The 57404-nt window shown below is 66.2% G+C and carries 49 protein-coding genes (2 of these 49 running past the window's edge); 34 read left to right on the top strand and 15 right to left on the bottom strand.

Features of this window, described 5'->3' with window-relative positions:
* The 14 genes from nuoH to H3H36_RS04465 form a co-directional block, all read left to right on the top strand.
* Positions 1–862: the 3' portion of an NADH-quinone oxidoreductase subunit NuoH gene (nuoH, locus tag H3H36_RS04530; RefSeq protein WP_182214558.1), read on the top strand. The gene continues 224 nt to the left of window position 1, outside the view; only the last 862 of its 1086 coding nucleotides appear in the window; its start codon lies beyond the left edge, outside the window; its stop codon occupies positions 860–862.
* Between the two features lie 11 nt (positions 863–873).
* Positions 874–1362 carry an NADH-quinone oxidoreductase subunit NuoI gene (nuoI, locus tag H3H36_RS04525; protein ID WP_182155778.1) on the top strand — a complete coding sequence of 163 codons (489 nt, stop codon included), beginning with the start codon at positions 874–876 and terminating at the stop codon, positions 1360–1362.
* Between the two features lie 87 nt (positions 1363–1449).
* Complete coding sequence (locus tag H3H36_RS04520; protein ID WP_182214555.1) at positions 1450–2082, top strand: NADH-quinone oxidoreductase subunit J; 633 nt, start codon at positions 1450–1452, stop codon at positions 2080–2082.
* Entirely contained in the window at positions 2079–2387 is a 309-nt protein-coding gene (gene nuoK, locus H3H36_RS04515) for an NADH-quinone oxidoreductase subunit NuoK (RefSeq protein WP_090314441.1), read from the top strand. The genes H3H36_RS04520 and nuoK overlap by 4 nt, the downstream gene beginning before the upstream one ends.
* Positions 2388–2422: 35 nt before the next feature.
* On the top strand, positions 2423–4519 hold the full coding sequence (nuoL, locus tag H3H36_RS04510) for an NADH-quinone oxidoreductase subunit L (protein WP_182214553.1): 2097 nt from the start codon (positions 2423–2425) through the stop codon (positions 4517–4519).
* A 31-nt stretch (positions 4520–4550) separates the two neighbouring features.
* A complete protein-coding gene (locus H3H36_RS04505; RefSeq protein WP_182214550.1) occupies positions 4551–6050 on the top strand; it encodes an NADH-quinone oxidoreductase subunit M in 1500 nt (499 codons plus the stop codon).
* Between the two features lie 21 nt (positions 6051–6071).
* Entirely contained in the window at positions 6072–7556 is a 1485-nt protein-coding gene (nuoN, locus tag H3H36_RS04500; protein ID WP_182214548.1) for an NADH-quinone oxidoreductase subunit NuoN, read from the top strand.
* Positions 7556–7885: a DUF2818 family protein gene (locus H3H36_RS04495; RefSeq protein ID WP_182214545.1), complete on the top strand. Its 330-nt coding sequence runs from the start codon at positions 7556–7558 to the stop codon at positions 7883–7885. The genes nuoN and H3H36_RS04495 overlap by 1 nt, the downstream gene beginning before the upstream one ends.
* A 31-nt stretch (positions 7886–7916) precedes the next feature.
* A complete protein-coding gene (locus H3H36_RS04490; protein ID WP_182214543.1) occupies positions 7917–8474 on the top strand; it encodes an NUDIX domain-containing protein in 558 nt (185 codons plus the stop codon).
* A 3-nt stretch (positions 8475–8477) separates the two neighbouring features.
* Positions 8478–9182, top strand: coding sequence for a hypothetical protein (locus H3H36_RS04485; RefSeq protein ID WP_182214541.1), 705 nt, complete (start codon positions 8478–8480; stop codon positions 9180–9182).
* Between the two features lie 16 nt (positions 9183–9198).
* Positions 9199–9912 carry a 2-C-methyl-D-erythritol 4-phosphate cytidylyltransferase gene (ispD, locus tag H3H36_RS04480; RefSeq protein WP_182214538.1) on the top strand — a complete coding sequence of 238 codons (714 nt, stop codon included), beginning with the start codon at positions 9199–9201 and terminating at the stop codon, positions 9910–9912.
* Positions 9913–9920: 8 nt separating this feature from the next.
* A complete protein-coding gene (gene ispF / locus H3H36_RS04475; protein WP_182214536.1) occupies positions 9921–10418 on the top strand; it encodes a 2-C-methyl-D-erythritol 2,4-cyclodiphosphate synthase in 498 nt (165 codons plus the stop codon).
* Between the two features lie 348 nt (positions 10419–10766).
* Positions 10767–11657, top strand: coding sequence for a cache domain-containing protein (locus H3H36_RS04470; protein WP_182214534.1), 891 nt, complete (start codon positions 10767–10769; stop codon positions 11655–11657).
* A gap of 106 nt (positions 11658–11763) precedes the next feature.
* Positions 11764–12066 (top strand): hypothetical protein, encoded by a 303-nt coding sequence (locus tag H3H36_RS04465; protein WP_182214532.1) that lies wholly within the window; start codon positions 11764–11766, stop codon positions 12064–12066.
* Between the two features lie 140 nt (positions 12067–12206).
* On the opposite strand, the gene H3H36_RS04460 is transcribed toward H3H36_RS04465, so the two are convergent.
* Positions 12207–12764 carry a hypothetical protein gene (locus H3H36_RS04460; protein ID WP_182214530.1) on the bottom strand — a complete coding sequence of 186 codons (558 nt, stop codon included), beginning with the start codon at positions 12762–12764 and terminating at the stop codon, positions 12207–12209.
* A gap of 456 nt (positions 12765–13220) precedes the next feature.
* On the opposite strand from H3H36_RS04460, the gene H3H36_RS04455 reads away from it, so the two are divergent.
* Positions 13221–13628: a VOC family protein gene (locus tag H3H36_RS04455; protein WP_182214527.1), complete on the top strand. Its 408-nt coding sequence runs from the start codon at positions 13221–13223 to the stop codon at positions 13626–13628.
* Between the two features lie 40 nt (positions 13629–13668).
* On the opposite strand, the gene H3H36_RS04450 is transcribed toward H3H36_RS04455, so the two are convergent.
* The 4 genes from H3H36_RS04450 to H3H36_RS04435 form a co-directional block, all read right to left on the bottom strand.
* A complete protein-coding gene (locus tag H3H36_RS04450) occupies positions 13669–14664 on the bottom strand; it encodes an FHA domain-containing protein (RefSeq protein WP_182214525.1) in 996 nt (331 codons plus the stop codon).
* Positions 14661–16040 (bottom strand): S1 family peptidase, encoded by a 1380-nt coding sequence (locus tag H3H36_RS04445; RefSeq protein ID WP_182214522.1) that lies wholly within the window; start codon positions 16038–16040, stop codon positions 14661–14663. Before H3H36_RS04445 ends, H3H36_RS04450 begins: the two co-directional genes overlap by 4 nt.
* 56 nt (positions 16041–16096) lie before the next feature.
* On the bottom strand, positions 16097–16750 hold the full coding sequence (gene ribA / locus H3H36_RS04440; RefSeq protein WP_182214520.1) for a GTP cyclohydrolase II: 654 nt from the start codon (positions 16748–16750) through the stop codon (positions 16097–16099).
* A 138-nt stretch (positions 16751–16888) separates the two neighbouring features.
* The gene (locus H3H36_RS04435; RefSeq protein WP_182214518.1) at positions 16889–17590 is read right to left on the bottom strand and encodes a pirin family protein; all 702 of its coding nucleotides are present in this window, start codon (positions 17588–17590) and stop codon (positions 16889–16891) included.
* A 138-nt stretch (positions 17591–17728) separates the two neighbouring features.
* On the opposite strand from H3H36_RS04435, the gene H3H36_RS04430 reads away from it, so the two are divergent.
* From H3H36_RS04430 to H3H36_RS04395, 8 genes are all read left to right on the top strand, one after another.
* Complete coding sequence (locus H3H36_RS04430; protein ID WP_182214515.1) at positions 17729–18685, top strand: LysR substrate-binding domain-containing protein; 957 nt, start codon at positions 17729–17731, stop codon at positions 18683–18685.
* Between the two features lie 89 nt (positions 18686–18774).
* Positions 18775–19755, top strand: a complete 981-nt coding sequence (locus H3H36_RS27440; RefSeq protein ID WP_182214513.1) for an EAL and HDOD domain-containing protein — start codon at positions 18775–18777, stop codon at positions 19753–19755.
* Positions 19748–21922: a putative bifunctional diguanylate cyclase/phosphodiesterase gene (locus H3H36_RS04420; RefSeq protein ID WP_182214511.1), complete on the top strand. Its 2175-nt coding sequence runs from the start codon at positions 19748–19750 to the stop codon at positions 21920–21922. Before H3H36_RS27440 ends, H3H36_RS04420 begins: the two co-directional genes overlap by 8 nt.
* Before the next feature lie 79 nt (positions 21923–22001).
* The gene (locus H3H36_RS04415; protein ID WP_182214508.1) at positions 22002–22376 is read left to right on the top strand and encodes a hypothetical protein; all 375 of its coding nucleotides are present in this window, start codon (positions 22002–22004) and stop codon (positions 22374–22376) included.
* Between the two features lie 37 nt (positions 22377–22413).
* On the top strand, positions 22414–22842 hold the full coding sequence (locus tag H3H36_RS04410) for a DUF1810 domain-containing protein (RefSeq protein ID WP_182214505.1): 429 nt from the start codon (positions 22414–22416) through the stop codon (positions 22840–22842).
* A 114-nt stretch (positions 22843–22956) separates the two neighbouring features.
* Positions 22957–24318 carry a chloride channel protein gene (locus H3H36_RS04405; RefSeq protein ID WP_182214502.1) on the top strand — a complete coding sequence of 454 codons (1362 nt, stop codon included), beginning with the start codon at positions 22957–22959 and terminating at the stop codon, positions 24316–24318.
* 59 nt (positions 24319–24377) lie between these two features.
* Positions 24378–24899: a MarR family winged helix-turn-helix transcriptional regulator gene (locus tag H3H36_RS04400; RefSeq protein ID WP_182214500.1), complete on the top strand. Its 522-nt coding sequence runs from the start codon at positions 24378–24380 to the stop codon at positions 24897–24899.
* 83 nt (positions 24900–24982) lie between these two features.
* Positions 24983–25351: a glutaredoxin domain-containing protein gene (locus H3H36_RS04395; RefSeq protein WP_182214498.1), complete on the top strand. Its 369-nt coding sequence runs from the start codon at positions 24983–24985 to the stop codon at positions 25349–25351.
* 3 nt (positions 25352–25354) lie between these two features.
* Here H3H36_RS04395 and H3H36_RS04390 read toward each other — a convergent pair whose 3' ends face one another.
* The 6 genes from H3H36_RS04390 to H3H36_RS04365 all read right to left on the bottom strand — a co-directional run bounded on the left by H3H36_RS04390 (position 25355) and on the right by H3H36_RS04365 (position 32640).
* Positions 25355–27919, bottom strand: a complete 2565-nt coding sequence (locus H3H36_RS04390; RefSeq protein WP_182214495.1) for an ATP-binding protein — start codon at positions 27917–27919, stop codon at positions 25355–25357.
* A gap of 10 nt (positions 27920–27929) precedes the next feature.
* Positions 27930–28958: an ABC transporter substrate-binding protein gene (locus H3H36_RS04385; RefSeq protein WP_229219726.1), complete on the bottom strand. Its 1029-nt coding sequence runs from the start codon at positions 28956–28958 to the stop codon at positions 27930–27932.
* A complete protein-coding gene (locus tag H3H36_RS04380; RefSeq protein ID WP_182214490.1) occupies positions 28948–30699 on the bottom strand; it encodes an ATP-binding response regulator in 1752 nt (583 codons plus the stop codon). Before H3H36_RS04380 ends, H3H36_RS04385 begins: the two co-directional genes overlap by 11 nt.
* A gap of 17 nt (positions 30700–30716) precedes the next feature.
* Positions 30717–31022, bottom strand: coding sequence for a protealysin inhibitor emfourin (locus H3H36_RS04375; RefSeq protein ID WP_229219725.1), 306 nt, complete (start codon positions 31020–31022; stop codon positions 30717–30719).
* Positions 31023–31033: 11 nt separating this feature from the next.
* Positions 31034–32053 carry a M4 family metallopeptidase gene (locus tag H3H36_RS04370; RefSeq protein ID WP_182214487.1) on the bottom strand — a complete coding sequence of 340 codons (1020 nt, stop codon included), beginning with the start codon at positions 32051–32053 and terminating at the stop codon, positions 31034–31036.
* 371 nt (positions 32054–32424) lie between these two features.
* Entirely contained in the window at positions 32425–32640 is a 216-nt protein-coding gene (locus H3H36_RS04365) for a DUF3820 family protein (RefSeq protein WP_182214485.1), read from the bottom strand.
* 173 nt (positions 32641–32813) lie between these two features.
* Here H3H36_RS04365 and sppA point away from each other — a divergent pair, with 173 nt between their 5' ends.
* Positions 32814–34667 carry a signal peptide peptidase SppA gene (gene sppA, locus H3H36_RS04360; RefSeq protein ID WP_182214482.1) on the top strand — a complete coding sequence of 618 codons (1854 nt, stop codon included), beginning with the start codon at positions 32814–32816 and terminating at the stop codon, positions 34665–34667.
* A gap of 64 nt (positions 34668–34731) precedes the next feature.
* On the opposite strand, the gene H3H36_RS04355 is transcribed toward sppA, so the two are convergent.
* From H3H36_RS04355 to H3H36_RS04345, 3 genes are all read right to left on the bottom strand, one after another.
* Positions 34732–35976, bottom strand: a complete 1245-nt coding sequence (locus H3H36_RS04355) for a sensor histidine kinase (RefSeq protein ID WP_182214479.1) — start codon at positions 35974–35976, stop codon at positions 34732–34734.
* Entirely contained in the window at positions 35976–36668 is a 693-nt protein-coding gene (locus tag H3H36_RS04350) for a response regulator (protein ID WP_182214477.1), read from the bottom strand. The genes H3H36_RS04355 and H3H36_RS04350 overlap by 1 nt, the downstream gene beginning before the upstream one ends.
* A 64-nt stretch (positions 36669–36732) precedes the next feature.
* On the bottom strand, positions 36733–37215 hold the full coding sequence (locus H3H36_RS04345) for a Spy/CpxP family protein refolding chaperone (protein ID WP_182214475.1): 483 nt from the start codon (positions 37213–37215) through the stop codon (positions 36733–36735).
* Between the two features lie 205 nt (positions 37216–37420).
* Here H3H36_RS04345 and H3H36_RS04340 point away from each other — a divergent pair, with 205 nt between their 5' ends.
* The 10 genes from H3H36_RS04340 to H3H36_RS04295 all read left to right on the top strand — a co-directional run bounded on the left by H3H36_RS04340 (position 37421) and on the right by H3H36_RS04295 (position 55364).
* On the top strand, positions 37421–38878 hold the full coding sequence (locus tag H3H36_RS04340; RefSeq protein ID WP_182214472.1) for an efflux RND transporter periplasmic adaptor subunit: 1458 nt from the start codon (positions 37421–37423) through the stop codon (positions 38876–38878).
* A 46-nt stretch (positions 38879–38924) separates the two neighbouring features.
* Positions 38925–42038, top strand: a complete 3114-nt coding sequence (locus H3H36_RS04335) for an efflux RND transporter permease subunit (RefSeq protein ID WP_182214470.1) — start codon at positions 38925–38927, stop codon at positions 42036–42038.
* The gene (locus H3H36_RS04330; RefSeq protein WP_182214467.1) at positions 42035–45259 is read left to right on the top strand and encodes an efflux RND transporter permease subunit; all 3225 of its coding nucleotides are present in this window, start codon (positions 42035–42037) and stop codon (positions 45257–45259) included. The genes H3H36_RS04335 and H3H36_RS04330 overlap by 4 nt, the downstream gene beginning before the upstream one ends.
* Positions 45256–46668, top strand: coding sequence for an efflux transporter outer membrane subunit (locus H3H36_RS04325; RefSeq protein ID WP_229219724.1), 1413 nt, complete (start codon positions 45256–45258; stop codon positions 46666–46668). Before H3H36_RS04330 ends, H3H36_RS04325 begins: the two co-directional genes overlap by 4 nt.
* 173 nt (positions 46669–46841) lie before the next feature.
* Positions 46842–49412 carry a chemotaxis protein CheB gene (locus H3H36_RS04320; RefSeq protein ID WP_229219723.1) on the top strand — a complete coding sequence of 857 codons (2571 nt, stop codon included), beginning with the start codon at positions 46842–46844 and terminating at the stop codon, positions 49410–49412.
* Positions 49409–51100: a PAS domain-containing sensor histidine kinase gene (locus tag H3H36_RS04315; RefSeq protein ID WP_182214465.1), complete on the top strand. Its 1692-nt coding sequence runs from the start codon at positions 49409–49411 to the stop codon at positions 51098–51100. The genes H3H36_RS04320 and H3H36_RS04315 overlap by 4 nt, the downstream gene beginning before the upstream one ends.
* A gap of 39 nt (positions 51101–51139) precedes the next feature.
* Positions 51140–53275: a S46 family peptidase gene (locus H3H36_RS04310; protein ID WP_182214463.1), complete on the top strand. Its 2136-nt coding sequence runs from the start codon at positions 51140–51142 to the stop codon at positions 53273–53275.
* Between the two features lie 112 nt (positions 53276–53387).
* On the top strand, positions 53388–54035 hold the full coding sequence (gene pnuC / locus H3H36_RS04305; protein WP_182214461.1) for a nicotinamide riboside transporter PnuC: 648 nt from the start codon (positions 53388–53390) through the stop codon (positions 54033–54035).
* Positions 54032–54568 (top strand): AAA family ATPase, encoded by a 537-nt coding sequence (locus tag H3H36_RS04300; protein ID WP_182214459.1) that lies wholly within the window; start codon positions 54032–54034, stop codon positions 54566–54568. The genes pnuC and H3H36_RS04300 overlap by 4 nt, the downstream gene beginning before the upstream one ends.
* Positions 54569–54650: 82 nt before the next feature.
* Entirely contained in the window at positions 54651–55364 is a 714-nt protein-coding gene (locus H3H36_RS04295; RefSeq protein ID WP_182214457.1) for a hypothetical protein, read from the top strand.
* Positions 55365–55415: 51 nt separating this feature from the next.
* Here the strand turns inward: H3H36_RS04295 and H3H36_RS04290 are convergent, their stop codons facing one another.
* Positions 55416–57404, bottom strand: the 3' portion of a protein-coding gene (locus tag H3H36_RS04290; RefSeq protein WP_182214455.1) for a TonB-dependent siderophore receptor. The gene runs 126 nt beyond the window's last position; the window shows 1989 of its 2115 coding nt (coding positions 127–2115); its start codon lies beyond the right edge, outside the window — the gene reads right to left on this strand; the stop codon is at positions 55416–55418.

Raw genomic sequence — 57404 nt, 5'->3', positions numbered from 1 at the left:
CGCCGACGCGCTCAAGCTGTTGTTCAAGGAAATCATCACGCCGACCAAGGCCAACCCTGGCCTGTTCGTGCTGGGCCCGATCATGACCATCATGCCGGCCCTGGCTTGCTGGTCGGTGGTGCCGTTCGGTCCGGAAGCCGTGCTGGCCAACGTCAACGCCGGCTTGCTGCTGCTGATGGCGATCACTTCGATGGAAGTGTACGGCATCATCATCGCCGGCTGGTCGTCGAACTCGAAGTACTCGTTCATGGGCGCCATGCGCGCCTCGGCCCAGATGATTTCGTATGAGATCCCGATGGGCTTCGTGCTGGTCGTGGTGCTGATGGTGTCCGGTTCGCTGAACTTCATCGACATCGTCGCCGGCCAGCAAAAAGGCTACTTCGTCGAACACGGCGCCAACTTCCTGTCGTGGAACTGGCTGCCGCTGCTGCCGCTGTTCGTGGTCTACCTGACCTCGGGCCTGGCCGAAGCCAACCGTCACCCGTTCGACGTGGTCGAAGGCGAGTCGGAAATCGTGGCCGGCCACATGGTCGAATACTCGGGCATGGCCTACGCCATGTTCATGCTGGCCGAATACGCCAACATGATCCTGATCGGCACGCTCGCGTCCATCATGTTCCTGGGCGGCTGGTCCGCGCCGTTCAAGTTCCTGGAATTCTGGGGCGGTTTCGGTGGCTTCTTCTGGCTGTTCGCGAAGGTGTTCTGCATCGTTTCCCTGTTCATCTGGGTACGCGGCACGTTCCCGCGCTACCGCTATGACCAGATCATGCGTCTGGGCTGGAAAGTATTTATCCCGTTGACCCTGGTTTGGCTGGTCCTCGTCGCAGGCTGGATGCAGACATCCTGGAATATCTGGAAGTAAGGAAAAGAACAATGGAACGTATCAAGGACTTCTTCGGCAGCTTCATGCTGACCGAACTGATCAAAGGGATGGCGCTGACAGGCAAGTACATGTTCTCGCGCAAGATCACCATCCAGTACCCGGAAGAGAAGACGCCCATGTCGCCGCGCTTCCGCGGCCTGCACGCGCTGCGCCGTTATCCGAACGGCGAAGAGCGTTGCATCGCCTGCAAACTGTGCGAAGCGGTGTGCCCGGCGATGGCCATCTCGATCGAATCGGAACAGCGCGAAGACGGTTCGCGCCGCACCACGCGTTACGACATCGACCTGACCAAGTGCATCTTCTGCGGCTTCTGCGAAGAATCGTGCCCGGTCGACTCGATCGTCGAGACGCACGTACTGGAATACCACGGCGAAAAACGCGGCGATCTGTACTACACGAAAGAGATGCTGCTGGCCGTGGGCGATCGTTACGAAGAGCAGATCGCCGCGGCACGCGCGGCCGACGCTCCTTACCGCTAATCGCCGCCGTCCTGCCCGTTTCGCTCCGGTGGAGCAGGGCAGCGCGTGATCTGCCGATCAATAAACTGTACGTCTCTTGGGTTAGTTATGGAATTTAAAACTGCTTTGTTCTACGTGTTCTCGGCCATCATGATATTGGCCGCGACCCGCGTTATCACGGCCCGCAATCCGGTCCACGCCGCACTGTTCCTGGTGCTGTCGTTCTTCTCGGCCGCCGCCATCTGGCTGCTGCTGAAAGCCGAGTTCCTCGCCATCGTGCTGGTGCTCGTGTACGTGGGCGCCGTCATGGTGCTGTTCCTGTTCGTCGTGATGATGTTGGACATCAACACGGACAAGATGCGCGAAGGCTTCTGGGGCTACTTGCCGATGGCCAGCTTCATCGGCGTCGTGATCGTGCTGGAAATGGCCGCCGTGTTGTGGCGCAATTTCCTGTCGTTCGAGGCGCAAGGCCCGGCCAACGCCGGCAACATCGGCGGCACCAAGGAACTGGGCCTGCTGATCTACACCAAATACATCTACGCGTTCGAGATTGCCGCCGCCGTGCTGCTGCTGGCCATCGTCGCCGCCGTGGCCCTGACGCTGCGCAAGCGCAAGGACACCAAGTACTTCGACCCGGCTGACGCGGTGCGCGTCAAGCGTAACGACCGTCTGCGCATCGTCAAGGTGGCAGCCGTGTCCGATCGCGCCCAGGCCGGTGCAGCAAACAAGGAGGCACCATGACTTTATCGCTCGCTCACTACCTCGTTCTTGGCGCGATTCTGTTCGCGATCTCGATCGTGGGTATTTTCCTGAACCGGAAGAACATCATCATCCTGCTGATGGCCATCGAACTGATGCTGCTGGCGGTGAACATGAACTTCATCGCGTTCTCGCATTACCTGGGCGACGCGGCCGGGCAAATCTTTGTGTTCTTCATCCTGACCGTGGCCGCCGCCGAATCGGCGATCGGCCTCGCGATCCTGGTGGTGATGTTCCGTAACCTGGACACCATCAACGTAGAAGACCTGGATAGCCTCAAAGGCTAAGTTTCAACCTCGAATAATAACGATTAAGGTTCATCATGGCGGGGCAAACTCTCAACCCTAACCTCCTTCTAGCCGTACCCCTGGCGCCGCTGGCCGGTGCCGCGATTGCGGGCTTGTTCGGAACCCGATTCTTCGGGAACATGGTCGGCCGCAAGACGTCGCATACTGTGACGATTCTTGGCGTGCTGATTGCATTCATTCTGTCGGCAATGACGCTGTCAGACGTCATCGGCGGCGCCGGCTACAACGGCACCGTCTACAACTGGATGACGGTGGCCGGCCTGAAGCTCGAAGTGGGCTTCCAGATCGACGCGCTGTCGGCGATGATGATGTGCGTGGTGACGTTCGTCTCGTTGATGGTGCACGTCTACACGATCGGCTACATGGCCGAAGACGAAGGCTATAACCGCTTCTTCGCCTACATCTCGCTGTTTACCTTCTCGATGCTGATGCTGGTGATGGCCAACAACTTCCTGCAGCTGTTCTTCGGCTGGGAAGCGGTGGGCCTGGTGTCCTACCTGCTGATCGGCTTCTGGTACACCCGCCCGACGGCCATCGTGGCCAACATGAAGGCCTTCCTGGTCAACCGCGTGGGTGACTTCGGCTTCATCCTCGGCATCGGCCTGCTGCTGGCTTTCGCCGGTTCGATGAACTACCAGGAAGTGTTCGCCAAGCGTGAAGCGCTGGCCGCCCTGACCCTGCCGGGCACGGACTGGATGCTGCTGACCGTGGCCTGCATCTGCCTGTTCATCGGCGCCATGGGTAAGTCGGCCCAGTTCCCGCTGCACGTGTGGCTGCCCGATTCGATGGAAGGCCCGACCCCGATTTCCGCACTGATCCACGCCGCCACCATGGTGACGGCCGGTATCTTCATGGTGACCCGCATGTCGCCGCTGTTCGAACTGTCGGAAACGGCGCTGTCGTTCGTGCTGGTGATCGGCTCGATCACGGCCCTGTTCATGGGCTTCCTGGGCATCATCCAGAACGACATCAAGCGCGTAGTCGCTTACTCGACCCTGTCGCAGCTGGGCTACATGACCGTGGCCCTGGGTTCCTCGGCTTACTCGATCGCCGTGTTCCACCTGATGACCCACGCGTTCTTCAAGGCACTGCTGTTCCTTGGCGCCGGTTCCGTCATCATCGGCATGCACCACGACCAGGACATCCGCAACATGGGCGGCCTGCGTAAATACATGCCGATCACCTGGATCACTTCGCTGCTCGGTTCGCTGGCCCTGATCGGCACGCCGTTCTTCTCCGGTTTCTACTCCAAGGATTCGATCATCGAAGCCGTGGCCGAAACCCACATCGCCGGCGCCGGCTTCGCCAACTTCGCCGTGCTGGCTGGCGTGTTCGTGACCGCGTTCTACTCGTTCCGCATGTACTTCCTCGTGTTCCACGGCGAAGAGCGCTTCGGCAAGGCCCACGGCCACGACCACCATCACGCGCCGGCCGCGGCCGCCCATGATGCGCACGCCGAGCACGATTCGGATGCGCACCACGAAGAGGAAGATGAAGCACACGGCCACCACGGCCTGGGCCCTGGCGAGAAGCCACATGAGTCGCCATTCGTGGTCTGGTTCCCGCTGGTGATGCTGGCCATCCCATCGGTGATCATCGGCTACCTGACGATCGGTCCTATGCTGTTCGGTAAGTTCTTCAACGGCGTCGTGTTCGTGGGCGAGAACCACCACGCGATGGAAAAACTGGGCGAGGAGTTCCACGGCCCGGTGGCCATGGCGATGCATGCGTTCACTTCGCTGCCGCTGGCGCTGGCCCTGGCTGGCGTGGCTTCGGCTTACTACTGCTACATGATCAACCCGCGCGTGCCGGCCTGGTTCTACGACAAGTTCCGCGCCATCCACACGCTGCTGGACAACAAGTACTACATGGACAAGTTCAACGAGACCGTGTTCGCCGGCGGCGCACGCCTGCTGGGCAATGGCCTGTGGAACGTGGGCGACCGCACGCTGATCGACGGCCTCGTCGTGAACGGCAGCGCCAAGGTTGTGGAGTGGTTCTCGTCGCTGACCCGTCTGGCGCAGACCGGTTATATCTACCACTACGCGTTCATCATGATCCTCGGCATTCTGGGGTTCCTGGTCTACTTCCTGCCGTTTTGGCACGCTTAATTAGCTGAACCGCATAGAGATAAAGATAACCATGATGCAGTCAATTTCTACCTTACCTCCGTTCCTGAGCCTGGCGATCTGGGTGCCGATCGCCTTCGGCTTGCTGGTGCTGGCCTTCGGCCGCGACAGCAACGCCGGCATGGTGCGCGTCGGTTCGCTGATCGGCGCGCTGGTCAGCTTCGCGCTCACCTTGCCGCTGATCTCCCATTTCGACAACGCCGCCCACGGCATGCAGTTCGTCGAGAAGTCGCCGTGGATCGAGCGCTTCAACATCCTGTACTCGCTGGGCATTGACGGCCTGTCGCTGTGGTTCATTCCGCTGACGGCCTTCATCACCGTGATCGTCGTGATCTCGGCCTGGCAAGTGATCCAGAAGCGCGTGGCCCAGTACATGGGCGCGTTCCTGATCCTGTCGGGCCTGATGATCGGCGTGTTCTGCGCCATGGACGGCCTGCTGTTCTACTTCTTCTTCGAAGCCACGCTGATCCCGATGTACATCATCATCGGTATCTGGGGCGGCGAGAACCGCGTGTACGCGTCGTTCAAGTTCTTCCTGTACACCTTCTTCGGCTCGCTGCTGACGCTGATCGCCATCATCTACCTGTACAACGTGTCCGGCGGTTCGTTCGACATCCTGACCTGGCACCGTACGCCGCTGACCATGCGCGAGCAGATCTTCATCTTCATCGCCTTCCTGATGGCGTTCGCCGTCAAGGTGCCGATGTTCCCGGTCCACACCTGGCTGCCCGACGTGCACGTGGAAGCGCCAACCGGCGGTTCGGCCGTGCTGGCCGCCATCATGCTGAAGCTGGGTGCTTACGGTTTCGTGCGTTTCTCGCTGCCGATCACCCCGGACGCGTCGCACTACATGGCCAACTTCATCATCACGCTGTCGCTGATCGCCGTGGTCTACATCGGCCTGGTGGCGCTGGTGCAGAAGGACATGAAAAAGCTGGTCGCTTACTCGTCGATCGCCCACATGGGCTTCGTCACCCTGGGCTTCTTCCTGTTTAACGACATGGCAGTGCAGGGCGGCCTGGTGCAGATGATCTCGCACGGCTTCATCTCCGGCGCGATGTTCCTGTGTATCGGCGTGCTGTATGACCGCGCCCACTCGCGCCAGATCGCCGACTACGGTGGCGTCGTCAACAAGATGCCGAAATTCGCCGCGCTGTTCATCTTCTTCTCGATGGCCAACTGCGGTCTGCCAGCCACCTCCGGTTTCGTTGGTGAATTCATGGTGATCCTGGGCGCCGTCAAGGCCAACTTCTGGATCGGCATGATCGCCGCCACCGCGCTGATCTTCGGCGCCGCCTACTCGCTGTGGATGGCCAAGCGCGTCATCTTCGGCAAGGTGGCCAACCACCACGTGGCCGAGCTGACCGATATCGGCGCCCGCGAGTTCCTGATGCTGGGCCTGCTGGCCGCGGCCGTGCTGGCCATGGGCCTGTACCCCGCGCCGTTCACCGACACGATGCAAACCTCGGTCGCGGACCTGCTCGCGCAAGTAGCGCACAGCAAGCTGCCTTAAGAAGAAAACGGAAACGCCTACATGAATACCACCAACATGATCCCGCTCTACGCAGAAGTCTTTCTGCTGGTCGCCGCGTCGGCGATCCTGCTGATCGATATGTTCCTGTCCGAGGGCAAGCGTTCGATCACGTACGTACTGTCGCTGCTGACGCTGCTCGTTTGCGGCTACTTCAGCTATGTCGACTATGCGGCCGGCACCACGGTCTACACGTTCAACAACATGTTCGTGTCGGACCCGATGTCCAACCTGCTCAAGCTGTTCACCTACGTCTCGGTCGGCATGACGCTGATCTATGCACGCCAGTACGCCACCGACCGTGGCATGCTGAGCGGCAACCTGGGCGGCGAGTTCTACGTGCTGGCCCTGTTCTCGCTGCTGGGCCAGATGGTCATGATCTCCGGTAACAGCCTGCTGTCGATCTACCTGGGCATCGAACTGATGTCGCTGGCCCTGTACGCGCTGGTGGCCCTGCGCCGCGACAACGCCCAGGCCACCGAAGCGGCCATGAAGTACTTCATCCTGGGCGCCATGGCCTCGGGCTTCCTGCTGTATGGCATGTCGATGATCTACGGCGCCACCGGCACGCTGGACCTGTCCAAGGTGGCGCTGGCCGCCGCTTCCGGCACCATCAAGCCGACCATCCTGGTGTTCGGCCTGGTGTTCCTGGTGGCCGGCCTGGCGTTCAAGCTGGGCGCCGTGCCATTCCACATGTGGGTGCCTGACGTGTACCAAGGTTCGCCGACTGCCGTGACCCTGCTGCTGGGCGGCGCGCCCAAGCTGGCCACCTTCGCTGTCTGCATCCGCCTGCTGGTGGAAGGCCTGCTGCCAATGGCCGTGGACTGGCAGCAGATGCTGCTGGTGCTGGCCGTGCTGTCGCTGGCCATCGGTAACCTGACCGCCATCGCCCAGACCAACATCAAGCGCATGCTGGCTTACTCGACCATCGCGCAGATGGGCTTCGTCCTGCTGGGCCTGCTGGCTGGCGTGGTCGGCACCGACCGCACCGGCGCTCCGGGCGCCTACAGCGCCGCCATGTTCTACGCCATCACCTACGTGATGACGACCGCTGGCAGCTTCGGCATGATCATGGTGCTGGCCCGCGCCGGCTTCGAAGCGGAAGAACTGGCCGACTTCAAGGGCCTGAGCAAGCGCAACGGCTGGTACGCCGTGCTGATGTCGATCATGATGTTCTCGCTGGCCGGTGTGCCACCGATGCTGGGCTTCGCCGCCAAGTTCTCGGTGCTGACCGCTGTGCTGGGTACGGGCCAGATCTGGCTGACCGTGCTGGCTGTGATGTTCTCGCTGATCGGCGCGTTCTACTACCTGCGCGTCGTGAAGATGATGTGGTTCGATGAGCCGACCGACAACAGCCCGCTGGCTATCCCTGGCGACATGAACCTGGTGCTGAGCCTGAACGGTCTGGCGCTGGTGGTGGTGGGCATGCTGCCTGGCCCGCTGCTGGCATCGTGCCTGAGCGCCATGACCAAGACGCTCAATTCCTGATGGAAGTTTCTTCCGCCAGCTGGCTGGTGATCGTCCTGGCGATCCTGGCCGCCAACCTTCCTTTCTTCAATGACAAGGTGTTCGCCGTGGTGCCGCTGAAGCGGCATCCCGGCGACCCGCGGACAGTGCGGCGCAAGCCGTTCTGGCTGCGGCTGGTGGAAATGGTTGTGCTGTATTTCGCCGTGGGGGCGGCCGGCTTCGCGCTGGAAGCCCGCATCGGCACCCCATTCCCCCAGACGTGGGAGTTCTACGCTATCACGGCCTGTCTCTTTATCGTTCTCGCCTTTCCCGGATTTGTAGTACGCTACCTGCGCAAACACCACACCTGATATACTAGCCCTACGGCAACATGGAGTGCGCATGGATAAGCATCTGAAAGAAGTCCGCGTCGACGGTGAAATGGCGTACGAAGGCAAGTTCCTCAAGGTCCAGAAGGACAAGGTGGCACTGCCGGACGGCCAGCATACGTCGCGCGAGTACATCCGTCATCCGGGCGCCGTTGTGATCCTGCCGGTGCTCGACGATGGCACCGTGTTGATGGAACGGCAATTCCGTTATCCGCTCAATCAAGTCTTCATTGAATTCCCCGCTGGCAAAATCGATCCTGACGAAGACCCACTGGCCTGCGCCAAGCGCGAGCTGGAGGAGGAAACCGGCTACACGGCCACGGATTGGCAATTTGTCAGCGTGATCCACAACGCCATCGCCTATTCGGACGAGCACCTGGACCTGTACCTGGCCCGCGGCTTGCAGCCTGGCACGGCCAGGCTGGATGATGGCGAATTCCTGGAAACCTTCACCGCCACCATCGATGAACTGCTGGACTGGGTCCGCAGCGGCAAGATCACGGACGTCAAGACCGTCATCGGCGTGTTCTGGCTCGACAAACTCCGCTCCGGCGCCTGGAAGCTGGACTGATCGATGGTGTCGCTGCGGCCATTCCGCTTCCTGCTCGCGCTGGCATGCCTGCTGGCGGCGACGGTCGCCCATGCCGAGCGCACGCCGTTCCAGGTCCGTTGCGAAGATTCCCTGAACAAGACCGTGACCGTGCTCACGGCCCAGCAAAGCGGCTACACGGTCGACACCCACCTGTCCTATAACGCGTTGACGTCGATGCATGGCCTGGCGGCCGGCGCCGTCAAGGTGGCGGGGCTGACCCAGACCGACTCGCGCGTGAAGATGGGCTACACGGGCACGCTGCTGCAGGACCCGGAGAGCGGTTACGAATGCATCGCGCCGCGCATCGAGGTCAAGCTGTACTATGTGCCCGTGGTGATCTACGTGGCGCGTGAATTCCCCGTCGGTTCCTGTGCGTACAAGGAAATTCTCAACCACGAGTTGCGGCACATGAACGCGTATATGCAGAACTTGCCGAAGGTGGAAAAGACCGTGCGCGAGGCGCTGGCCAAGCGGTTCCAGGACAAGCCCCTGTACGCGCCGTCCGGCACCGCCATGTCGGCGCTGAGCCACGAGGTCGACAATGGCTGGATGGCCTACATCAAGGCTGAAATGCACAAGGTTGACGCCGAGCAGGCGCGCATCGATGCGCCGGAAGAATATGCGCGCCTGAGCCAGGCGTGCGGCGGCGAGATCCGCGACGTGCTCAGCGGCGGCCACTCCTTCTGAACAACTGCAAGCACTGATGACCCAAGACACCGCTGGCGCGCCGCGCCACTACGCCCTGATTCCTGCGGCGGGCGTGGGCGCCCGCATGGCGGCCGACGGCCCCAAGCAATACCTGACCGTGGGCGGCAAGCCCATGCTGCGGCACGCCCTCGAAGCCTTCCTGGCCAGCGACCGCATTGCCCACACCTACATCGTCGTCAGCCCGGCCGATGGCCAGATCGACGCCGTGGTGCCCCCCGGCCTGGATGGCGTGACGGTGCTGCGCTGCGGCGGCGCCACCCGCATGGAATCGGTGCAGAACGCCTTGCACGCGCTGCGCGCGCAAGTGCGCGACGGCGACAGCATCCTCGTCCATGACGCGGCCCGCCCCGGCCTGACGCCCGAATTGATCGCGCGCCTGATCGATGGCGTGGCCGGCGACCCGGCCGGCGGCTTGCTGGCGCTGCCCGTGGTGGACACCGTCAAGCGCGCCGCCGGCGGCCAGGTCGCCACCGTGCCGCGCGACGGCTTGTGGCTGGCGCAAACGCCGCAGATGTTCAGCTATGCGCTGCTGCGCCGGGCGCTGGACGCGGCCACCGACGCCAGCGCCGTCACGGATGACGCCAGCGCCGTGGAAGCGCTGGGCTTGTCGCCGCGGCTGGTGCCGGGCGATCCCCGTAACCTCAAAGTCACGCTGCCGGCTGACGTCCGCATCGCGGAAATGTATCTGGCCCAACCCACAACGCATTGACCATCGCCATGAATCCCACTCCCGCACTCCCGTTCCGTATCGGCCAGGGTTACGACTGCCACAAGCTGGTCGAAGGCCGCAAGCTCATCATTGGCGGCGTCACGATACCGCACCACGTGGGCCTGCTCGGCCATTCCGATGCCGACGTGCTGCTGCATGCGATCACGGACGCCATCCTGGGCGCGGCCGCGCTGGGCGACATCGGCAAGCACTTCCCGGACACGGACCCGCAATTCAAGGGCGCCGATTCGCGCACGCTGCTGCGCGAAGCCTGCAAGCGCGTGGTGGCCACCGGCTACGCGATCGGCAACATCGACGCCACCATCATCGCCCAGCGGCCCAAGATGGCGCCGCACATCGCCGCCATGTGCGCCAACGTGGCCGAGGATCTGGGCGTGGCCGTGGGCCAGGTCAACATCAAGGCCAAGACCAACGAGAAGCTGGGTTATCTGGGGCGCGAGGAAGGCATCGCGGCCGAAGCGGTGGCCTTGCTGATCCGCTCGTAACACGCTGCTCCAAACCACAACACCCATGTTGCAGAATAGGACGGTGGCGCCAGGCCGCCGTCTGAGTTTTCCCGCGCGCTGAAGGCGCGGCACGGCATCGTGTGATCGTTCTTCGCTCATCCTTCCCGTGCGCGTGCCAGCCCTTCCGGTTGCGAACCTTCATCAAATCAATTCAGCATCAATCTGGCCCTGCCAGTGGCCTGCAACTTGCTTCCCCTATAAGCGGTATGGTCTTCGGCAAACGCGCCGCCGGTCGTCGTTGCGGCAAGCGTTGTCGTTGTTCATGCTGGTGCCACACGCTGCGCGTCTTGGGCATGTTGGCTGTCACTAACTGAACTGGAACGCACTATGAAACGACATTACATCAGCGCATTAACTCTCGCCGCCGCGTCGGCGTTGCTTGCCATGCCTGCCGCGCAGGCGGGCGATGCTCCGGCGACCAGTCACTACGGCAGTATCGAGCGCGCGCAAGCCAAGCGCGCCACGGAGTTGCTCGACAGCGCGGTCGACTATCTGCAAAAGAACGGCCCGGAAAAGGCGTTCGCCAAATTCAACGAGCCGGCTGGTCCGTTCGTGCATGGGCCGTACTACGTGTACGCCGTCGACCTCGATGGCTTCATGCTGGCCAACGGTGGCTCGCAGGTGGGCCTGGTGGGCAAGAACGAGATCGACTTGCGCGATGCAGCCGGCAAGCCCTTGATCCGCGACCTGCTGGAACAGGCTCGCGTCAACGATACGGGCTCCATCGAATACCGCTGGCTGAACCGCGTCAGCAACCACGTCGAAAACAAGGTCAGCCAATACCGCAAGGTCGACAAGTACATCCTGTGCGTCGGTTATTACACGCCGCGTGGTTCGGTGGAGGAAGCGCAGGAACTGCTGGACAAGGCCGTCGCCTACCTGAAGAAATCTGGCGACAAGGCGGCTTACACGGCCTTCAACAGCCAGCAGGGCGGCTTCCTGCATAACGACCTGTACGTATTTGCGATCGGCATCGACGATGGCCGTTATCGCGCCTCGGGCGACTCGCCGCAACTGTCAGGCATGGATGTGCGTGGCTTGCGCGACGCGGCCGGCAAGCCCATGGTGGAGGAAATGATCAAGCTGGCCAAGAGCAAGGGCTCGGGCACGGTGGACTTTGTGTGGCGCAATCCGGCCACCAACGCCGTGGAGCAAAAGCACTCGCTGATCCAGCGCGTGGACAACGTCTTGCTGGGTGTGGGCTACTATAGCAAGTGAGCGGCAAGTGAGCCGCCGGTAAGGGGTTTGCCCGGCGTGCGGCCGGCCGCTCGGTGGCTGCGCGTTCTGTTACCATGGCGCCCTCGATCTGACTTGGAGGGCGGCCATGGCGCGCGATATTTATGCATACCGGCAGGTGGCCGTTGAATCCGTGCTGCGCGACGGGCGGATGCAAATCCGCCCGGTGCCGGGACAGGCTTTCTCGCCTGAGCTGCTGGTGCAGTGCTCGCGCCGCCTGTGCGATACCAGCATCTATCCGCTCGGCACGCGCTTCCTGCTGTCGGCCAAGCTGACCGACCGTCTGGGCGGCACGCCGTATCTGTATGCATGGCACGGCGATGCGGAGCAGGTGTTGTCGGCGCTTGACGTCAAGCGCTTCCTTGCCGAATTCAAGCGCGGCAGAATTTGACATTCTACGGTTCGGATTGATTTGTCGGCTGCCGTTGGCTTTCCCGTCGCATTCAACCCATGCGCTTGGGGCGGCAAATTGCGGCCTTGCCTGACGTGGATAGGGGCCGGCGAAGCGGCCCTATTGTAAGTGCACTCCGATCAGTAACGATTAACGATGCGAATAAGTTCGCCTTGATAGCCGAATTTCTTACCCCATTGTTGGAGTCGGTCGACTAATGCTCGCTCCTCATATAATGCAGGGGCTTCGATAGATCTGCGGACAATGTAGACCATTAAAATGGGATCGTGTGCACAATGTAATGCCGGTCTTTTACCTGGTTGTCGCGTGGTTAAGTATGTAATTTCTTCCGGCGCTAGAATGTCATCTTTGCAGTTGTAGCTAAGCAAGGCAGTGGCAGCTAATTCTTGCGTTGCGTTGTTCAAGACTGCCGCAGCCTTTTCGCCACAGCTCTGCGGCCTACAACCTGATAAGAACGTGTAGTTATCTTCTTTCTGTATTGCCTGATTTGCGATGGTAAGTTCTTCAAGCGCAATATTGACTCGCATATCAGGCGCATATACGTTGGCATGAACATTGGCCAGTAGCTGATCAGCTTGCTTCATTACCAGCCCCCTGACATCTTCATGTGCCGGCTTTGCAAATGCGGGGCTGCACGTTAGCCAGAGGGTTGCCGCAATAAGGCGAACAATTCTCATGCAGATTCCTTTCTAATTCGGACCAAAAGGTTGGTGCGATTTTCCTGATTTGTGCGTTAGTGATTGAGTCAGCACGTGCGTGGGACTGACAGTGTGACAATAATTATAATATATTAATATTTTTCAAAAACTAAGCAATTGTCACGCGGAAGGGGGGGCGGCATTTTCTCCTGATCTCGGGCCGGCCATGCCGTCGTCGTTCCAATGATGAGGCATGGTGCTGCGGCGGCCAAAGCGCGGAGACATCGCGCAGTAAGTTGTCGGCTTGGCGCTGTGGGCGCTGGTTATGGCTATGTGGATCGGTTCGATCAAAGGGCGCTGGGTGATTTTTTTGCTGGCCGAATAGCGGGGCGGCGCGCATTACCGGGCTACGTAGCGCCGCGAATTTGGCGATGGCGCGTTCGCAAATTGCCTTATCATTTCCATTTTTCCGGTATGACTACAAAAGGGGGCCAGATGATCCATATCCGTGAAATCGATCACATCGTGTTGCGCGTCGTGGATGCGGCGGCGATGGAGCATTTCTACTGCAACGTCCTGCGCTGCCAGGTCGAGCGCCGGCAGGAGGAAATCGGCCTGATCCAGTTGCGGGCCGGCCGTTGCCTGCTTGACCTGGTGCCCGTGGACGGCAAATTGGGCCGCATGGGCGGCGCGGCGCCCGGCGTCGAAGGCCGCAATGTCGATCACATCTGTTTCCGCGTGGAGCCGTTCGATGAGGCCGCGATCCGTGGCGTGCTGGCCGCCGCCGGCGTGGAGGCCGGGCCGGTCGAATCGCGTTATGGTGCGGAGGGTGAGGGGCCATCCATCTACCTGAAGGACCCGGAAGGCAATACCATCGAGCTCAAAGGACCGAGCTGGTCATGAAGGTGGCGGTGAGCCTGGCTGCGCTTATCGCGCGGCGCGGTCATTCGCCGCCTGCGTCGCCTTCCTCGTCCTCGCCTTCGTCGTCGTCCTTGCTGGCGCGGGTCCGGGAGGCATCGGCCTCGGCCCTGAGTCGTGCGGCGCTGGCCATGAAGTCGGCCACGCTGTGGTCGGGACTCTGGCGCAGCGCCGGCGGCAGCAGCACCGACATATAGAGTTCATCGGCGGCGCGGCCCGTACTTTGCACATTGGTCATCAGGTTCAGGCCGGCGCCGGCCAGCAGCAGGATGGCGCAACTGACGGCGAAGCGGCGCGGGTAGTGCGGCTTGATGGTCCACAGGTGGAAATACAGCATGCCGCATACGAGCGCGATGACGGCCACGTTGCCGTAGCGCGTCAGCCATTCGGCCGAAAACGCGAACGCCAGCACGTCGCTCAGCACGCGCCAGGCGCCCACGGCGAACAGCCCCGTGCCGAGGATGAACAGGTGGCGGCCCAGCCGCGCATGGGTGCCGAACAGGCGGTTGGCCAATGCCCAGCCGCCGCTCCACGCCAGCCCCACGCCCAGTCCGGACGCCACCACCAGCAGGTAGCGGATGGGCTGGAAGGCGTCAATATCGGCCAGCCAGTTTTCCAGTCCCGAGAACAGGCCGATCAGCAGCAAGCCCACCAGCGCGGGCGCCGCGCCTTCCCAGCCGTGCATGGTGGTGTCGGCCAGTTCGGGGGCAACGGGGAAATCGGCGCCGCGCACGCGCACGCGCGTGTGGCCCAGCCGCACGACGGTGCTGCCGGCCAGGGGCACGCTAGGCTGGCGCTTGCCGTCGCTGATGGTGCCGTTGCGGCTGCCCAGGTCGCGCAGCACGGGCGCGCCTTCGTGGTCCGCTTCGATCACGGCATGGTGGGCGCCGGCATGGGCGTCGTCGAGGATCACGTCGTTGTCGTAGCCACGGCCCAGGCGGATCGGCAGGCTGTCGAAGCGCTGGCGGTGCAGCACCTCGCCGCCACGGCTGAGCAGTTCGACGTAGTAGGGCGCCTTCATGGCTGGCCTCCGTTGCCCAGCGCTTCGAGGAAGGCGCGCGTGACGCGCAGGCCGTTGTCGTAGGAGACGCCGCGCGCGTCGAGCCGGCTTTGCAAATTCATCAGCGGCTGGTCGGTGCTGGAGGTCAGCAGTGCGAAATCGTACAGGCCGTCGAACTTGCGGTAGGCGCGCACGCACAGCACGGCGCGCATGGGCAGCGTGCCGTTCCTGACGAATTGTTCCGTGCAACTGGGGCCGCTCAGGCGGCTGTCGCGGGTGGAGCCGAAGCGCTCATTCTTGAACGAGTCGCTGGCCAGCTGCGAAAAGCGCAGCGCGCCCAGCCCCGTGCTGCGCAGGTATTGGTGGCGGATGCTGATCTGGCCCGTCTGCAGCGAGCCGCTGACGAAGATGGCCGATTCCATGGCGCAGTTGGCGTTGTCCACGGTGAAGGGCTTGTCGGCCTTGACGGTGGAGCGGCCCCAGCAGCGCATCTGTTCCGATTCGCGCACGGGCACGCGGTAGGGGCCCATGTTCTTCAAGCTCAGCGGCGTGGCCAGCAGGCTGTCGACCATGGCGCGCTGGTGGGCCAGCAATTGCGCGGCCACGACGGCCGTGAAATCCTTGGGCGCCTGCTGTTGCCGGGCCACCTGTTTGAGCAGGTCTTGCGCGTAGCGGGCCGGCACCAGGAAGCTGACCAGCTCGCCATCGAGGCGCTTGGAGACGTTGATGCCGGCCACGGCGCCATCGCCCGTCACGCTGGGGCCGCCGCTCATGCCGGCGTTGATGGGGCCGGTGAACATGAGCTGGTCGTAGAAGCTGCGGGCAATCACGCCGTTGTAGGCGCCTTCCGAGATGGCGAAGCCAAGGTCGAGCGGATTGCCCAGCGAGTACAGGTACTGGCCCTGGTTCAGCGTGGCCAGGTGTTCGGGCAGCTTGAAAAAGCCGGTGCCGCTGCGGTTCACGCGCAGCACGGCCAGGTCGTGCAGCACGTCCACGGCCAGCAGTTCCACGTTGCCGCGCTGGCCGCTGGTGTCCACCCATTCGCCCACGTAGGTGTCGGGGTCGAGCGCGAATTGCGACACCACGTGGTAGTTGGTGACGACCAGGTTGCCGGTGCCGATCAAAAAGCCGGAGCCGACCGAGGATTGGGTATGGCCGCTGCGCAGCAGCGAGCGCACTTGCAGGATATCGTTCTTGGCCGACGCGTACAGTTTCTGGGCCGCGCTCGATGGTGGCGGCAGGGCCGTGCCGTCCGGCTTGGTGGCGTTGCGGGTGGCGGCGGGCGCCGTGAGCGGGGCCGCCGCCTGGGCCAGGCCGACGCCGGCGTCCGAGGCGGCCAGCGCGGTGGCGCTGGCCCAAGTCAAGCTGGAGAGCAGGGCGATGTGGCGAAATTTCATGCGGGCCTGGGACTTGGGAGCGGGCGCCGGAGCGGCGGCGGCGGGGCGGGGGCGGCTCAGAGTTCGCCGTCCTCGGCCGCGGGCGGCGTGGTGGGCGTCATCATGTGGCCCAGCTTGGCCGCCTTGGTGTTCAGGTAGTGCTGGTTGAAGGCGTTGCGGTTGACCAGCAGCGGCACCCGTTCCACCACTTCGATGCCGAGCTTGGTCAGGGCATCGATCTTGCGCGGGTTGTTGGTCATCAGGCGCAGCTTGGTGACGCCGAATTGCTCGAACATGGGCTTGACGAGCGCGTAGTTGCGGGCGTCGGCCTTGAAGCCCAGTTGTTCGTTGGCCTGCACCGTGTCGGCGCCGCCTTCCTGCAATCGGTAGGCGCGGATCTTGTTGATCAGGCCGATGCCGCGGCCTTCCTGGCGCAGGTAGAGCAGGATGCCGCGGCCTTCGGCGGCGATCTTCTTGAGCGCGCCTTCGAGCTGGGCGCCGCAGTCGCAGCGCTGCGAGAACAGCACATCGCCCGTCAGGCATTCCGAGTGCACGCGCGCCAGCACCGGCTCGCCGTTGCCAATGTCGCCCAGGGTCATGGCCAGGTGTTCCTTGCCCGTCGCATGCTCGACGAAAGCGTGCAACGTGAACTGGGCCCATGGGGTCGGCAGCGCGCAGGAAGTGGTGTAATCCAATTCAACGTTGACGGGTGTTTCTGCGCTCTGCGACATGGCTGTGCTCTTCAAAAAATGGCAAAAATATAAAAAAGGGCGCGCCGGGCTGATACCCACACCCGGCGCGCCCTGACATCATACCAAAACTCGGGCAAAAATTATTTTGAGGACATTCTCGGCTTGATGCCCGCCCGTTCAATATGGCAGATCGAACAACAAAATCTCCGCATTGTCGGCCTGTTCCAGCGTCACTTGCGGCTCGTCGCTGAGCTTGAGCGCGTCGCCGCCGCTCAGCGCCACGCCATTGACGGTGACGCTGCCCCGGATTACGTGCACATAGCCGAGCCGCCGGGGCGCCAGCGCATGGGTCACATGGTCGCCCGCGCCCAGGATGGTGGCGTACAGCGCCGCATCCTGGTGGATCAGCACCGAGCCGTCGCGGCCATCGCTGGAGGCGATCAGGCGCAGCTTGCCCCGCTTGCTGTCGGGCGCGAAGTGCTTTTCCTCGTAGCTGGGGGCGATGCCCGTCACATTGGGCATGATCCAGATCTGCAGGAAATGCACGCCTTGCGTGCGCGAGTGGTTGAACTCGCTGTGCCGCACGCCGCTGCCCGCGCTCATCCGTTGCACGTCGCCGTAGTGCAGCACGGAGCCGGTGCCCATGCTGTCCTTGTGTTCCAGTGCGCCGTCGAGCACGTAGGACACGATCTCCATGTCGCGGTGGCCGTGGGTGCCGAAGCCCTGGCCGGGCACCACGCGGTCCTCGTTGATCACGCGCAGCGGGCCGAAGCCCATGTGTTGCGGATCGTAATAATCAGCAAAGGAGAAGCTGTGTTGCGATTGCAGCCAGCCGTGGTGGGCGTCGCCGCGTTCTGCACTTTTGCGTACTTCTAACATGGTGGACTCCTGTTCTTTGTTTGGTTATGCAATAATTTCGAACGTCGGCTCGTCTGTATTGCGGATGAAAAGCAGTATATCCGCATGCGATGGGAATAAAAAACGGAAAATATTCCGCTCTATTATCGAAAAATTCGAATGCTCAGACTCAGCCTGGAAGCCTTGCAAATCGTGGACGCCATCGACCGGCGCGGCTCGTTCTCGGCCGCCGGCAAGGAATTGCACAAGGTGCCGTCCACCATTTCCTACACCGTGGGCAAACTGGAGGACGAGCTGGGCGTGCAAATTTTCGCGCGCCACGGCCCGCGCGTCGTGTTGACGGCAGCCGGCCAGGAGTTGCTCAAGGAAGGGCGCTACCTGCTGTACGCGGCGCATGACCTGGAGCAGCGGGTGCGCCGCGTGGCCTCGGGCTGGGAGACGGAACTGGCCGTGGGCAGCGATTCCATGTTCGCGCCGGCCGTGTTCCTGCCTGACGTGGCCGCGTTCTACGCCGTCACCGGCCAGACCCGGCTGCGCATGGTGCAGGAAGCGCTGTCCGGCACGTGGGAGGCGCTGCTCGAGCGCCGCGTGGACGTGCTGGTGGGCGCGGCGGGCGAGGGGCCGTCCGGCGGCGGCTACGTGGCCGAGGCGATGGGCAAGTTGTCGTTCGTGTTCGTGGTGGCGCCCGGCCATCCGCTGGCCGGCGCATCCGAGCCGCTGGACCGGGCCGCGCTGCAACCGTACCGCGCCGTGAGCGTGGCCGATTCCGCGCGCCGGCTGGCGCCGCGCACGGTGGGGCTGGCGCTGGGGCAGGATACGCTGACCGTGCCCACCATGCAGGCCAAGCTCGACTATCAACTGGCCGGCCTGGGCTTCGGCTTCCTGCCCGAGCCGTGCGCGCGCGCCGCCATCGCGGCCGGCCTGCTGGTGGAAAAGCAAGTCGAGGAACCCAAGCCGGACGAAACCTTCTACCTGGCCTGGCGCACGGGCGAGACGGGCGCCGCGCTGCACTGGTGGCGCGAGCGCATGGGCCAGCCTGGCGTGTTCGCGCGGCTGGTGCGCCATCTGCCGGCGCATGGCGGGTTTGCCACAGAAGCAGCGCCACGGACGGCCTAATGCCGGGTTCACCTGCCACGTAGTTGACCCGAACCAATAATTTCGGGATAGTATGTTGTGATCATGTAGGCATTAATCTGGAACAATTTATGACTGTATCGCCCGCCGCCTCGTCCCTGTTCATGCAATTGCTGGCCGACCGCAATGGCAGCCCGGCCGGCTTGCTATTCGACGCCGCGCCCGCCGTGGCGCCGTCCGACCTGCCGCTGGCGGCGTTGAGCGAACTGGCGGGCCATGGCGCTTGTTACTTCCGCGCCGACCTGGCGGCGGAACTGGCCGACGCGTTGCGGGCACAGGGCTGGCAGCCGCTGGCGGCGGAGCAATTGCTGCGGGCCGATGCCATGTTCCCGTTCGCGCTGGCGCCCGCCGTGCAGTGCGTGGAGGGCGACTGGTTCCTTGAGCCGCCGCCCAAGCCCGTGGGCCAGCAAGCCATGTCGCGCGCGCTGGCGCTGCAACTGGTGCAGCTGGTGTCGGCTGACGCCGACACCCACGAAATCGAATCGGTGCTGCGGCGCGATCCCACGCTGTCCTACCAGTTGCTGCGGCTGGTCAATTCGCTGGGCGTGGGCTCGGGCCGGCGCGTGACCAGCTTTTCCCAGGCCATCCTGATCCTGGGCCGGGCCCAGCTGCGGCGCTGGCTCAACCTGATGCTGTTCTGCACCCGCGATGGCGACTTGCGCTCGCCCATGCTGCTGGGCCGCGTGGCCGTGCGCGCGCGGGCCATGGAATTGCTGGCGCAAGCGACGGGCATGGACAAGGCGCGCCAGGAGCAGGCTTTCATGGCCGGCATGTTCTCGCTGCTGGGTGTGCTGTTTGGCCTGCCGCTGGCAGAGGTGCTGCAACCGCTGACGATCGCCGAGGCCGTGCAGCAGGCGCTGCTGCACCACGCGGGACCGATGGGGGACTTGCTGTTGTTGCTGGAACGGGCCGAGCGGCGCGACTACGCGGCCGTGGCCGCCCAGCTGGCGCAGCTGGAACTGTCCGGCGCCGAATTCAACCAGATCGTTGCCGACGCCCATTTGTGGATGCAGAGCGTCGCGGCCAGCGCGGCGGACGTCGGCCATGCATGATGCCGCCATCGCGCGCTGCCTGGCGCTGAGCCGGCAAGCCCGCGCCCAGCAGGATGGCGCGTCGGGCAAGTCGCCGGCCAATTCGTTGGCCGATACGCTGGCCAACCTGGAGGCGGCGCTGGAACAACTGGCCACGCATGGCGAGGACGCGGCCGAGCTGCAGCCGGACGCGGTGCTGGAACTGGACCTGGCCGGCTACGTCAAGGGCTGGAACAGCGGCGCGGCCCACCTGTTCGGCTACACGGCGCAGGAAGCCGTGGGCCAGCACGTGCTGTTCCTGTACGCGGCCGACGATGAGGACCAGACCGTGGCCGAGCTGGTGCCGCGCCACCCCAAGGGCTATACCGATGTGCGCCGCTGCAAGAAGTCGGGCGAGGTGGCGTGGCTGCGGCTGGCCAACGCGGAACTGCAGAACGACCGCGCCGAGGTGGTGGGCATGCTGGTCATGTTCAACCTGCTCGACGATCCGCTGTCCGAGGCCGACAAGGTGCACCTGCACGCGCGCATCATCGAGGACAGCGACCAGGGCGTGCTGATCACGGATGCCAACGAGCGCATCGTCTCGATCAACAATTCCTTCACCCGCATCACGGGCTACACACCGGCCGAAGCCATCGGCCAGACGCCGGACTTGCTGCGATCGGGCATCCACGACGCCGAGTTCCGCGCCAAGGTGCGGGCCGCCATGCAAGGGCAGGGGCCGTGGCGCGGCGAGATCATGGGCCGGCGCAAGAACGGCGAGCTGTTCCCGCAGTCCGTCACCATCAGCGTGGTGCGCGACCAGCATGGCCAGATCAGCCACACGTTTTCGCTGTTCTCCGACATCAGCGTGCACAAGGACGCCGAGGCGCGCATGCAGCGCATGGCCAACTACGACGCGCTGACGGGCCTGCCCAACCTGTGCCTGCTGAGCCAGCTGATGGGCCAGGCGTTGACGGAGGCGCGCCGCAGCCGCGAACATGGGGCGCTGCTGGTGGTCGAGATCAGCCGCATCGGCGCCATCACTGACACGCTGGGGCACGAGATCGGCAATGAACTGCTGTGCGAGATCGGGCGGCTGTTCCGCTTGTCGCTGCGCGAGGCCGACGTGCTGGCCAAGCTCGACGGCAACCGCTTCGCCGTCGCGCTGCTGCACATTGAAAAGCGCGAACATGCGGCCATCGTGGCGCAGAAGCTGATGGCGTCGCTGGAAGCGCCCATCGTCATCGATGGCCACCGGCTGCAGGTGGGGGCCCATGTCGGCATCACCATCTATCCCGAGGATGGCACGGAAACGCCGGCCCTGTTGCGCTGCGCCGATGTGGCCACCAGCAAGGCCGGGCAGAACGTGGAGTCTGGCTTCCTGTTCTACAGCGAGGAAATGAACTTGCGTGCCAAGGAGCACCTGCGGCTGGAAAGCGAACTGCGGCAGGCGCTGGGCAATGGCGAACTGCAGTTGTATTACCAGCCCAAGGTGAGCCTGCGCACGGGACGCATCATGGGGGCGGAGGCGTTGCTGCGCTGGCGCCACCCGGCGCGTGGCATGGTGTCGCCCGGCGTGTTCATCCCGGTGGCCGAGGAGACGGGGCTGATCCTGGAACTGGGCAACTGGGTGCTGGAGGAAGCCTGCCGCCAATTGCACGCGTGGCGCGACGCGGGGGTGCCGGCGCCGACGATCGCCGTCAACCTGTCCGGGCGCCAGTTCGACAGCCAGCTGCCGGAGCGGCTGGCCGAGTTGCTGGCGCGGCGCGGCGTATTGCCGGAGCAGCTGATGCTGGAGATCACGGAAAGCCTGCTGGTGCGCGGCACGGAGAACGTGATCGCCATCATGAACAAGCTGGTGGCCATGGGCATGGCGCTCGCGCTCGACGATTTCGGCACCGGCTATTCCAGCCTTGCCTACCTGAAGAAATTCCCCATCAGCACGCTCAAGATCGACCGCTCGTTCGTGATCGGCTTGCCGGACGAGGAAAACGATTGCGCCATCGCGCGCGCCATCGTCACCATGGCGCGCCAGTTGCGCCAGGAGATCGTGGCCGAAGGGGTGGAGACGCCCGAGCAGATGGCCTTCCTGCGCGGACTGGGCTGCCATCAACTGCAAGGCTTCCTGTTCAGCCCGGCCGTGCCGGCGGCCGAGTTCGAGGCCATGTTGCGCGAGGACCGGCGGCTGACGGTGGACATGGCGTAGCGGCGGCTGTCCCGGATCAATGGATGGCGCGGGCGCCCATGTGACTATGCGATAATCAAAAAACGCATAGGAGCGCGCCATGAACGCCGCCATTTTCGACAGCCACAAGTATGCCAAGCGCCTGATCGACGCGGGGGTGACGCCCCAGGCCGCTGGCGTGCATGCCGAAGTGTTGCTCGAAGTAATGAGTCAAATCGCCGGCGGTTCGATGTCGGGCGAGCGGATGGAGGCCAGGCTGGGGACGCGAATGGACCAGATGGCCGCCGACGCCAATGCCAGGTTCGGCGCGGTCGATGCCAGGTTCGATAAGGTCGATGCGAAGATAGACCAGCTTGCATCGGAGTTGCACGCTCAGATCGCGGATGCCAAGGCTGACATGGTGCGCATGATGGTCGGCCTCAGTGTATTGCAGCTGGCGCTGATCTCGGCTCTGTTATTGAAGCTGACCCATTAGTCGCCTGCGATCGCTACCTGTGCATAAGGAGCGCGGCATGGCACATCGATATGATCTTGAACGGTTCAAAAAGGCGCAAGCGCCCGTGTACGACGCGGTGCTGCGCGAACTGGCGCAAGGGCGCAAGCGCAGCCACTGGATGTGGTTCGTGTTCCCGCAACTGGACGGGTTGGGACGCAGCGAGACGGCCCGCTATTACGCCCTGTCCGGCCTTGATGAGGCGCGCGCCTACCTGGCCGATCCCGTGCTGGGCCAGCGGCTGCGGACCTGCTGCGCCGTGCTGGCCGGCTTGCCCGGCCACGATCCGCACGCGATCTTCGGCGCGCCGGACGACATGAAATTCCATTCCTGCCTGACGCTGTTCGCGCTAGCGGCGCCAGAAGAAGCCATTTTCACAGCATGCCTGCAGCAGTACTTCGCGGGTGTGCCGGATCAGGCGACGCTTGCCTTGCTCGCGCGCGGCTGACTGCATGGCCTGAGTGAGGCGCCGCTGGTCGGGCAGGGCCGCGTCGCCCTAAACTGCATTTGTGCAAATATATCTCTATAATGGTGGTCCCATTCCGCTAACGACCACCTGCTCATGTCCACTTTGCAGTCCACCTTGCACGACGTCCACGCCGCCTTCAAACGCGAATTCGCCAGCCTGGACCTGTGGTGGTCGCGCGCGGTGGTGGTGGGCGCGGCGGCGGCGGCCGGCTTGACGGTGGTGGGTTTCACCTGGCTGGCCGAGAGTGCGTTGCGGCTGTTCCTGCGCGTGGGCGCGTGGTCGTGGTGGGCCGCGCTGGTGTGGATGCCGCTGGCCACGGCCGCCATCGTGTGGCTGACGCGGCGCTACGCGCCGGGCGCGGCCGGCTCCGGCATCCCGCAAGTGATGGCGACGCTGGACCCGGCCGTCGGCTCGCCGCAGCGGCCGCTGTACGTGTCGCTGCGCCTGAGCGCGGCCAAGATCGCGTTGACCGCCTCGGGCATGCTGGCCGGGCTGTCGCTGGGGCGCGAGGGGCCATCGGTGCAGATCGCCGCCGGGGTCATGCTGGCCGCGCGGCGCCTGCTGCCGCGGCGCTCGGCCGTCAACGCCCATGCGTTGCTGGTGGCCGGCGGCGCGGCCGGCATCGCGGCCGCGTTCAATACACCGCTGGCCGGCGTGATGTTCGCCATCGAGGAATTGTCGCGCAAGCCGGAGCAGCGCAACAGCGGCCTGATCGTGGCCGGCATCGTGCTGGCCGGCCTGATCGCCGTTTCCATCAACGGCAATGCCACCCATTTCGGTGTGATTCATCCGGGCCCGATCGGCCTGGCGCTGCTGTGGCCGGGCCTGCTGGCCACGCTGGCCAGCGGCGTGGCCGGCGGCTTGTTCGCGCGGCTGTTGCTGGCGTCGCTGAGCGGCCGTTCCGCTGACGCGCCCAGCCGCTGGCGCACGCGGCACCCGGTGTGGTTCGCGGCCGGCTGCGGCCTGCTGGTGGCGGGGCTGGGCATGCTAAGCCACGGCGCCACTTATGGCAGCGGCAACGAGATCACGCGCGCCATGCTCGAAGGCGGCGCCGTGCCGGCCGCCTTCGTGCTGTTCAAGTACGTGGCCACCTGGCTGACCGTATGGTCAGGCGTGCCGGCCGGGATCTTCGCGCCCTCGCTGGCGATCGGCGCCGCGCTGGGCCACGACGTGGGACTGCTGACCCACTATCCCTACCTGCCGGCCCTGATCGCGCTGGGCATGGTCGGCTTCCTGGCCGCCGCCACCCAGGCGCCGCTGACGGCCTTCATCATCGTCATGGAAATGGTGGATGGCCACGCCATGGTGCTGAGCCTGATGGCGTGCGCCGTCATCGCCAGCACCGTGTCGCGGGTACTGTCCACGCCCCTGTATGCGGCGCTGGCCAAATTGCAGTTGCAGCGCATGGCCGGCTACGCGCCGCCAGCCACCGCGCCGGCGCGGGCGGGGCACTGAGCGCATCGTCGCGCCGGCGCGCGCCTGGCCTGCTGCCGGATTTCCGCTATCATTCCGGCATGTCCGATTCGACCCATTTCCCATCACCGTCCGCGGCCCCGGCCGGCGCGGCCGCGAACGACGCGCCGCCCGCCGCCGCCGTGCTGCGGCAGTTCCGCATCATTTTCAACGCCGTCAAGACCCACTTCCGGCAAGTGGAAAAAGCGGCCGGCATCGGCGGTGCGCAAGTGTGGGCCTTGAGCGTGATCCAGCAGCGGCCTGGCATCGGCGTGAGTGAACTGGGGCGGGCGATGGATGTGCACCAGTCCACGGCCAGCAACCTGGTCAAGGCGCTGCTCGAGCGCGGCCTGGTGCGGGCCGTGAAGGCCGAACAGGACCGGCGTGCCGTCGGCCTGTTCCTGAGCGAGGCCGGACAGCATTTGCTGGAGCGCGCACCCGCGCCATTTTCCGGCGTGCTGCCCGATGCCCTGGCCGGCCTCGACGCATCCACGCTGGCGCGGCTGGAACAGGACCTGGGCACGCTGATCGCGGCGCTGGCGGCCGACGAAGCCAGCGCCACCACGCCGCTGGCCCACTTGTAGTGGCGCAGGCGCCGGGAAGCGGCTACTATCGGCGGACGTAACATTTTCATACCATCCACCGAGTTCACCACCAAGGAGTGACCATGACCCGCAGCATCCTGGACGAAGCGCACATCCATCCCGCCATCCGCGCCACCATCAGCGACAGCCACGCCGACGTGGTGCGCGAGGTGCAGGCCGCCATCGCGGCCCACCCCGTGGTGGTGGTGGGCATGGCCCAGAACCCGTTCCCGCGCAAGGCGCGCAAGATCCTCGATGGCCTGGGCCAGCCTTATCACTACCTCGAATATGGCAGCTACCTGTCGCAATGGCGGCGCCGCAACGCGCTCAAGATGTGGACCGGCTGGCCTACCATGCCCATGGTGTTCGTGCGCGGCGTGCTGGTGGGCGGCGCCCAGGAATTGCAGAAGCTGGTCGACCAGGGCCAGTTCTCCGCGCTGCTGGCGGCCTGAAGGTTACTTTTCGCTGGCCAGTTCCGTTTCCTCGGGCACCGTGCCGCTGCCCAGCAACTGGGTGAGGGCGGCGCGCAGTTCGCGCAGTTTGGGCGGCTTGCTCAGCACGCAGTCCGTGTGGTTGGGGTTGTCGCCGTCCGTCAGCAAGCGCTGGCCCCAGCCCGTGAGCAGGATGATGGGCGTGGTGGGCGACAGTTCCTTGATGGCGGCCGACACCTTGCGCCCGTCGATGTAGGGCATGCCCAGATCGGAGATGACCAGCTCGAACGGCGCGGCGCTGTGCACGGCGGCGGCGAAGGTGTCGATGCCGGCCTGGCCACCATCGGCCGAGGTAACCGTGTGGCCGTCGATCTCGAGGATGTCGCGCAGCGACTTGAGCACCATCGGGTCGTCGTCCACCACCAGGATGCGGCGCGCCGACGGCGGCGTGCCGTGCTGCACCGGCACCGCTGCGCTGGCGTTGGCCTGCACCGGGAAGCGCAGCCGCATGGTGGTGCCCACGTTGGGCCGGGTGTCCACTTCGATGCTGGCGCCATGGCGTTCCGTCATGCCGTACACCATGGCCAGCCCCAGCCCCGTGCCCCGTTCGCCCTTGGTGGTGAAGAACGGTTCCAGGCAGCGGCGCCGGGTGGCCTCGTCCATGCCCACGCCGCTGTCGGCGATCTCGATCAGCACCTGCTGGGGCGCCGTGGCGTGCACGCCGTCGGGCTGGCTGCGGCGCAGCCGGGTGCGCAGCGTCAGCGTGCCGCCGTCGGGCATGGCGTCCACGGCGTTGAAGATCAGGTTGGTCAGCGCTTCGCGGATCTCGCCTTCGATGCCGTGGATGGGCGGCAGCTCCGGCGCCAGCTCCGTCACCATGCGGATCACGATGCCCCGCTGCAGCGGCATGTCGCTCCAGCGCGCCCGTGTCAAGTCCATCACTTGTTGCAGCAGCAGGTTGGCGTCGACCGGCGTGAGCGTCAATTGCGGTTCGCGCTGGCGGTAGAACTCGCGCATGCGCGCCACCGTGGCGGCCACGTCGTCGATGGCGCGCTTGATCACTTCCAGGTTCTCGCGCGTGCGCGGGCTCAGGTCCGGCTCCGTCTCCAGCAGCGATTCCGTGTACAGGGCCACGGGCGAGATGGCGTTGTTGATGTCGTGCGCGATGCCGCTGGCCATCTGGCCCAGCGCGCGCAGCCGTTCCTGCTGCATCACGGTCTGCTGGGTCTGGCGGATGTCGTCGTAGGCCCGTTGCAGGGCGCTGTAGAGCTGGGCCTGGTTGGCGGCCAGCGCCACGTGTTCGCTCAGCTGGCGCAGGAATTCGCATTCGCCGCTGGAAAAACTGTTGGCCTCGTGGCGGGCCGCCACCAGCACCCCGAACACGGTGCTCTCGGCCAGGAGCGGCGCCATCACCAGCGCCCGCAAGCCGCCGCGCGCCAGGCGCTGGGGGAAGGGAAAGTCGACGGCCTGGATGTCCGGCTCGTACACCAGCAGGCCGGCCACGCAGCGCGACAGGCCGTTCTGGTCGATCGGCACGCGGCTGTGCTCGGTCATCGCGAACTCCATCGCCAGGGCCGCGCTGCGCAAGCCCACGCTGCTCACTTCGAGCATGTTCTGGCCCTGGTCGTACAGGCAGATGCAGCTGAAATCGACGGGCAACTGGTCCTCCAGGCTGCGGATCACGACCTGGAAGATGCTGCGCAAATCGAGCCGTTCGCCGATCGAGCGGGTGATCTGGTGCAGCAGGTTGAGCCGTCCCAGCTGGGCCTGCACCTTGTGCTCGGCCTGCTGGCGCACCACGATCTCCGTTTGCAGCGCGTCGTTGCTGCGGCCCAGTTCATCGCGCGAGACGGTGGTCCATTTGAGCTTGTCGGTCATGTTGTCGAAGGCGTTGGCCAGCTCGCCGATCTCGTCGCCCGTGTCCATCCTGAGCGCGAAATCGAGGTTGCCGGCGCCGACGATGGCCGTGCCCTCGCGCAGCGTGGCCAGCGGCCCGATCACGCGCCGGCGCACCATCAGGAAGGTCATGCCGACAAAGGCCAGCACCAGCGCGCCCGAACCGATGGCGGCGCCGTTGGCGCGCTGCTGGGCCTGCACCACGCCGGCCCGGCTGCGCTGCGACAGCACCAGCGCGCCCGAGATCATGGCCTGGGTCTTGTTGGTGATCTGGCCCGACAAGCGGGTGGCCAGCACTTCGTGGATGTCGCGCCGGTCCAGCTCCTGCTCGAGCTGGCGCTGGTTGGCCACCAGCAGCGTGAACAGCTGCTCCACGCTGGTCTGGTTGCTGCGCAGGTCGGCCAGCAGTTCCTCCTCCTGCCTGTCGTCCGTGGGCGGCATGGACCGCAACATCTGGCTCAGCGAGGCGCTGCGCCATTGCCACTGGATGCGGGTGCGTTCCTCGTGGCGCAGCGCGTATTCCATCATCAGGTAGCGCAGCGCCGTCACCCCCTGCAGCACGTTGCCGGCCGCTTCGTTCTTGGCCAGTTCGCGCCGGGTCTGCACGGCCGTCGACAGCAGCACGGCCAGCATCAGCGACACCAGCAGCAGGGCCAGCGCGCCGGCCAGCTTGAGGCGGGTTGAGATTTTCACCGGGCCCCCGTCAGTGGATGATGGTGACGGCCGACGGCGACACCGCCTCCAGGCCATCGAGGTAGATGAAGCTGAGGTAGTTGGGCAGGTCGGTGCGCGCCGTCAGCTTGTTCTTCATGGCCCAGCGCGCCTCATCCTCGAGCGCCAGGATCAGGCCCTGGTCCAGCACCACGCCGAAGCGGTAGGCCGGCCACGAGGCGCGCAGCTGGCGGTCGTCGCTCTGGGAGCTGCTGCTCATCAGTGCGCGCGCCGCCTCCGGGTGGCTGCTGCAGTAGCGCGCGCCGCGATCGAGCGCGCGCAGCACTTTTTCCATGGTGCGCGGCTGCTGGCGCACGTAGTCGCGCAGGCCGGCGATGTTGTACAGGCTCTCGTAGATATCCTTGCCGTAGAAGGCGCGCCCGTTCTCGCCCAGCTGGGTCAGCAGGGCGTCCAGGAACGGCTCCCAGGTGGCGGCCGCGTCGATCTCGCCGCGCGCCATGGCGTCGTACAGGTCCTCGGGCCGGTAGTTGATCATGGTGACGTCGGACGGGGCCAGGCCGTGCCGGTTGAGCATGGCGTCGAGCGCGAAATGGGCCGAGGTGTCAAGCGTGACGCCGATGCGCTTGCCCTTGAGGTCGGCCGGGGTGGCGATGCCGCGGTCGCGCCGCGCCACCAGGCCGTGGTCGCGCTCGGTGCGGAAGATGGTGGCGATCACCGTCACCGGGTCGTTGTTGATGCCGGCGAACATGACGGGAATGTCGGCCACCGTGCCCAGGTTGGCCTGGCCCTGCATCACGGCCTCCATGGCGGCCTTGCCGCTGGAGCGGGCCTGCAGCGTGACCAGCAAGCCCTGGTCGGCGAAATAGCCATTCTCGCGTGCGGCCGCCACCGGGCAGGTGCCCGCGTAGGCGCTGTTGGTGGCGATCGACACCTGTTCCAGCGCCGCCACCGGGCGCGGCGAGGCGCCCAGGTCCAGCCAGCCGTAGCGGCCGGCCAGCAGGGTCAGCGCGATCAGGATCAGCAATCCTGCCAGCGCCGCGATGGCGCCTCTAGCGGTCAAGCGTGGCCCCGATGGCTGTGTCATCTCGTTCCTCTCGTATGGCGGGCGTCAGGCGCAGCGCGCTGTCCACCGCTTCGGTGAACGCGGCCACGTCGATGGGTTTGGTCAAGTAGCGGAAAAAGCCGGCCGCCATGTTGTGGCGCACCTGCTCGGGCATGGCGCTGGCGCTGATGGCGATCACGGGGATGTGGGCCGTGGCCGGGTCGGCCAGCAGGCGGCGCCGCGTCTCCAGGCCATCCATGCCGTTCAGGTGGATGTCCATCAGGATCAGGTGCGGGCGGTGCTGGCGCGCCAGTTCCAGTCCCTGTTCGCCGCCCGTGGCCGACAGCAGCGCGCAGGGGCCGGCACTGCCGCGCCGCAGCCGCAGCAGGTCGGCGATCAGTTGCAGATTGGCGGGATTGTCTTCCACGTACAGCAGCGTGTGGCCGCCATCGGGGGCGGCCACGGCCGGCGTGGCGGCCGGCTCGGCGCGCGCTGCCGGCGGCGTGGCCGCGAGCATGTCCGGCACCGGCGCCACCGGCGCCACCGGCGTGAAGGCCACCAGTTCCGGCGCCACGGCCACGCTGGCGTCCGTGGCCGGCAGTTCGATCCAGAACGTGCTGCCCACGCCCACCATGCTGGCCACGCCGATCTGGCCGCGCATGGCTTCCATCAGGCGCTTGGTCAGGGCCAGGCCGATGCCCGTGCCTTCCTCGGCCGAGCCTTCCTGGCCCAGGCGGTTGAACGGCTGGAAGATCAGTTCGAGCTGGGCCGCCGTGAGCCCGGCCCCCGTGTCGCGCACGGCGATGCGCACCCGGCCCGGCTGGGCCGCCACGCAGTCGAGCGCCACCGTGCCCCGCTCGCGGTTGTACTTGACGGCGTTCGAGAGCAGGTTGATCAGCACCTGCTTGAGCCGGGTGCGGTCGGCCAGCACGTGGGCCGGGGCGCGCGCCGGGAAGCGCAGCTCGATGCCGCGCCGGGTGGCCAGCGGCTGGATCATGGCCTGGCATTCCTGGAACACGCGCGCCAGCGCCACCGGCTCCAGCGACAGCGTCATGGCGCCCGATTCGATCTTGGCCAGGTCCAGCACTTCGTTGATCAGGGTCAGCAGGTGGCGCCCGGCCTGCAGGATGTGGCGCGCGAACGCCTGCTTCTCGTCGGGCGTGGAAGGCAGCTTGTCGGAGGTGAGGATCTGGGCGAAGCCGAGGATGGCGTTGAGCGGGGTGCGCAGCTCATGGCTCATGTGCGACAGGAAGGTGGATTTTTCCTGGTTGGCCCGCTCGGCCTGCTGGCGCGCCAGTTCCAGATCCTTGTTGAGCGCGTCCATTTCGGCCGCGTGGGCCCGCAGCTGGCGCTCGAGCTTGGCGTTTTCCAGGCGCAGCATGCGCGTCTCGAGCGCGCGCGCCAGCACCGGCAGGATGGTCGACACCTTGAACGGCTTGATGATGTAGTCGAGCGCGCCCACCTTCATGGCCCGCACGGCCGAGGCGATCGAGCCTTCGCCCGTCATGATGATGCTGGCCAGGTCGGGGTCGATGGCGCGCGCGGCCTGCACCAGCGTGATGCCATCCATGCCCGGCATCATCAGGTCGGCCAGCAGCAGGTCGTAGTCGCCTGGCTGCAGCGCGTCGAGCGCGGCCTGGCCCGTGTCGTAGCCGCGGGTATCGTAGCCATGGTCGCGCAAGGTGCTGCACAGGGCCTGCATGTGCGCCGCTTCGTCATCGACGATGAGGATGCGGGGCCGGTTTCCGGGCTCGTTCATGCCGTCTCCAACCTGCGTCAGTCCGGCGCCCGCGCGTCGAGGGCGGCCGTGAGCTCGCGCAACGCCGGCGGCGCCGCATCGAGGTGGTAGCTTACCGTGTGGCGCAGGCCATCGTCGGCCTGCACCGTCAGGGTGTACAGGAAATCCCATGACTGGGGGGCGGGCGATTGCATGCTGGCCGGCAGGGCGAAAAAATCGCAGTCGCGCACCAGCTGGCGCAGGCGCGCGCCATCGCCGGCGGACAGCGCCGCCGTATCGGCCGTGCGCGTCTGCGCGCCGGCCGGCCCGGTGAAACCTCCCGTACTGTTCAACACGAGGCGCATGGCTCTCCCGTTCAAATCACTCCAACCTCCTTCCAGGCGGTCTGGACAGCTTGTTGTTCGGCTGAATTGGCGCCAAACAGCAGGGCGGCGGCCTGCATGGTGGCCTGGGCCGCGTCCGCGAACGTGGCGTTGGAGGTCAGCAGCGGCAGCGCGCGGTACCAGATCGGGCCCGCCTTGTCCCAGGCGTTGCCCTTGAGGATGGTGGCGGCGATGTAGAACGCGTGGTTGGGGATGCCCGAACTGGTGTGCACGTCGGCGTCGTCCTGGTAGCCGGCCATGTTGCCGGGCTGGTCATCGCCGGACCAGGTCAGGGCCCGGTTGCCTGGCTCGGCCATGGAACGCAGCGCCTTGCCCACGGCCGGGGCCATGATGCCGGCGCCGATCAGCCAGTCGGCCTGGTCCACGCTCTGCTTGAGCGTCCACTGCTTGACGATGCTGCCGAACACGTCGGAGATCGATTCGTTCAGGGCGCCGCTCTGCTGGCGGTACACCAGGCCGCCGGGCACCGTGTACTGGGTCACGCCGTGCGTCAGTTCGTGGGCAATCACGTCGATGGCGCCGGTGAAGCCGAGGAACAGCTTGCCGTCACCGTCGCCGTACACCATTTGCTGGCCGTTCCAGAACGCGTTGTTGAATTTCTTGTTGTAGTGCACGGTCGAATCGAGGCGCAAGCCCTTGCCGTCGATCGAGTTGCGCTTGAGCACGCTCATGTAGAAATCGTAGGTGGCGCCGGCGCCGTCATAGGCCTGGTTGACGGCCACGTCGCGGCTGGCATGATCGGTTTCGCCGCGCACCAGCTTGCCGGGCAGGGTGGTGCCGTGTTTGGCGTCGAAAATGGTGCGCCGCTTCTCGCCGGCGCTGATCCCCATCACGGCCGGCGCGATGGAACGCTGGCCGCGCAGGAAGGCCGACAGTTCGGCCTGGTCCAGCAGGCATTGGCGTTCCGCGTCCGTGGCGGCGGCGTCGGCCAGCTTGCGCAGCATGCCCGACGGGATGATGAAACAGGTGCAGTGGTGATGATGGGTATGCATGACTATCTTCCTCCAGGACAGCAAAGAGCCCGGACCCGCGGTGGCGTGCCGCATCCCTCATGCCGGGCGCTACGGGCACACCATGGAACTGCGGCGGGGCCGCTCATTGTGGTGTACTTCCTCGGTAATATAGTCTTTATATGATTGCAAATGTACGCACATTGTCACACGCTGAGCGAGGGGATTCTGACAATCGCACGACGGAAAAGCGGGTGGCGCGATCTTGATGGATCTGGGTGTTGGCGCCACTTTTTCCCGGCGAAACAAGGGTGATTGCTGCGCCGGCAGCAACGATGATGCGCAACGCCTGCCATTGAGGCAAGCTGAAAAATGGTGCTGTATTATTTTGGCAACATTGTCTTGCAAGTCGCTCAACGCCGGGGGCGCAGCGGATCGAGCAGATGGCGCAGGGCGTTGTGGTCGAGCTCGTACATCAGGGCCAGCAGTGCGCCCAGTTCGCCCGACGGAAAGCCGGTGCGCGCCATCCAGCCCAGGTAATGGCCGGGCAGGTCGGCCAGCAGCCGGCCCTTGTATTTACCGTAGGGCATCTCCCATTTGACCAGCAGCAGCAGCTTTTCCGTCTCCATGGCGGCCATCATACTGGAAAAGCGCGGGCCGGCCCCCATCTGGGGTGCGCTGGCGCAAGTCCGTCCGTGGCGTGGCCGGTGTATATTGCGCAGGATATCGGGCAAGTATGGCCGCTAGCCATGGCCTTGCCTTTTGAATTACATTGTCACGTTTTACATCGCCGGGAGTCCCCATGTCTTTTTCACCTATTTCCGCTGCGCGCCGCGGTGTCGCGTTTTGCTGGCGCCTGCTCGATGCCGGCCGCCGCACGGTCCTGAACCTGCTGTTCCTGGGCGTGCTGATCGCCATCGCCTACGCCCTGTTTGGCGGCGGCATCAAGCCGCTGTCGCCCAAGACCACGCTGGTGCTGGACTTGAAGGGGACGCTGGTCGAGCAAGCCAGCGGCGGCGCGCGCGAGGCGCTGCTGACCAGTGTGCGCGGCGGCGAGCCGCGCAAGATGGTGCAACTGCGCGACGTGCTGGCCGTGCTCGACGCGGCCGCCAAGGATCCCAATATCGGCGCGGCCGTGCTGCTGCCCGACGAGCTGCAAGGCGGCGGCCAGGCCATGCTGCGCGAAGTGGCGGCCGGCCTGGAGCGCTTCAAGGCCAGCGGCAAGCCCGTGGTGGCGTGGGGCGCCAGCTATGACCAGAGCCAGTATTTGCTGGCCGCGCACGCCAGCGAAGTCTATCTGCACCCGATGGGCATGGTGATGCTGGAAGGTTTTGGCCGTTACCGCAATTACTACCGCGACGCGCTCGACAAGCTGGGCGTGACGGTCAACCTGCTGCGGGTGGGCACCTACAAGAGTTTCGGCGAGCCGTTCATCGCCAACGGGCCGTCGCCGGCCGCCGCCGAAGCGGACGCCTACCTGAACAACGGCCTGTGGAACGCCTACACGGGCGACGTGGAGCAGGCCCGCAAGCTGCCCCAGGGCGAGGTGATGCGGACCATCAATGATTTGCCGGCCCGGGTGGCGGCCGTGCATGGCGACCTGGCCCGGCTGTCGCTGGCGGCCAAGTGGGTCGATGGCCTGAAGACGCGCGACCAGGTGCGCCAGATGATGACGCAGCGCGGCGCGCCGGACGGCAAGAGCTTCCGCCAGATCGCCTTCGACGATTACCTGGCCCGCTTGCATCCCAAGCTGACCGGCGACGCCATCGGCGTGGTGGTGGCGGCCGGCGAGATCAGCGACGGCACGGCCGGTCCCGGCGCCATCGGCGGCGATTCGACCTCCAAGCTGATCCGCATGGCGCGCGAGGACGACAGGATCAAGGCCGTGGTGCTGCGCATCGACTCGCCCGGCGGCAGCGCGTTCGCCTCGGAACTGATCCGGCGCGAGCTGGAACTGACGCGCGCGGCCGGCAAGCCGGTGGTGGTATCGATGGGGAACGTGGCCGCCTCCGGTGGCTACTGGATTTCCATGGCCTCCGATGAAGTGATCGCCGACCCCACCACCATCACCGGCTCGATCGGCGTGTTCGCCATCCTGCCGACGGCGGAAAAGGTGATCGACAAGCTGGGCATCCACACGGCCGGCGCGCCCACCACCTGGCTCGGTGACGCGGGCAATCCCCTGCGTCCGCTCGATCCGCGCTTTGGCCAGGTGATCCAGAGCAGCATCAACCATATCTACGGTGAATTCACCACCAAGGCCGCGCAGGCGCGCAAGACCACGCCCGAGAAGATCGACGCCGTGGCCCAGGGCCGCGTGTGGACCGGCCAGCAGGCCAAGGACCGGGGCCTGGTCGACACGCTGGGCAGCTACAACGACGCCATCAAGTCGGCCGCCCGCCGCGCCAAGCTGGGCGACGATTACCGCGTCACCTACATCGAGCGCGAAACGAGCAAGTTCGACAAGCTGATCGAACTGTTTGGCGGCTCCGTGGCGCAGGCCGTGGGCGCGCAGGTCAAGCTGGGCTTGAGCACGACCGGCCTGCCGCCGGGCGCGGCGGCCGATGTGGCCCATGAACTGGGCTGGCTCAATGACGTGAGCGCAGGCCATAAACCGTTCATGGCCATTACCCACTGCCTGTGCGAATCGCCATAACGATGCGCACTGGCGCATGCGCGCGAGGGTCAGACCTCAGGCTCTGACCCGGAAGCGCAAGGCGCTACGCCAGCGGCAGCGTGATGGCGAAGCGGCTGCGGCCATCGGGCATGGTGGCGCAGCGCGCGTCGCCGCCGTGGCGGCGGGCGATCTGGCGCACCAGCGCCAGTCCCAGCCCGGCGCCATGGTTGTCGCGCGTGCCGGCGCGCCGGTAGAACGGCTCGAACACGCGCTCGAATTCCCCGATCGGGATGCCGGGGCCGCTGTCCCACACGCTCAAGGTGACGCTGGGCGCGTCGGCCGCGTCATCGCGTTCGATCCGCACATGGGCTGGCGGCGTGCCATGCCGGCGCGCGTTCTCCAGCAGGTTGCGCAGCAGCCGGCGCAGCAGGCGCGGGTCGCCGCGCACGGTGGCGCTGGCGCCGTCCAGCACCGCGTCGTCGTAATGGGCGCATTCCTCGGCGGCCAATGCCAGCAGGTCCACATCCTCCAGCGCCATGGCGTCGTCGATGGCGCCCAGCCGGCTGGCCAGCAGGATTTCGTCGAGCAGGTGATCCAGTTCCGCGATGTCCTGTTCCAGCCCGGCGCGGCGTTTGGCATCCACCGTTTCCTTCACCAGTTCCAGCGCCAGCCGGATGCGCGCCAGCGGCGTGCGCAATTCGTGCGAGGCGTTGGCCAGCAGCGTCTTGTGGGCGCCCACCAGTTGCTCGATCTGGTCGGCGGCGCGGTTGAAACTGCGCGCCAGTTGCGCCACTTCGTCCTTGCCTTCCACCTTCACGCGGGCCGACAGGTCGCCCGCGCCCAGCGATTCCACGCCCGTCTGCAACCGCTCCAGGCGGCGCGTGAGCTGGCGCACGATGGGGTAGGCGGCCACCGCCACCCCCAGCACCAACAGCAGCAGCATGGCGTGCAGCACCTGGCGCGCGCTGGCGAAGCCCAGCGGTTGGCTCGATAGCAGCTGGCGCCCGTCCGGCAGGCGCACCCAGGACGCGCGCGGCGGCGCCGTCAGGGTTCGCAGCCGCCATTCCGGCCTGGGCAGCGGCGGGCCCACCGTGGCCAGCGGCGTCCAGTCGGCCGCGTACAGCGTCATGCGGGCGTGGATGCCGCTGGCCATGCGTTCCAGCGCCGCCTGCTGTTGTTCGGCCGGTGCGCCGGCCGGCGCCAGCGTGTTCTGCACCAGCCGCGCCAGCGTGGCGTCCGAGCGTTCCATGGGGCCGCCGTCGCGGTGCCACAGCAGCGAGACGGCCAGCGCGAACAGCATCAGGCTGGCCAGCAGCGCGATGTAGAAGCGGAAGTAGAGGCGCGACATCAGTCCTGCGCCCTGGCGAACAGGTAGCCGGCGCCGCGCACGGTGATGATGCGGCGCGGCTTCTTCGGATCATCCTCGACGGCGGCGCGGATGCGCGACATGTGCACGTCGATGGAGCGGTCGAACGCCTCGATCTGCTCGCCCTTGACCAGTTCCATCAGCGCGTCGCGCGACAGCACGCGGCCCGCATGCTGGGCCAATGCCAGCAGCAGGTCGAACTGGTAGGCGGTCAGTTCGCACGGCGCGCCGGCTATGCTGGCGCGGTGGCCGGCCGGGTCGATCTCGAGCCGGCCGAAGCGCAACGCCGGCGGGCCGTCGCGCGGACCGTCCACGCGCCGGCGCAGGATGGCGCGCAGGCGCGCCAGCAGTTCGCGCGGCTCGAACGGCTTGGGCAGGTAATCGTCGGCGCCGATTTCCAGGCCGACGATGCGGTCCACGGCGTCGCCGCGCGCCGTCAGCATCAGCACGGGAATATCGGAATGGGTGCGCAACTGGCGGCACACGTCCAGGCCGTCCATATCGGGCAGCATCAGGTCCAGCACCATGGCGTCGGCTGGCGCGGCGGCCAGTTGCGCCAGCGCGTCCGCGCCCGTGGCGGCGGCGCGCACGCGAAAGCCCGCCTGGCCCAGGTACTCGGTGAGCATCTCGGCCAGGCGGGGATCGTCTTCAACAAGCAGGATACGGTCAGCCATGGATTGCATTCTACGGACAGGCGGCGACCGTCACAAGCGGCCGCCTGTCCATCCGGTGGATGGTTTAACCGTGGTGCATGCCGCGGCCGTGGCCGTGCATCTGCGCCAGGTGCTCGGCCAGCTTCTGGCGCTGGGCCGGGGTGAGCTGGTCACCCACATCGGCGATCAGCTGCACCAGCCGCTTCGACGCCTGGTCGGCCAGCTGCAAGTTCTGGGCGCGGGCCGCTTCCAGCGCAGCGCGGTCGATGGTGGGCGCCGTCAGCAGCTGCAGCGCGGCCGCGTGGGCCTTGTGCAGTTGTTCGTGCATGGGCAGCAGGTCTTGCATGGCCTGGCGCTCCAGCGGCTCGATCTGGGTCTTCTGGGCCTCGGTGGCGTCGATTTCCACGTACATGTGCTTGAGCATGCGGTCCACGTGGGCGGTGGCGTCGATGGCGCTGTGCGGGCCGGCGCTGTTCAGGTGACGGTCCACGGCGTAGGCGCCGGCGCCGGCGGCCAGCGCGGCGCCGAGCAGGAAGGCGGCGATGGTGTTGCGGTTGAAGATGCTCATGTTGGTTCCTTGGTTGGGTTGAGGAGACTACGGGATCCAGTATGCGAGGTCACCGTATCGCTGCCATGTCGCGCAGGTAAAGATTTGTAAAGCGGATTTGTAGCGAGTTTGTAACTTGGCCACAGAATGGCGGTGTGCGACCGTAAAATGACAAGCTTCAAACAGGACGATGCCGCCGCCGTGGCGGCCATGACAAGGACAGGCGATGACGACGCAAGCGACCCCGGAAAAATCCGCAAACCCAGTCCGGCGCAGCGGCCGTGCGAGGCTGGCCGGCGGCGTGATCGCCATCGCCGTGATGGCCGCGCTGGGCGGGCTGGCGTGGCATCTGACGCATCCCGCCGCCGGTGCCGGTGGCGCTGGCGGAGCGCCGGGAATGGCGGGCGGTCCCGGTGGGCCTGGCGGCCCAGGCGGTCCCGGTGGACGGCGCGGCGGCCCGGCCACCACGGTGGGAGTGGCCACTGCCGAACAGGCCGACGTGCCGGTATCGCTCGATGCGCTGGGCACCGTGACTTCGGCCGCCACCACCACCGTGCGGGTGCAGGTATCGGGCATTCTGCGCAAGGTGCTGTTCAAGGAAGGGCAGATGGTCAAGGCCGGCCAGGTGCTGGCAGAGATCGACCCGCGCCAGTTCGAGATGGCGTTGCTGCAGGCCAGCGGCCAGCGCCAGCGCGACGAGGCCCAGCTTGAGAACGCGAAGCTGACGCTGGAACGCTATCGCACGCTGCAGGGCCAGGATTCGATCGCGCGCCAGGACGTCGACACGCAGGCGGCGCTGGTCAAACAGTTGCAAGGCACGGTGATGACGGACCGCGCGGCCGAAGGACTGGCGCGCCTGAACCTCGGTTATACCAAAGTGGTGGCGCCCATCAGCGGCCGGGTGGGCTTGCGCGGCGTGGACGTGGGCAACCTGGTCAACTCCGGCGACGCGGCCGGCATCGCCGTCATCACCCAGCTGTCGCCGATCGACGTCACCTTCACCATTCCGCAGGACCAGGCGCCCGACGTGCTGGCGCGCGTGAACGAGGGCGCGGCCCTGCCGGCCGTCGCGTTCGACCGCACGCGCAGCACGGCGCTGGCCGAAGGCAAGTTCGCGGCGCTCGACAACCAGGTCGATACCCAGACCGGCACCGTCAAGGCCAAGGCGCGCTTCGCCAATGACAAGACGACGCTGTTCCCCAGCCAGTTCGTCAACCTGCGGCTGGAGCTGCGCACCATCAAGGACGCCGTGATGGTGCCGGTGACGGCGCTGCGTCACGGCGCCAGCGGCGATTTCGTGTACGTGCTGAATGCGGACCGCACGGTGTCGCTGCGCCCTGTCACGCGCGGCCAGGCGACGGCGGACAAGGTGCAGATGAAGACGGGCCTGCAACCCGGTGAGCAGGTCATCACGGAAGGTGCGGACCGGCTCAAGGACGGCGCCCGCGTGGTGCTGGCCGGTGACAAGCCCGGTGCCGGGGCTGGCGGGGCAGGTGGCCGGCATGGCGGGCGTCGCATGGGTGGGGCCGGTGCGGCCGGAGCAGGCGCCGGCGGCGCGCATGCCGGAGCGAATGCCGGAGCCAGTGCAGGTGCAGGTGCAGACGCAGGTGCAGGCGCGGGTGCGGGCGCCGCCGCCAGCGGCTGGCCGGGCGGTCAACGCCCACCGCGCGGGAGCGGGCAATGACGGTGGCGCGCCATAAGCCGGACGCTGTTTGCACGGAGCGATTGCCATGAGCCCGTCCGCCCCATTCATCCAGCGCCCGGTGGCCACCTCGCTGCTGATGCTGGCCATCGTGCTGGCGGGCCTGGTGGGCTTCAGGTTCCTGCCCCTGTCGGCGTTGCCGCAGGTGGACTTCCCCACGATCCAGGTGCAGACGCTGTACCCGGGCGGCAGCCCCGAAGTGATGGGCCAGACCGTGACGGCGCCGCTGGAACGCCAGTTTGGGCAGATGGCGGGTTTGCAGCGCATGAGTTCCACCAGCGCGGCCGGCGTCTCCATCATCACCTTGCAGTTCTCGCTGGGCCAGACGCTGGACGTGGCCGAACAGGAAGTGCAGGCCGCCATCAACGCCGGCGCTTCGCTGCTGCCGACCGACCTGCCGGCGCCGCCCGTGTACGCCAAGGTTAACCCGGCCGACGCGCCCGTGCTCACGCTGGCCATCACGTCCGACACCATGCCGCTGACGCAGGTGCAGAACATCGTCAACACCCGGCTGGCGCTGAAGATCAGCCAGGTCAGCGGCGTGGGCCTGGTCACGCTCAGTGGCGGCCAGCGGCCCGCCGTGCGCATCCAGGCCGACACCCAGGCGCTGGCTTCGGCCGGGCTGGGGCTGGACACGCTGCGCAGCGCCATCGCCGCCGCCAATGCCAACAGCGCCAAGGGCAGCTTTGATGGTCCGACCCGCTCGTTCACCATCAACGCCAACGACCAGTTGCTGACGGCCGACGACTACCGCCAGCTGATCGTGGCCTACCGCAACGGTGCGCCCGTCCGGCTGCAGGACGTGGCGCAAGTGGTGGACAGCGCGGAGAACGTCAAGCTGGGCGCGTGGTCGGGCATGAAGCCGGCCATCATCCTCAACGTGCAGCGCCAGCCCGGCGCCAACGTGATCGCCACCGTGGACGCCATCAAGAACCGCCTGCCCGAACTGACGGCCGGCCTGCCCGGCGCGCTGCGGGTGGACGTGCTGAGCGACCGCACCACCGGCATCCGCGCCTCAGTCGAGCACGTGGAGACGGAGTTGCTGCTGGCCGTGGTGCTGGTGGTGCTGGTCATCTTCGGTTTCCTGCACAGCGTGCGGGCCACCGTGATCGCCAGCCTGGCCGTGCCCATCTCGCTGGTGGGCACCTTCGGCGTCATGTATTTGCTTGGCTACAGCCTGAACAACCTGTCGCTGATGGCGCTCACCATCGCCACCGGCTTCGTGGTGGACGACGCCATCGTCATGATCGAGAACATCGCGCGCTACATCGAACAGGGCGAGACGCCGATGGCGGCGGCGCTCAAGGGCGCCACCCAGATCGGCTTCACCATCATTTCGCTGACGGTGTCCCTGATCGCCGTGCTGATTCCGTTGCTGTTCATGGGCGACGTGGTGGGGCGGCTGTTCCGCGAGTTCGCCGTCACGCTGGCCATTACGATCCTGATTTCGGCCGTGGTGTCGCTGACGCTGGTGCCCATGATGTCGGGCCGTTGGCTGCGTAGCCACGCGGACGAACATCCGGGCGCGCTGGCGCGCCACACGCAGGCGTTCTTCGACGCCGTGATCGGGCACTACGACCGCGCCTTGCAATGGGTGCTGGAACGCCAGGGCCTGACGCTGCTGGTGGCGCTGGCCACGCTGCTGCTCACGGTGGCGATGTACATCTTCATTCCCAAGGGCCTGTTCCCGACCCAGGACACGGGCCAGTTGCAGGCCCGCGTGGAAACGGCGCAATCAGTATCCTACGCCCGCATGGCCGAACTGCAGCGGGCCACGGCGCGCGCGCTGCTGGCCGATCCGGACGTGGAGTCGCTCAGCTCCCTGGTGGGCGTGGACGCGGCCAACAACACCATGCTGCACACGGGCCGCATGCTGATCAACCTGAAGCGCAAGCGCACTTCCAGCCAGGACGCCACCATGGCGCGCCTGCGCCAGCGCGCCAGTGACGTAGCCGGCGTGACGCTGTATTTGCAACCGACCCAGGATCTGACCATCGACGCCGAGACTGGGCCGACCCAGTATCGCGTGTCGCTGGAAGGGGCGGACTACGCCGCCGTCAATGGCTGGGCCGCCAAACTGGCGCAACAGATGCGCAGCAAGGCGCGGCTGCGCAACGTGGTGTCGGACGCGGGCGCCACCGGCAGCGCAGCCTTCATCAGCATCGACCGCGACAGCGCGGCGCGCCTGGGCATTACGGCCGCCGCCATCGACGACGCGCTGTACAGCGCCTTCGGCCAGCGCATCGTCTCCACCATCTTCGCCCAGACCGACCAGTATCGTGTGATCCTGGAAGCGCGCCAGGACGCGCTGACCACGCCCGCCACGCTGGGCGACCTGCAACTGCGCACCAGTTCCGGCAAGGCCACGCCACTGTCGGCGGTGGCCACCATCAGCGAGCGCCCGGCGCCACTGCAGATCACGCACGTGGCCCAGTATCCGGCCACCACGCTGGGCTTCGACACGGCCGGCGGCGTGGCATTGGGCGACGCGGTGGACGCCGTGCGCGAGGCGGCGGAGGAAATCAAGCTGCCGCCGTCCGTCTCGCTGACCTTCCTGGGCGCGGCGGGCGCTTACCAGAATTCGCTGTCCAACCAGCTGTGGCTGATCCTGGCGGCCGTGATCTGCGTCTACATCGTGCTCGGCGTTCTGTACGAAAGCTATATCCATCCGCTCACCATCCTGTCCACCTTGCCGTCAGCCGGCGTGGGCGCCTTGCTGGCGCTGGGCGTCAGCGGGCAGGACCTGGGCGTGATCGGCATCATCGGCATCATCCTCCTGATCGGTATCGTGAAGAAGAACGCCATCATGATGATCGACTTCGCCATTGAGGCCGAGCGCGAGGAGGGTAAGTCGCCGCGCGAGGCCATCCACCAGGCGGCGCTGCTGCGCTTCCGCCCGATCCTGATGACGACGCTGGCGGCGCTGTTCGCGGCCGTGCCGCTGATGCTGGGCTGGGGCGACGGTGCGGAACTGCGCCGGCCACTGGGTCTGTCCATCTTCGGTGGCCTGATCGTGAGCCAGATGCTGACGCTGTTCACCACGCCCGTGATTTACCTGGGCTTCGACGCGCTGGCGCGGCGCTGGGGTGGTCGAGGCGCAGGCGCCAGCGGCCCGGCCAACATGGACGAGGTGGCGCCGTGAACCTGTCGGCGCCGTTCGTGCGGCGGCCCATCGGTACGGTGCTGCTGACGGTCGGCATCGCGCTGGCGGGCATCGCCGCGTTCTTCGTGCTGCCCGTGTCGCCGCTGCCGCAGGTGGACTTTCCCGCCATCGCCGTCACGGCCACGCTGCCGGGCGCCAGTCCCGAAACCATGGCCAGCAACGTGGCCACGCCGCTGGAGCGGCGGCTGGGCGTGATTGCCGGCGTCAACGAAGTCACCTCCAGCTCCGGCGCCGGCCAGACGCGAGTCAGCCTGCAGTTCGACCTGAACCGCAAGATCGATTCGGCCGCGCGCGAAGTGCAGGCGGCCATCAACGCCACGCGCGTGGACCTGCCGGCTACGCTGCGCAGCAATCCCACTTATCGCAAGATCAACCCGTCCGATGCGCCGGTGCTGATCCTGGCGCTGACGTCGCCCACCCGCACGCCGGGCCAGATTTATGAAGCCGTGTCCAACCTGGTGCAGCAAAAGCTGGCCCAGGTGCAGGGCGTGGGCGACGTGGAGATCGGCGGCGGCTCGCTGCCGGCCGTGCGGGTCGAACTGCTGCCGTATGCGCTGAACCGCTATGGCGTGTCCACCGAGGACGTGCGCGCCGCCATCCAGGCCACCAACGCCAACCGGCCCAAGGGCGCCATCGAAGGGGAAGGGCGCCATTTGCAGCTCTATTCCGCGCCCAACGGCGCGCGCGGCGGGCGCAGCGCGGCCGATTACCGCACGCTGGTGGTGGCGTGGCGCAATGGCTCGGCCATCCGCTTGCAGGATGTGGCCGAGGTGATCGACGGCACCGAGAACAACAACACGCTGGGTCTGTTCAATGGCCAACCGGCCGTCATCGTACTCATTACCCGCCAGCCCGGCGCCAACGTGATCGAGACGGTGGACAGCGTGCGCGCGCTGCTGCCGCAACTGCAGGCGCAACTGCCGCAGGACGTCAAGCTGCAGGTGGCGTCGGACCGCACCAATTCCATCCGCGCCTCGCTCAAGGAAATCGAGATCACGCTGCTGATCTCCATCTTGCTGGTGGTGCTGGTGGTGAGCGCCTTCCTGCGCAGCGCGCGCGCCACCATCGTGCCGGCCGTGGCGACCGTGGTGTCGTTGCTGGGTACTTTCGGCGTGATGTATCTGATGGGTTTCAGTCTCAACAACCTGAGCCTGATGGCGCTCACGGTGGCCACCGGCTTCGTGGTGGACGACGCCATCGTCGTGCTGGAGAACACGGCGCGCCACATCGAACAGGGCATGGACCGTTTCCATGCGGCGCTGCTGGGCGCGCGCGAGGTGGGCTTCACAGTGTTGTCCATCAGTTTGTCGCTGGTGGCCGTGTTCATTCCGCTGCTGTTCATGGGCGGGCAGGTGGGACGGCTGTTCCGCGAGTTCGCCGTCACGCTGTCAGTGGCCGTGCTGATATCGCTGGTGATCTCACTGACCACCACGCCCATGATGTGCGCGTGGCTGCTCAAGCCGGGCGGCCACCAGCGTCCGCCGGGCCGGATCGCGCGCTGGGCGGAACGGGGCTACGACTGGATGCACCGCATGTACGCCCATTCGCTGGATTGGGCGCTATCGAGCCTGTGGCTGGTGATGCTGATCCTGGTGTTCGTGATCGGCTTGAACGTGTACCTGTTCCGGGCCGCGCCCAAGGGCTTCTTCCCGCAGCAGGACTCGGGCCAGATCAGCGGCGGCATCCGGGCCGACCAGAGTATCTCGTTCCAGGCCATGCAGCAGAAGCTGCGGCAACTGGTCAATGTGATCAAGAACGATCCGGCCGTCGATACGGTGGTCGGCTTCACGGGCGGTTCGCGGGCTGGCGGCGGCTTCATGTTCATCACGCTTAAGCCGCCGTCGCAGCGGCATGAGAAGGGGCAGGCCGTGATGGCGCGGCTGCGGCCGCAACTGGCGCGCATCAGTGGCGTGTCCCTGTTCCTCAATCCGGTGCAGGACTTGCGCATGGGCGGGCGGCAGTCCAATTCCACCTACCAGTACACGCTCAAGAGCGATGACCGCGCGGCCATGAAAGTGTGGGCGGCGCGGCTGGCCGACGCCATGAAGGCCCAGAAGGCATTGATCGACGTGGACACGGACCAGGCGGACAACGGCGTGGAAACGCTGGTCGAGATCGACAAGGACAGCGCCGCCCGGATGGGCATGACGGTGCGCGACGTGGACAATGCGCTCTACAACGGCTTCGGCCAGCGCCAAGTGTCCACCATCTACGATGAACTCAATCAGTACCACGTGATCATGGAAGTGGCGCCGCGCTACGCGCAGAGCCCGGAAGCGCTGCGCGACGTGTACGTGCCGGGCAAGCCCACCACGAGCGCCAGCGCCGCGACGACAATCGCGGGCGCTGGCAACAACGGCGCCGCGCGCGATGCAGCCACGGGCGCGGCGCTCAACACGGCGGCCAACGTGATGGTGCCGTTGCCGGCGCTGGCCCGCTTCACCGAACGTTCGGCGCCGACTTCCGTCGAGCACCAGGATGGCGAGCTGGCCACCACCGTCTCGTTCAACCTGGCCGATGGCTACAGCCTGGGCGACGCGCAGCAAGCCGTCAAGCAGGCCGAAGCCGACATCGCCATGCCGGCCAATGTGCGCGGCAGCTTCCAGGGCACGGCCCGCAGCGCCGACGAGAGCAACCGCCAGCAACCGTTGCTGATCCTGGCCGCCATCGTCGTGATCTACATCGTGCTGGGCATCCTGTACGAAAGCCTGGTGCATCCGGTGACGGTGCTGTCCACGCTGCCGTCGGCCGGCGTGGGCGCCGTGCTGGCGCTGCTGATGTTCAAGATGGAGTTCTCCATCATCGCCCTGATCGGCGTGTTCCTCTTGATCGGCATCGTCAAGAAGAACGCCATCCTCATCATCGACTTCGCGCTGGAAGCGGAGCGGGGCAGGGGACTGAGCGCCGTGCAAGCCGTGCGGGAAGCCTGCCTGCTGCGCTTCCGTCCCATCCTGATGACGACGCTGGCCGCCGCGCTGGGCGCGCTGCCGCTGGCCATCGGCTTTGGCGAAGGCTCGGAGCTGCGCCAGCCGCTGGGCATCGCCATCATCGGCGGGCTGATCGCCAGCCAGCTCATGACCTTGCTGACCACGCCCGTGGTCTACATCCTGCTCGACAAGCTGCGCCGCCGCAGCCCATCCGAACAACACTTAAGCCGTCTGCACGGCGAGCAGGCAACTGCGTCGCCGACCCCACCATGAAACCGAAGCTCAATTCTCCCGCGCCCGCGCGCGTGCGCCTGGCCGCCATGGCGCTGGCCGCCAGCGTGGCCAGCGGCTGCGCCGTCGCTCCCGCCTACCATGTGCCCACCGTGGCGCAACCGGATGCCTACAAGGAGGCGCAAGGCTGGCAGCCGGCCGCGCCGGCCGATGCGCTCGAGCGCGGGCCGTGGTGGACCTTGTTCGGCGATGCCACGCTCAACGAGCTGGCCGCCGCCGTCGAGGTATCGAACCAGAACGTGGCCGCCGCCGCTGCCGCCTACGCGCAGGCGCGCGCGCTGGTGAGCGAGCAGCGCGCCGCGCTGTTCCCGGTGGTGGACCTGACCGGCAGCGCCGGCCGTTCCGGCGGCGGGGGCGATACCAGAACGGCCGGCCAGTACCGCATGAACATCGGCGGCAGCTGGGAGCCGGACGTGTGGGGCAAGCTGCGCGCCGGCACCGACAGCGCGGGCGCCAACGCCCAGGCCAGCGCGGCCGACCTGGCGGCGGCCCGCTTGTCGGCCCAGGGCGAACTGGCGGCCAACTACTTCTCGCTGCGCCAGACGGATGCCCAACAGACGCTGCTGGCGGCCACCGTGGACAGCTACCAGCGCCTGCTGACCATCACCACCAACCGCTTCAACGCCGGCCTGGCCGCCAAATCGGACGTGCTGCAAGCCCAGACCCAGCTGGCCAGCGCCCGCATCGACCTGTCCAACGCGGTGCGCCAGCGCGCCCAGCTTGAGCATGCGATCGCCGTCCTGCTGGGCAAGCCGGCCGGCGCGTTCACGCTGGCACCGGCCCCATGGAACTCGGCCGTGCCGGCGATCCCGGCCGGGCTGCCATCGACGCTGCTGCAGCGCCGGCCCGACATCGCCGCCGCCGAGCGCCGGGTGGCGGCGGCCAACGCGCAGATCGGCATCGCCCGCGCCGCCTACTTCCCCAGCCTGAATCTGACGGCCGCGTACGGCGTGGGCGCGGGCCAGGCGGCAGGTTTGTTCAACGCCTCCAACAGTTTGTGGTCGTTGGGATTGTCGGCGGCGCAAAACCTGTTCAATGCCGGCGCCACGGCGGCCCGCGTGAGCGGCGCCGAGGCGGGGCGCGACGCAGCCATCGCCCACTACCGCCAGACCGTGCTGGCCGCGTTCGCGGACGTGGAAAACCAGCTGGCTGCCAGCGCCGCGCTGGCCCAGCAGCAGGAACTGCGCCGCGCCGCGTCCGAGGCGGCCGACCAGGTGGAGGCGCAGATGCTGAACCGCTACCGCGCCGGCCAGGTGGCTTACACGGAGGTAGTCACAGCCCAGAACACGGCCCTGGCCGCGCGCCGCGCACTGGTGCAGGCGCAGGCCGACCGCCAGACCACGGCCATCGCGCTGATCCAGTCGCTGGGCGGGGGCTGGCGCCAGCCGTGACGGCGCTGCCGGCGCCAACGCCGGCGGCTGGCGTGAGCCCCGGCCGCGACGGGACTGGTGGTATTTTCGGACCTGTCGGGGGCCATGCTTGGTGTTTCGGGGATGGCTTTGTATAATCTGCTGGCCTGATGTTGAAATTTCCATAACCCGCGCCCGCTCGACCACATGCCACGATGACCGATCAAGTTGCCGCCCCTGCCGGCGCCGTTCCCATTGCGGAAGCCATGCTGGTGGTGGGGATCGGAGCATCGGCCGGCGGCCTGGAACCGATCAGCGAATTGTTGGCCAGCGTACCGGCGGCCAGCGGCATGGCCTTTGTCGTCGTCCAGCACCTGGACCCGCGCGACAAGGGCATGCTGCCCGAACTGCTGCAGCGGGTCACGCCCATGCGCGTGATGGAGATCGCCGAGGGCATGGCGATCGAACCTGACTGCGTCTATGTCATCCCACCCAACAAGGTGCTGGGCTTGGCGCGCGGCGTGCTGACCCTGGCGACGCCGGGCGACGCGCCGGGCAGGCGCCTGCCCATCGACCGTTTTTTCACGGCGCTGGCGCTCGAATGCCGCGAGCGGGCGATCGGCGTGGTGTTGTCGGGCATGGGCGGCGACGGTTCGCTGGGGCTGGCGGCCATCAAGGACAAGGGCGGGCTGACGCTGGCGCAAACGCCCGCCTCGGCCAGGTTCGACACCATGCCGCGCAACGCCATCGACAGCGGCGCCGCCGACATCGTGGCGCTGCCGCGCGACATGCCGGCCCAGATACTGGCCAGCTGGCGCGCGCCGGCGCTGGGTCTCACGGGCGAGGCGCTGACCCGGCAACGCGCCGACCTGCAGGAGATGTTCGACCTGCTGTTGAAGAAAATGGGCGCCAATTTTTCCGGCTACAAGCTCAATACGGTGCTGCGCCGCGTTGAGCGCCGCATGAAGCTGCGCCAGTTGCGCGGCATCGACGAGTATGTCGCTTTCATGCGCGAGAACCCGGCCGAGATCGAGTTGCTGTTCAAGGAGTTGTTGATCGGCGTGACCCAGTTCTTTCGCGATCCGGCTGTGTGGGAAGATCTGCGTCAGAACGCGCTGCCGCAGCTGCTGGCGGCCCACCCGCAGGGCCTGGCCCTGAAAGCCTGGGTGCCGGCCTGCTCGACGGGCGAGGAAGCCTATACGCTGGCCATCGTGTTCAGCGAGGTACTGGCGCAACTGCCGGCCAACGTGGAGGCCCAATATAGCTTGCAGATTTTCGCCACCGATCTCGATCCAGACGCGATCGACCGCGCCCGCCGGGGGCGCTTTGGCCGCGAGATCGAACACGACCTGTCGCCGGAACGGTTGCAGCGCTACTTCGTGGCCGATGAGAAGGGCTACCGCATCCGCAAGGAAGTGCGCAACACGATCATCTTCGCCCAGCAGAACATGATATCGGACCCGCCGTTCACCAAGGTCGACCTGCTGTGCTGCCGTAACCTGCTGATCTATTTCAGCGCCAGGCTGCAGGAACAATTGGTGCCGATGTTCCACTACGCGATCAATCCAGGCGGCTTGCTGATACTGGGCAGCGCCGACACGCCGGGCCGTTACAGCGACCTGTTTGCGCCATTGCCCGGTTGCGGCCAGATCTACCGGCGCCTTGACAGCCCCATTCAGATGGTCACCCACTATTTCCCCACCCGGGTTGGCAGTGTATCGCCGTCCAACCCGAGCCAAACCCGGACCTTATCCATGAGCTGCAACATCCAAGCGCAAGTCGAGCAGCATCTGCTCAGGAAGCATACGCCGGCCGCGGTACTGGTCAATGCCCAGGGGGACATCCTGTATATCCACGGCCGCACGGGGACCTACCTGGAGCCGGCCGCTGGCAAGGCCAACTGGAATATCCATGCCATGGCGCGAGAAGGGCTGGCTATCGAGCTGGACAACCTGATGGGACGGGCGATGCGCGAGCCCGGTCCCATCGCCGTGCGCGGGCTGGCACTGACGGATGGCGACGGCCCGCCGCTGGCGGTGGATATAACGGCCGAGATGATGGCTGAAGGGCAGGGGCTGGACGGCAATATCCTCGTCACTTTCACGGCGGCGCCGCTGCCGCCGCCGCGGCGCCGTGGCCGCTCGTCCAATCCGCGCGTGCTGGAGCTGGAACAGCAACTGCTGCAGGCGCGCCAGGCAATCCAGGCCGTGCGCGATGAGATGCTGCACTCGCGCGAGGAACTCAAGGCGGCCAACGAGGAGCTGCAATCGACCAACGAGGAGCTGCAGTCGGCCAATGAGGAACTGACTACCTCGAAGGAGGAGATGCAGTCATTGAACGAGGAACTGTACACCGTCAACGCGGAACTGCAATCGAAGGTGGACGACCTGTCGCTGGTCAATGGCGACATGAAGATACTGCTCAACAGCACCGATATCGCCACCGTTTTCCTCGACGGCGAACTGCGCATCCGCCGCTACACCAACCAGGCCAAGCAGATCTACAAGCTGATTCCGTCGGATTTGAACCGGCCGTTGACCGACATCGTCACCGAGCTCGATTATCCCGGGCTGGAGCGCGATGCGCGCGAAGTGCTGCGCACGCTGGTGTTCTGCGAGCGGCAGATTCCCACCCGGGGCGGGGGCTGGTTCAAGGTACGCATCATGCCTTACCGTACCGTCGATAACGTGATCGACGGGCTGGTGGTCACCTTCGTCGACGTCACCGAATTCAAGCAGATGGAAGCGCGCATGCATGCCGTTCAGGATGGGGTGAAAGCGCCATGAAACGTCCGGCCGATGCGGCGCCCAACGGCCTGGCGCCGGCCGGCGCTACTGCGGACCACGGCGGCCAGCGCGACGCGCAGCGCCAGTTGCACGAGCTGCAGGTAAGCCGGATCGAGCTGGAGCTGCAGAACGTGGCGCTGACAGCGCTGCAGCAGCGGCACCACGCCATCGAGGCAGACCTGGGCCGGTATGCCAGCTTGTATGACGAGGCGCCGGCCGGTTACCTGTCGGTGAACCGCGATGGCCTGATCAGCCGCGCCAACCGGGCAGCCGGCGTCTTGTTGGGGCGCCCGCGCGACCAACTGCTGGGGCTCCGACTGGAGCAATTCGTGGCGCCGGAAGCGCAGCCCACGCTGCGTCGCTTCCTGGCCGCGTTGTTCGCCAGTGGCGTCCGCGGTGTGCTGGAAGTGCCGCGGTTTGGCGGCGCCGGGCGGGCCGCACGCCTGGAAGCGAACCTCGATGAAACCGGGTTGAAATGCCGCATGATCGTCACCGACATGGGCGACCAGCTGGCGCGCGATGCGGCGCGGCGGCGTGCGTTTGTCGTGCTCGACAGCATAGAGGAGGGCGTGCTGGTATGCGACGCCCAGCGCCGCATCGTGGCCGTCAATCCGGCCTTCACCCGGCTCACGGGCTACCTGGCCGAGGAGGCGCTGGGACGCGATCCGGCTTTTCTCGGCCAGCGTGGCGCCCATCCGCCAAGCTACCACGCGCAAGCGCTGCAGCAGTTGCTGCAGCGTGGCGTATGGCAGGGCGAGGTGCGCAACCTCAAGCGCGACGGCACGCCGGTGCTGATGTCCATGTCGCTGACGGTGGTGCGGGCCGAGGATGGCAACGTCGATTACTTTATCGGCGTGTTTTCCGATAGCACGGAACGCAAGCGCGCCGAACAAGCGCTGCTCGACCTGTCGCGCGAGCTCGATCAGCGCGTGGTGGAGCGCACGGCCGCGCTGACGGCGGCCAACGTCCAGTTGCGGCGGGAAGTGGCCGAGCGCGAGCGGGTCGAGGCGGCGTTGCGCCAGACCGGCGAACAGTTGCGCAAGCTGGCCGACCACCAGGTCATGGTCAAGGAGGAGGAGCGCAAACGCATCGCCCGCGAAATCCATGACGAGCTGGGACAGAACCTGCTGGCGCTGCGGCTGGACCTGGCCTCGCTGCGCAGCCGCGCGGGGGAACGCCATCCGCGCCTGTCGCGCCGGGTGGAGGCGGCGCTGGACAACGTGGACGCCACGATCCGCAGCGTACGCGGCATCATGAACGAGTTGCGCCCGGCCGTGCTGGACCTGGGCCTGCAAGCCGCTTTCGAGTGGCAGGTAGGCGAATGGCGCAAGCGCAGCGGCGTCGCTTGCCGGCTGCAGCTGCCGGACGAGGCGGTGCTGGCCGCCATCGGCGCCGACGTCGGCATGGCGCTGTTTCGCAGCCTGCAGGAGTCGCTGCTCAATGTGCAGCGCCACGCCCAGGCCAGCGACGTGGAAGTGCGGCTGCAGGGGCATGGCGATCGCGTGGAATTGCGCGTGGCCGACAACGGCGTGGGCATCGCGCCCGGACAGCGCGACAAGAACGGCTCGTTCGGCCTGATCGGCATCGCGGAACGGGCGGCGGCGCTGGGCGGGCGCTTCCAGATCGAACCCTATGTGCCGGGCCGCGGCTGCACCCTGACGATAGCCTTTGCGCTGGCTCCGGCATGAGCATATACTCCCGCTGAATTTACTTTCAGGGGGCAGATCTTGTTCAAAAAATTAGTATTCCCGGCCGTCCTGTTATGCGCGGGCACGAGCCACGCCGATGAAGGACAATGGCAGCCGCACCAGCTGCCGCAGTTGAAAACCGAATTGAAGCGGATCGGGATCGAGATCCCGGCCGAGAAGCTGGCCGACCTGTCGCGCCATCCGATGAGCGCCATCGTGTCGCTGGGCGGTTGCTCGGCCTCGTTCGTGTCCGACGCCGGGCTGGTGGTCACCAACCACCACTGCGCGTATGGCGCCATCCAGCGCAATTCCACGCCCGAGCACAATTACATCGCCAATGGCTACCTCGCGAAAACCCGCGCCGAGGAACTGCCGGGCGGCCCGAACACGCTGGTGTACGTGACGGACAAGGTGGAGAACGTGAGCGCGCGCGTGCTGGGCGCCGTCAAGCCGGCCATGACTGGCCGCCAGCGCCATGAAGCCGTGGAAGCGGCCATCAAGAGCCTGATCGCCGAATGCGAGACGGACAAGATGTATCGCTGCTCCGTGCCGGCCTTCCATCGCGGGCTGGAATACTACCGTATCCGCCAGATGATGATCCGCGACGTGCGCCTGGTGTACGCGCCGGCCGACATGATCGGCAACTTTGGCGGCGACATCGACAACTACGAATGGCCGCGCCACGACGGCGACTATTCCTTCCTGCGCGCCTACGTGGGCAAGGATGGCCGTCCGGCCGACCCGTCGCCCGACAACGTGCCCTATCACTCGAAGGACTTCCTGGTGGTGTCGGCCGAGGGTTTGAAGAACGGTGATCCCATCCTGCTGGCCGGCTATCCGGGCCGCACCAGCCGCTACAAGCTGCCGTCCGAGATCCGCGACGCGCGCGACGTGGCCTATCCGGCCAAGGTGGCCGAGATCCAGGCCGACCTGGACGTGATCGCGGCCGCCACCAAGGGCAGCGCGGCTGACGAGGTGCGCTACGCCAGCGTGGCCAAGGGCCTCAACAACGTGATGAAGAAGACCCAGGGCTTGCTGGATGGCTTTGCCCGCAAGGACATCGCCGCCATCAAGGACGTGCAGGACGCCCAGTTCCGCGCCTGGTACGCGGCCCAACCCAAGGTGTCGAAGACGCTGCTGGCCGAGCTGGATGCGGCCATCGCGGCCGATATCGCCCTGAGCAACGAGGAATTCGGCCTGTACGTGGCCACCAACAGCGACCTGCTGAAAAGCGCGCGCACGCTGTACCGGCTGGCGCTGGAAGGCCGCAAGCCGGATGGCGAGCGCGAACCGGGCTACCAGCAGCGCGACCTGGCCTTCATCAAGGCGCGCCTGACGCGGCTGGAGCAATCGTACGTGGGCGCCGTGGACCAGGCCCGCTACGTGGCTTCGCTGCAGCGTTACGCGCGCCTGCCCGCCGCCATGCACGCCCAAGGGGTGGACGCGCTGCTGCCAGCCGTGGACGCGGTGCCGGCCCTGTACCAGCATTCGCAACTGGGCGACACGGCCACCCGTTTGGGCTGGCTGGGCAAGGACGCGGCGGCCATCGCCGCCTCGGACGACGCCTTCCTCAAGCTGGCCATCAAGCTCAATGACGTGGTGACGGCGCTGGAAGAGCGCCGCAAGGAAGTGGACGGCAACCTGGAACGGGTGATCCCCCAGTACATGCAGGCCGTGATCGCGTGGAAGCAGTCGCAGGGCAAGCCGGTGTACCCGGACGCCAATTCGACCTTGCGCGTCACCTACGGCACGGTGTCGCCCTATTCGCCGAAAGATGGCGTGACCAAGGGGCCGTTCACCACCGTCGAAGGCATCGTCGAGAAGCACACGGGCAAGGAGCCGTTCAATGCGCCGGCCAAGCTGCTGGAGGCGATCAAGGCCAAGCGCTATGGCCAGTTCAAGGATCCCGTGCTGGGCACGGTGCCGGTCGATTTCCTGACCAGCGCCGACACCACGGGCGGCAATTCCGGCTCGGCCGTGATGAACCGCCGTGGTGAACTGGTCGGCCTGAACTTCGATTCGACCTATGAATCGATCACCAAGGACTGGTATTTCGACCGCGACATCACGCGCGCCATCCACATGGATATCCGCTACATGCTGTGGGTGATGAAGGAAGTCGATCACGCCGACAACCTGCTGCAGGAAATGCACATCAAGTATCCGAAGCAGTAGGTCGTAGAAAAGCGCGTCAAGCAGCAACGGGGGCGGTGCGGCGCCGTCCCCGTTGCCGCGCAATGGTCTATAATCTTCCCCTTCCATTTTCCGCCCGCCGCCTTTCCATCCGATGAACGATATCCTGGTCCTGCTGGGCTTTGTCACCACGCCGCTGGAGCTGATTTCCTTCGTCCTGTCGGTGATCACCGTGTGGCTCAATATCCGCCAGACCCATTGGGCCTGGCTGTTTTCCATCATTTCCTCGGCCACCTACGGCATGGTGTTCTTCGGCTCCAGCCTGTATGGCGACATGGGGCTGCAACTGGTGTTCATCGCTGTCTCGGTATGGGGCTGGTACCAGTGGCTGCACGGCGACGAGCGCCACGCGCAGTTGCCCGTCACGCGCCTGGGCGCGCGCGGGCGCGCCGCTTGCGTGGCCGGCTGGCTGATCGGCTTTGTGCTGCTGGCCTGGTTCCTGCACACCTACACGGACACGGACGTGCCGCGCGCGGACGGCTTCCTGACGGCCGGCAGCCTGGTGGGGCAGCTGCTGTTGTCGCGCAAGAAGGTCGAGAACTGGCATGTCTGGATCATTGTCGATGTACTGTACGTGGCGCTCTATGTCCACAAGCACCTGCTGCTGACGGCCGTGCTGTATGGCGCCTTCGTGGCCATGGCGGTGGCCGGCCTGCTGGCCTGGAACCGCGTGGCCGAGGACGATGGCGGCGAGGGCGGCGCCGACGGCAAGCCAACGCAGCCCGGCATGGTGTTCAAATGAGCGCGTCGGCCTGGCCGCTGCGCATCGCCATCCTGGGCACGGCGTCATCCGGCAAGTCCACGCTGGCCGCCGCGCTGGCGCAGCGCCACGGCACGCTGTGGGTGCCGGAATACCTGCGCGAGTTCGTCGACACGCAGGGCCGCGTGCCGGTGGCGGCGGACCAGTACCCGATCGCCCGCACCCAGGTCGAGCGCGAGGATGCGGCCGCCGCCCACGCGCGCGCCTTGCTGTTCTGCGACACGACGCCGCTGATGACGGCCGTCTACAGCCGCCACTATTTCGGCGGCATCGACGCCCAGCTGGCGCAACTGGTGGAGCAGCACCGCTACCACCGCACGCTGGTGATGGCGCCCGACATTCCCTGGGTGGCCGATGGCTTGCACCGTGAATGTGAACAGGTCAGCCGCATCGTCCAGGACTTGCTGCTGGAGGAGCTGGCGCGGCGCGCGATTCCGTACACGATGGTGCAGGGCGGCCTGGAGCAGCGGCTGGCGCAGGTGGATGCGTTGTTGGCCAATGTGGCTGCCGGCTGACACGGCGCAGGTCTTTTTCATTGCATTCGCGCGGGCGGCGCGCTAAATTGGGCCTTCCGCCACTCGCCATCGACCGCCAGCCATGAAAAAATTCATTGCGCTTGCCTCCCTGCTGCCCGGCCTTGCGCTGGCCGACACCGGCTATTACATGGTCACGGCCTACGATGTGGAAGGCCAGGCATCCGTCGATTACAAGTACTGGAACGCCCATTACAACGGGCGCACCGCGGCCGCGCCGGAGATCGGTATCGGCTACGGTGTCACCTCGCGCTGGTACACGGAGCTGTACGGCACCTGGGTCAAGTTCAATGGCGGCGGCGCCGTGTACTCGGAGCTGGCGTGGCAGAACGATTACCTGCTGACCCAGGGCCAGTACCCATTCGACCTGGCCATCCACACCAAGATCGAGCGCCCGCGCGAGCGCAGCGAGGGCTATGCGCTGGAGATCGGCCCCGTGCTGCAGACGGAAATTGGCCGCACCCAGTTCAACGCCAACGTGTTCTTCCAGCGCGACTACCGCACCGAGGCGGGCGGGCCGATGGAGATGGCTTACCAGTTGCAGGTCAAGCACCGCTGGAAAGGCTGGTTCCAGCCGGGATTGCAGGCGTTCGGCGAAGTGGGGAAGTGGGATGACTGGCTGCCGTTGAACCAGCAGTCGCACCGCGCCGGGCCGGCCATTTTCGGCCATCGCGACATCGGCAAGCAGGAACTCAAATACGAGGCGGCCTATCTGATCGGCCGCAACAGCGGGCGCGCGGCCAAGAGCTTCACCATGCGCCTGCAATACATCTTCTGATTTAGCGGCCTCTTAAAGCCGCCACGCCGTTTGGCGCGGCGGCATCCCCAATTACAGGTCGAACTGGGCCGATACGCGGAACGTGCGTTTGGCGCCGGGGAACAGGTAGCCGCCCAGGTCCGGGGTCACGTCGCGCCAGTAGAAGCGGTTGAACGCGTTGTCGATGTGGGCGCGGAAGGTGGTGGCCGTGCCAGCCACGCGGGTGGCGTAGGCGGCGCCCGCATTGACCACGTGGTAGGCCGGCACCATCACCGTGTTGGCCGTGTCGAAAGCCTTCTTGCCCGCATACTGCCAGTTGGCGTTCAGGTTCAGCCCGCGCACTTGCGGCACGGCATAGTCGGCGTAGACGCTGGATTTGAAGGCTGGTACGTTGGTGACACGCTTGCCGTCCATGTCGGCGCGGCCGGTGTCGCTGGCCAGCGTGTGCAGGGCCGTGGCCGTGACGCCCATGGCCAGTTCCTTCGATACCTTGCCGTCGAGCGTGAATTCGATGCCGCGGTGCTGGTCCTGGCCGTTGCGTACCCAGGTGTTTGAGGCGTCGATGTATTCCAGGCCCTGGCGGATCTGGAACAGGGCGGCCGTCATGCTCAGGTCCGGCGCCAGCGCCGCTTTCACGCCCGTTTCGAACTGCCTGGATTTGCCGGCGTCCAGCGCCTGCTGGGCGTTGGTGGTGCCGATCGGCGCCACGCTGCCGTATTGCAGGCCCTGGGCGTAGGAGCCGTACACGGACAGGCTGGCGGCGGGGCTGTAGACCAGCGCCACATTGGGCAGCCAGAAGCCTTTGTCGGTGTGGACGGCGGGCAGCGTCGTATCGACCACTTCGTCGCGCTTGAGTTTGGCGTAGCGGGCGCCCGCGTGCAGGGCCAGCTTGTCCGTCAGGCTGGCGATGTCCTGGGCCAGCACGGCGCTCTCGCTGCTGCGCCGGCGTTCGGACACGGGGCCGCTGCTGCGGTCCACGGGGGGCACCACCATTGGATGGTAGATGTTGCTCACGCCGGCGAGGTCATACACGTAGTCGCCCCATTTCTCGCTGTTGCGGAACCAGGTGGCGCCTGCCGTCAGCGCGTGGCGCACGGCGCCCGTGGCCAGGCTGCCTTGCAGCAGCGCCTGCACGTTCAGCGGCGACTTCTTCTCGCCCAGGCTGATGTAGTCGTACACGTCGTAGTCGCCGTTGCCGCAGAAGCCAGGGTACAGTTGCTGGGCCGTGCAGCCGTACGGGAAGGCCGTGTAGTCATCGCGCTTGAACTGGTGCTGGTTGGCGCGCACGGTGGCGTGCCAGTCCTGCGCCAGCTGGTATTCCAGGCTCAGACCCAGGTTGCTGCTGGTGGTATCAACGGGACGGCTCCAGGGCTGGTTGTTGAGCATGTTGTCGGCCGCGATGTTGGGCAGCGAGACGTTGTCCAGCAGCTGGAAGCCGGGCGCCGAGACTTGCGATTTGGTCTGGTAGTCGGCGTCCAGGCGCAGCAGGGCTTGCGGCGAGATCTGCCAGTCGATGGCGCCCGAAATGAACTTGCGGTTGCCGTCCGCGCCCTTGATGTAGGAACGCAGGCGTTCGGCGGCGGCGTTGAAGCGGTAGCCGAAGCGGCTGTCCTCGAAGCGGCCGCCCAGGTCCACGGCGCCGTACACGGTGCCGCGCTCGCGCTCTTCGAGCACGAACGAACGCAGCGTGGCGCTGGTGGGGCGCTTGACGACGTAGTTGATCATGCCGCCCGGCGCCGAGGCGCCGCCCTGCAGGCCGGACAGACCCTTGAGCACTTCCAGTCGTTCCTTGTTCTCCAGCGGGATCTGGGTGTCGCCCGAGATGGCCATGCCGTCCTTGCGGTAGCTGGTGGCGTTGTCGAGCTTGAAGCCGCGGATCGAGAACTGCTCGGAATAGCCGACGGCGTTGTAGGCGTCGCTCAGGCCGGCCTCGTAGCGGGCCGCGTCGGTGGTGCTGCGGATGTCGCGGTCAACCATCTGCTGCGAGGTCAGCACGGTGACGGCGGCCGGCGTCTGCATCAGCGGCATGTCGCTGAAGCCGGCCACGGAGGCGTGGCCGGG

Source organism: Rugamonas fusca, assembly GCF_014042365.1.
Classification (GTDB): Bacteria; Pseudomonadota; Gammaproteobacteria; order Burkholderiales; family Burkholderiaceae_D; genus Rugamonas; species Rugamonas fusca.
The sequence above is the reverse complement of the archived record's forward strand: the minus strand, read 5'-3'. Positions and strand labels throughout refer to the sequence as shown.

Bases quoted from the DNA above. Each gene is read 5' to 3' on its own strand.
- nuoI (WP_182155778.1), top strand. From the start codon at position 874: ATGGAACGTATCAAGGACTTCTTCGGCAGCTTCATGCTGACCGAACTG.
- H3H36_RS04520 (WP_182214555.1), top strand. From the start codon at position 1,450: ATGGAATTTAAAACTGCTTTGTTCTACGTGTTCTCGGCCATCATGATA.
- nuoK (WP_090314441.1), top strand. From the start codon at position 2,079: ATGACTTTATCGCTCGCTCACTACCTCGTTCTTGGCGCGATTCTGTTC.
- nuoL (WP_182214553.1), top strand. From the start codon at position 2,423: ATGGCGGGGCAAACTCTCAACCCTAACCTCCTTCTAGCCGTACCCCTG.
- H3H36_RS04505 (WP_182214550.1), top strand. From the start codon at position 4,551: ATGATGCAGTCAATTTCTACCTTACCTCCGTTCCTGAGCCTGGCGATC.
- nuoN (WP_182214548.1), top strand. From the start codon at position 6,072: ATGAATACCACCAACATGATCCCGCTCTACGCAGAAGTCTTTCTGCTG.
- H3H36_RS04495 (WP_182214545.1), top strand. From the start codon at position 7,556: ATGGAAGTTTCTTCCGCCAGCTGGCTGGTGATCGTCCTGGCGATCCTG.
- H3H36_RS04490 (WP_182214543.1), top strand. From the start codon at position 7,917: ATGGATAAGCATCTGAAAGAAGTCCGCGTCGACGGTGAAATGGCGTAC.
- H3H36_RS04485 (WP_182214541.1), top strand. From the start codon at position 8,478: ATGGTGTCGCTGCGGCCATTCCGCTTCCTGCTCGCGCTGGCATGCCTG.
- ispD (WP_182214538.1), top strand. From the start codon at position 9,199: ATGACCCAAGACACCGCTGGCGCGCCGCGCCACTACGCCCTGATTCCT.
- ispF (WP_182214536.1), top strand. From the start codon at position 9,921: ATGAATCCCACTCCCGCACTCCCGTTCCGTATCGGCCAGGGTTACGAC.
- H3H36_RS04470 (WP_182214534.1), top strand. From the start codon at position 10,767: ATGAAACGACATTACATCAGCGCATTAACTCTCGCCGCCGCGTCGGCG.
- H3H36_RS04465 (WP_182214532.1), top strand. From the start codon at position 11,764: ATGGCGCGCGATATTTATGCATACCGGCAGGTGGCCGTTGAATCCGTG.
- H3H36_RS04460 (WP_182214530.1), bottom strand. From the start codon at position 12,764: ATGAGAATTGTTCGCCTTATTGCGGCAACCCTCTGGCTAACGTGCAGC.
- H3H36_RS04455 (WP_182214527.1), top strand. From the start codon at position 13,221: ATGATCCATATCCGTGAAATCGATCACATCGTGTTGCGCGTCGTGGAT.
- H3H36_RS04450 (WP_182214525.1), bottom strand. From the start codon at position 14,664: ATGAAGGCGCCCTACTACGTCGAACTGCTCAGCCGTGGCGGCGAGGTG.
- H3H36_RS04445 (WP_182214522.1), bottom strand. From the start codon at position 16,040: ATGAAATTTCGCCACATCGCCCTGCTCTCCAGCTTGACTTGGGCCAGC.
- ribA (WP_182214520.1), bottom strand. From the start codon at position 16,750: ATGTCGCAGAGCGCAGAAACACCCGTCAACGTTGAATTGGATTACACC.
- H3H36_RS04435 (WP_182214518.1), bottom strand. From the start codon at position 17,590: ATGTTAGAAGTACGCAAAAGTGCAGAACGCGGCGACGCCCACCACGGC.
- H3H36_RS04430 (WP_182214515.1), top strand. From the start codon at position 17,729: ATGCTCAGACTCAGCCTGGAAGCCTTGCAAATCGTGGACGCCATCGAC.
- H3H36_RS27440 (WP_182214513.1), top strand. From the start codon at position 18,775: ATGACTGTATCGCCCGCCGCCTCGTCCCTGTTCATGCAATTGCTGGCC.
- H3H36_RS04420 (WP_182214511.1), top strand. From the start codon at position 19,748: ATGCATGATGCCGCCATCGCGCGCTGCCTGGCGCTGAGCCGGCAAGCC.
- H3H36_RS04415 (WP_182214508.1), top strand. From the start codon at position 22,002: ATGAACGCCGCCATTTTCGACAGCCACAAGTATGCCAAGCGCCTGATC.
- H3H36_RS04410 (WP_182214505.1), top strand. From the start codon at position 22,414: ATGGCACATCGATATGATCTTGAACGGTTCAAAAAGGCGCAAGCGCCC.
- H3H36_RS04405 (WP_182214502.1), top strand. From the start codon at position 22,957: ATGTCCACTTTGCAGTCCACCTTGCACGACGTCCACGCCGCCTTCAAA.
- H3H36_RS04400 (WP_182214500.1), top strand. From the start codon at position 24,378: ATGTCCGATTCGACCCATTTCCCATCACCGTCCGCGGCCCCGGCCGGC.
- H3H36_RS04395 (WP_182214498.1), top strand. From the start codon at position 24,983: ATGACCCGCAGCATCCTGGACGAAGCGCACATCCATCCCGCCATCCGC.
- H3H36_RS04380 (WP_182214490.1), bottom strand. From the start codon at position 30,699: ATGAACGAGCCCGGAAACCGGCCCCGCATCCTCATCGTCGATGACGAA.
- H3H36_RS04375 (WP_229219725.1), bottom strand. From the start codon at position 31,022: ATGCGCCTCGTGTTGAACAGTACGGGAGGTTTCACCGGGCCGGCCGGC.
- H3H36_RS04370 (WP_182214487.1), bottom strand. From the start codon at position 32,053: ATGCATACCCATCATCACCACTGCACCTGTTTCATCATCCCGTCGGGC.
- H3H36_RS04365 (WP_182214485.1), bottom strand. From the start codon at position 32,640: ATGGAGACGGAAAAGCTGCTGCTGCTGGTCAAATGGGAGATGCCCTAC.
- sppA (WP_182214482.1), top strand. From the start codon at position 32,814: ATGTCTTTTTCACCTATTTCCGCTGCGCGCCGCGGTGTCGCGTTTTGC.
- H3H36_RS04355 (WP_182214479.1), bottom strand. From the start codon at position 35,976: ATGTCGCGCCTCTACTTCCGCTTCTACATCGCGCTGCTGGCCAGCCTG.
- H3H36_RS04350 (WP_182214477.1), bottom strand. From the start codon at position 36,668: ATGGCTGACCGTATCCTGCTTGTTGAAGACGATCCCCGCCTGGCCGAG.
- H3H36_RS04345 (WP_182214475.1), bottom strand. From the start codon at position 37,215: ATGAGCATCTTCAACCGCAACACCATCGCCGCCTTCCTGCTCGGCGCC.
- H3H36_RS04340 (WP_182214472.1), top strand. From the start codon at position 37,421: ATGACGACGCAAGCGACCCCGGAAAAATCCGCAAACCCAGTCCGGCGC.
- H3H36_RS04335 (WP_182214470.1), top strand. From the start codon at position 38,925: ATGAGCCCGTCCGCCCCATTCATCCAGCGCCCGGTGGCCACCTCGCTG.
- H3H36_RS04325 (WP_229219724.1), top strand. From the start codon at position 45,256: ATGAAACCGAAGCTCAATTCTCCCGCGCCCGCGCGCGTGCGCCTGGCC.
- H3H36_RS04320 (WP_229219723.1), top strand. From the start codon at position 46,842: ATGACCGATCAAGTTGCCGCCCCTGCCGGCGCCGTTCCCATTGCGGAA.
- H3H36_RS04315 (WP_182214465.1), top strand. From the start codon at position 49,409: ATGAAACGTCCGGCCGATGCGGCGCCCAACGGCCTGGCGCCGGCCGGC.
- pnuC (WP_182214461.1), top strand. From the start codon at position 53,388: ATGAACGATATCCTGGTCCTGCTGGGCTTTGTCACCACGCCGCTGGAG.
- H3H36_RS04300 (WP_182214459.1), top strand. From the start codon at position 54,032: ATGAGCGCGTCGGCCTGGCCGCTGCGCATCGCCATCCTGGGCACGGCG.
- H3H36_RS04295 (WP_182214457.1), top strand. From the start codon at position 54,651: ATGAAAAAATTCATTGCGCTTGCCTCCCTGCTGCCCGGCCTTGCGCTG.